The sequence below is a fragment of the Microcoleus sp. B3-A4 genome (assembly GCF_036705385.1).
Lineage (GTDB): Bacteria > Cyanobacteriota > Cyanobacteriia > Cyanobacteriales > Microcoleaceae > Microcoleus.
The window spans coordinates 1-55,868 of sequence record NZ_JAUBUI010000014.1; the positions used below are offsets into that span (position 1 = coordinate 1).

Annotated in this window: 39 protein-coding genes; 15 read left to right on the plus strand and 24 right to left on the minus strand. The window is 46.5% G+C overall.

All coding sequences use genetic code 11. The annotated features are described in order from the left end of the window. Positions 1-259 precede the first annotated feature (259 nt). Together QUB33_RS08905 and QUB33_RS08910 are read left to right on the plus strand one after the other, a co-directional pair. The gene (locus QUB33_RS08905; RefSeq protein ID WP_333349548.1) at positions 260-685 is read left to right on the plus strand and encodes a hypothetical protein; all 426 of its coding nucleotides are present in this window, start codon (positions 260-262) and stop codon (positions 683-685) included. A 160-nt stretch (positions 686-845) separates the two neighbouring features. Further along, complete coding sequence (locus tag QUB33_RS08910) at positions 846-2,180, plus strand: hypothetical protein (RefSeq protein WP_333349550.1); 1,335 nt, start codon at positions 846-848, stop codon at positions 2,178-2,180. Between the two features lie 199 nt (positions 2,181-2,379). Here QUB33_RS08910 and QUB33_RS08915 read toward each other — a convergent pair whose 3' ends face one another. Continuing rightward, complete coding sequence (locus QUB33_RS08915) at positions 2,380-4,440, minus strand: elongation factor G (RefSeq protein ID WP_333349552.1); 2,061 nt, start codon at positions 4,438-4,440, stop codon at positions 2,380-2,382. A 298-nt stretch (positions 4,441-4,738) separates the two neighbouring features. Further along, positions 4,739-6,652, minus strand: coding sequence for a heavy metal translocating P-type ATPase (locus tag QUB33_RS08920; RefSeq protein ID WP_333349555.1), 1,914 nt, complete (start codon positions 6,650-6,652; stop codon positions 4,739-4,741). Positions 6,653-6,813: 161 nt separating this feature from the next. Between QUB33_RS08920 and QUB33_RS08925 the strand changes: the two genes are divergently transcribed. Further along, the gene (locus QUB33_RS08925; protein ID WP_333349557.1) at positions 6,814-7,914 is read left to right on the plus strand and encodes a precorrin-8X methylmutase; all 1,101 of its coding nucleotides are present in this window, start codon (positions 6,814-6,816) and stop codon (positions 7,912-7,914) included. Positions 7,915-8,244: 330 nt separating this feature from the next. Here the strand turns inward: QUB33_RS08925 and QUB33_RS08930 are convergent, their stop codons facing one another. The 7 genes from QUB33_RS08930 to QUB33_RS08960 all read right to left on the minus strand — a co-directional run bounded on the left by QUB33_RS08930 (position 8,245) and on the right by QUB33_RS08960 (position 16,785). Then, the gene (locus QUB33_RS08930; RefSeq protein WP_333158519.1) at positions 8,245-8,784 is read right to left on the minus strand and encodes an MgtC/SapB family protein; all 540 of its coding nucleotides are present in this window, start codon (positions 8,782-8,784) and stop codon (positions 8,245-8,247) included. Positions 8,785-9,051: 267 nt separating this feature from the next. Next, positions 9,052-11,169 carry a DNA-binding protein gene (locus tag QUB33_RS08935; RefSeq protein WP_333349560.1) on the minus strand — a complete coding sequence of 706 codons (2,118 nt, stop codon included), beginning with the start codon at positions 11,167-11,169 and terminating at the stop codon, positions 9,052-9,054. A 328-nt stretch (positions 11,170-11,497) separates the two neighbouring features. After that, a complete protein-coding gene (locus tag QUB33_RS08940) occupies positions 11,498-13,261 on the minus strand; it encodes an NACHT C-terminal helical domain 2-containing protein (protein WP_333349562.1) in 1,764 nt (587 codons plus the stop codon). Between the two features lie 358 nt (positions 13,262-13,619). Continuing rightward, on the minus strand, positions 13,620-14,312 hold the full coding sequence (locus tag QUB33_RS08945) for a hypothetical protein (protein ID WP_333349565.1): 693 nt from the start codon (positions 14,310-14,312) through the stop codon (positions 13,620-13,622). A 151-nt stretch (positions 14,313-14,463) separates the two neighbouring features. Continuing rightward, on the minus strand, positions 14,464-15,132 hold the full coding sequence (locus tag QUB33_RS08950; RefSeq protein WP_333349567.1) for a hypothetical protein: 669 nt from the start codon (positions 15,130-15,132) through the stop codon (positions 14,464-14,466). A gap of 38 nt (positions 15,133-15,170) precedes the next feature. After that, entirely contained in the window at positions 15,171-15,944 is a 774-nt protein-coding gene (locus QUB33_RS08955; protein WP_333349569.1) for a PP2C family serine/threonine-protein phosphatase, read from the minus strand. Positions 15,945-16,122: 178 nt separating this feature from the next. Then, positions 16,123-16,785, minus strand: coding sequence for a vWA domain-containing protein (locus QUB33_RS08960; RefSeq protein ID WP_006635663.1), 663 nt, complete (start codon positions 16,783-16,785; stop codon positions 16,123-16,125). A gap of 244 nt (positions 16,786-17,029) precedes the next feature. Between QUB33_RS08960 and QUB33_RS08965 the strand changes: the two genes are divergently transcribed. Then, complete coding sequence (locus QUB33_RS08965; RefSeq protein ID WP_333349571.1) at positions 17,030-17,632, plus strand: Uma2 family endonuclease; 603 nt, start codon at positions 17,030-17,032, stop codon at positions 17,630-17,632. A 52-nt stretch (positions 17,633-17,684) separates the two neighbouring features. Then, a complete protein-coding gene (locus tag QUB33_RS08970; RefSeq protein WP_333349573.1) occupies positions 17,685-17,939 on the plus strand; it encodes a DUF6737 family protein in 255 nt (84 codons plus the stop codon). A 288-nt stretch (positions 17,940-18,227) separates the two neighbouring features. Here QUB33_RS08970 and carB read toward each other — a convergent pair whose 3' ends face one another. From carB to QUB33_RS08985, 3 genes are all read right to left on the minus strand, one after another. Next, positions 18,228-21,539: a carbamoyl-phosphate synthase large subunit gene (gene carB, locus QUB33_RS08975; protein ID WP_333349678.1), complete on the minus strand. Its 3,312-nt coding sequence runs from the start codon at positions 21,537-21,539 to the stop codon at positions 18,228-18,230. Between the two features lie 513 nt (positions 21,540-22,052). After that, a complete protein-coding gene (locus QUB33_RS08980) occupies positions 22,053-22,292 on the minus strand; it encodes a hypothetical protein (RefSeq protein ID WP_333349575.1) in 240 nt (79 codons plus the stop codon). Positions 22,293-22,384: 92 nt separating this feature from the next. Continuing rightward, positions 22,385-22,576, minus strand: a complete 192-nt coding sequence (locus QUB33_RS08985) for a hypothetical protein (RefSeq protein WP_333349577.1) — start codon at positions 22,574-22,576, stop codon at positions 22,385-22,387. Between the two features lie 311 nt (positions 22,577-22,887). Between QUB33_RS08985 and QUB33_RS08990 the strand changes: the two genes are divergently transcribed. The 4 genes from QUB33_RS08990 (at position 22,888) to QUB33_RS09005 (ending at position 26,331) form a co-directional block, all read left to right on the plus strand. After that, positions 22,888-23,142 (plus strand): hypothetical protein, encoded by a 255-nt coding sequence (locus QUB33_RS08990; RefSeq protein ID WP_333046692.1) that lies wholly within the window; start codon positions 22,888-22,890, stop codon positions 23,140-23,142. Beyond that, complete coding sequence (locus tag QUB33_RS08995; RefSeq protein WP_333349579.1) at positions 23,135-24,358, plus strand: murein transglycosylase A; 1,224 nt, start codon at positions 23,135-23,137, stop codon at positions 24,356-24,358. The genes QUB33_RS08990 and QUB33_RS08995 overlap by 8 nt, the downstream gene beginning before the upstream one ends. 156 nt (positions 24,359-24,514) lie before the next feature. Further along, positions 24,515-25,219: a tetratricopeptide repeat protein gene (locus QUB33_RS09000; RefSeq protein WP_333349581.1), complete on the plus strand. Its 705-nt coding sequence runs from the start codon at positions 24,515-24,517 to the stop codon at positions 25,217-25,219. 224 nt (positions 25,220-25,443) lie between these two features. Further along, on the plus strand, positions 25,444-26,331 hold the full coding sequence (locus QUB33_RS09005; protein WP_333349583.1) for an ROK family protein: 888 nt from the start codon (positions 25,444-25,446) through the stop codon (positions 26,329-26,331). Between the two features lie 170 nt (positions 26,332-26,501). Here the strand turns inward: QUB33_RS09005 and QUB33_RS09010 are convergent, their stop codons facing one another. From QUB33_RS09010 to QUB33_RS09020, 3 genes are all read right to left on the minus strand, one after another. After that, on the minus strand, positions 26,502-26,924 hold the full coding sequence (locus QUB33_RS09010) for a hypothetical protein (RefSeq protein ID WP_190693868.1): 423 nt from the start codon (positions 26,922-26,924) through the stop codon (positions 26,502-26,504). Positions 26,925-27,402: 478 nt separating this feature from the next. Further along, the gene (locus QUB33_RS09015; RefSeq protein ID WP_190693870.1) at positions 27,403-29,061 is read right to left on the minus strand and encodes a CTP synthase; all 1,659 of its coding nucleotides are present in this window, start codon (positions 29,059-29,061) and stop codon (positions 27,403-27,405) included. 427 nt (positions 29,062-29,488) lie between these two features. After that, positions 29,489-30,424: an Rpn family recombination-promoting nuclease/putative transposase gene (locus tag QUB33_RS09020; RefSeq protein ID WP_333349587.1), complete on the minus strand. Its 936-nt coding sequence runs from the start codon at positions 30,422-30,424 to the stop codon at positions 29,489-29,491. 344 nt (positions 30,425-30,768) lie between these two features. Here QUB33_RS09020 and QUB33_RS09025 point away from each other — a divergent pair, with 344 nt between their 5' ends. The 3 genes from QUB33_RS09025 to cutA all read left to right on the plus strand — a co-directional run bounded on the left by QUB33_RS09025 (position 30,769) and on the right by cutA (position 35,065). Further along, positions 30,769-33,318: a VIT domain-containing protein gene (locus QUB33_RS09025; RefSeq protein WP_333349589.1), complete on the plus strand. Its 2,550-nt coding sequence runs from the start codon at positions 30,769-30,771 to the stop codon at positions 33,316-33,318. Positions 33,319-33,571: 253 nt separating this feature from the next. Next, a complete protein-coding gene (locus tag QUB33_RS09030; protein WP_333349591.1) occupies positions 33,572-34,471 on the plus strand; it encodes a pentapeptide repeat-containing protein in 900 nt (299 codons plus the stop codon). A 273-nt stretch (positions 34,472-34,744) separates the two neighbouring features. Beyond that, positions 34,745-35,065: a divalent-cation tolerance protein CutA gene (gene cutA / locus QUB33_RS09035; protein WP_333349593.1), complete on the plus strand. Its 321-nt coding sequence runs from the start codon at positions 34,745-34,747 to the stop codon at positions 35,063-35,065. Between the two features lie 67 nt (positions 35,066-35,132). On the opposite strand, the gene QUB33_RS09040 is transcribed toward cutA, so the two are convergent. Both QUB33_RS09040 and QUB33_RS09045 read right to left on the minus strand, forming a co-directional pair. Beyond that, a complete protein-coding gene (locus QUB33_RS09040; RefSeq protein WP_333349595.1) occupies positions 35,133-35,672 on the minus strand; it encodes a DUF2231 domain-containing protein in 540 nt (179 codons plus the stop codon). A 50-nt stretch (positions 35,673-35,722) separates the two neighbouring features. After that, positions 35,723-36,001 carry a hypothetical protein gene (locus tag QUB33_RS09045; protein WP_006635678.1) on the minus strand — a complete coding sequence of 93 codons (279 nt, stop codon included), beginning with the start codon at positions 35,999-36,001 and terminating at the stop codon, positions 35,723-35,725. A 211-nt stretch (positions 36,002-36,212) separates the two neighbouring features. On the opposite strand from QUB33_RS09045, the gene QUB33_RS09050 reads away from it, so the two are divergent. Then, entirely contained in the window at positions 36,213-37,391 is a 1,179-nt protein-coding gene (locus QUB33_RS09050; RefSeq protein ID WP_333349597.1) for an FAD-binding oxidoreductase, read from the plus strand. Between the two features lie 20 nt (positions 37,392-37,411). Here the strand turns inward: QUB33_RS09050 and QUB33_RS09055 are convergent, their stop codons facing one another. From QUB33_RS09055 to QUB33_RS09085, 7 genes are read right to left on the minus strand one after another with little or no spacing between them, the layout of a single operon-like run. After that, positions 37,412-38,527, minus strand: a complete 1,116-nt coding sequence (locus QUB33_RS09055) for an ATP-binding protein (protein ID WP_333349599.1) — start codon at positions 38,525-38,527, stop codon at positions 37,412-37,414. A 4-nt stretch (positions 38,528-38,531) separates the two neighbouring features. After that, positions 38,532-42,239 carry a PAS domain S-box protein gene (locus QUB33_RS09060; protein ID WP_333349601.1) on the minus strand — a complete coding sequence of 1,236 codons (3,708 nt, stop codon included), beginning with the start codon at positions 42,237-42,239 and terminating at the stop codon, positions 38,532-38,534. 44 nt (positions 42,240-42,283) lie between these two features. Further along, positions 42,284-45,109, minus strand: a complete 2,826-nt coding sequence (locus QUB33_RS09065) for an adenylate/guanylate cyclase domain-containing protein (RefSeq protein ID WP_333349604.1) — start codon at positions 45,107-45,109, stop codon at positions 42,284-42,286. 57 nt (positions 45,110-45,166) lie between these two features. Continuing rightward, positions 45,167-46,723 (minus strand): PAS domain-containing sensor histidine kinase, encoded by a 1,557-nt coding sequence (locus QUB33_RS09070; protein WP_333349606.1) that lies wholly within the window; start codon positions 46,721-46,723, stop codon positions 45,167-45,169. Continuing rightward, on the minus strand, positions 46,720-47,256 hold the full coding sequence (locus QUB33_RS09075; protein WP_333349608.1) for a Rab family GTPase: 537 nt from the start codon (positions 47,254-47,256) through the stop codon (positions 46,720-46,722). Before QUB33_RS09075 ends, QUB33_RS09070 begins: the two co-directional genes overlap by 4 nt. Before the next feature lie 2 nt (positions 47,257-47,258). Then, positions 47,259-49,973, minus strand: a complete 2,715-nt coding sequence (locus tag QUB33_RS09080; protein WP_333349610.1) for an OmpA family protein — start codon at positions 49,971-49,973, stop codon at positions 47,259-47,261. Positions 49,974-49,982: 9 nt separating this feature from the next. Continuing rightward, complete coding sequence (locus QUB33_RS09085) at positions 49,983-50,591, minus strand: hypothetical protein (RefSeq protein ID WP_333349613.1); 609 nt, start codon at positions 50,589-50,591, stop codon at positions 49,983-49,985. A 1,119-nt stretch (positions 50,592-51,710) separates the two neighbouring features. Here QUB33_RS09085 and alaS point away from each other — a divergent pair. Then, positions 51,711-54,371, plus strand: coding sequence for an alanine--tRNA ligase (gene alaS / locus QUB33_RS09090; protein WP_333349615.1), 2,661 nt, complete (start codon positions 51,711-51,713; stop codon positions 54,369-54,371). A gap of 317 nt (positions 54,372-54,688) precedes the next feature. Beyond that, the coding region (locus tag QUB33_RS09095) for a tetratricopeptide repeat protein (RefSeq protein ID WP_333349617.1) at positions 54,689-55,868 on the plus strand (1,180 nt) is incomplete at its 3' end.

Below are 55,868 nucleotides of genomic sequence, written 5' to 3' on the forward strand. Positions count from 1 at the left end.
TATATTTGTTACGTCACTAGAAATATATCTTTCTTTATCTATCTTAACATAGTTTTGTTTTTTCTCGCCGACCTACTTAGGCGAGTGGTACGCCGGAGAGTTGCTGCCTTTGCTGAGAGAGGCTGAGTTTGACAACATCTTTTTCTTTGAAAGGGAAGCCTCACGACTGCAAAAAAAATTAGCTAAAATAGATGAGAAACCCTACGAGCACCCTTACCACTGGGCTGCTTTCACTATCACCGGCAACGGCTAAAATATTATGACTTCTACACAACTTACTTTATCGGGATTCGATCAGTTTGCGCCGAAAGCTTTTTTAATCGCCCTCGCGAGATTTGAAGCACCTCTTTCGCCTGAGTTGATAGCTAAAGTGAATGAGGTTGGTGCAGCTTTGGTGAGTGGCGACTTACAGAAAGCGGCTTTGCTTGTTGATATCGCTCAAAAAGATGCTGCTTTTTCTGAGTGTTTTAATGAGGCTTATGAGGAGTTGCAGGAACTGGATGAGTCGGAGGAAAAGAATAAGTTTCTTCCTGAGTTAGATGAAAATACTCCTTCGCGGCAGACTGATGATTATAATAATTTTTTGGCTCCTCCTTTGACTAATTATAATCCGCAGAGTATCGCGAGGAGGTTATTGGGAAAGGCTAGTGATTTGGTGGAACGGGTTTATCGGTTGAGGTTTTAGTCCTCTCGATCCCCCCTAACCCCCCTTAAGAAGGGGGGGACAAGAGTGTTCCAAGTCAGGATTTGTAAGAGGGGTATAAAAGTGTTCTCAAAATCCCCCTTCTTAAGGGGGATTTAGGGGGAGCGAGACTCGACAACAAGGGACATTTATCACAGATTTTATGCTCAAATTAGTTGACCCTACCCTGAATTTATTTAGCTACACTCTCAAACAAGGGTTGGGTGTCGGCGAACCGGAAACTCGGAAAGTTTACCGCAGATTTTTAGCGAGTTTGTCTGCACAATTGCACAAAAAGCTGAATGTTTCCTTTACCCCTGAACAAAAACAAAAGTTTCTGGCGCTACATGAGGAAACAGTAGCCGATTTACCTTTTACAGGAAACCTGAACAACCATCCAGTTAAAGTTAAGGGTCGCTACCGCCGCTGGAATGTTAGCGATAATTATCAACTTTTATTTGACGGCTACGTTGATGATAAGTATCAACCTGACAAAGTTATTAAACTGATTGAAAGTTTGCAAGATTTAATTCCCCAACCACCGAAGTTGGAAAATATCGGCAAAACGTGGATGCTTTCTGGTTGGCTGGAATCTGGGACTGATTTGGAAGCGGCAGAACTTGCAAAACAGGTTTACAAGTGTTTGTTTAAAAAAGATGGTGTTTCTCAAGGAAGCGGTCTGTTTTTAGGTGGGAAAGTAGCTGAGTTTTGGGGCGATAAGATTGAGGATAATTGTCAACTGCTAGTAATTTTGTATCCCGATGAAGCGGCTTGTCAGGAATGGGCTAGGGATTTTTATGTTAGTTGGCTGGATTTGCTGTGCTTCCGCCATAAAATTATCTGGGCTTACGAGAACAGTCTACTGTTAAAAGAACGGTTGGTGAGTAATTACAACCAAATTGTGGGGATGAGGAATACTTCTCGACTCAATCTCAAGAAACTGCTGGAGGCGATGGGAAAATTGTCGGAGTTTGCGATCGACCTTAATTATTTGGAGTTGCAACATAGTACAATTAATGTTAATCTGGAGAAGTATGAGGCTAAGCTGGCGGAAATTCAAGCCAAGGCTAGATCTACTGATGATTTGAAGTTTTTGCAGGATTTTTGCGATCGGGCTAAACAACACTATCCCAAGCAAATCCAAAAAGATATTGACAATTTTCGTCCTTGTTTGGAAATATTGCGGAGTCTGACTGATACCATTAGAGGTACGGTAGAGATTAGGAAAGCTGAGAGCGATCGCACTTTTCAGACAATAGTCGGTATAGTCGGAGTCGGGCTGTCTACTGCTGGTACTGTAGGTTCTGCGGCTGCCAATTTCAAAACGGAAATCGAAGCAAATCCTACTATCAATACTGCCATAAATACGTTTGTACCAATTTTCGCTCCGGGTTCGGGATTGAGGGTAATTATGGGATTTAGCATTCTATCAGGGATAGCTGCTAGCCTCCTGACATGGGTAATTATAGGTGTGTGCTCGCGCTTTTTTCGGCGTTAGTCTCGGCGATTGACAATTGACATAATTCTCGTAGGGGCGGGTTTTACCAACCATAATCACCTCAAACAAACAATCTCAAAAATCCGCCCCCACCCAACGGTAAATCGAAATGTACATTCAGATTGACCGTGGGGCGGGGGCGGGTTTATTTATCCTTTCAATTCTTCCCAAGATGGTTGGTGAAACCCGCCCCTACAGCTTAACTTTTACCGTTTCCATTGCCGGCAGTTGTTAGCAAAACCCGCTTAGCTAAAGGTTCCGGCACTTCTTGCAATCGATCGAACTCCCAATTAAAAAATCCGACTCCCATTGTCTGCGATCGCAATTCTACGATCAAATTCTGCATTTCTGCGATCGGCAAATAAGCAGAAACTGCATCCCATCCCTTCCAGCCTTTTTTACTTTCGTAGCCGAGAATTTGGCCGCGGTGTCCGCTGACCAACTGCAACACCTTTGATGTACACTCGTTCGGAGCGCAAATTTCAACTTTGGCGATCGGCTCCAGCAATGCCGGTTCGCACTTCGCCATTCCCTCCTGCATCGCCAAACGCGCCGCTTGCTTGAAAGCTTGTTCGGAACTGTCCACAGAATGGTAGGAACCGTTCGTCAGCGTCACCGCTACGTCTACCACCGGGAAACCCAGCGGGCCGCGGTCCAAATACTCGCGCACTCCCACTTCCACGCCGGGAATGTACTGTTTTGGGACGACGCCGCCGACTATTTTGTCGGTGAAATTGAAGCCTTCGCCTCGTGGCTGGGGTTGAATGTCGAGGTACACATCGCCAAACTGTCCGTGTCCGCCGCTTTGGTGTTTGTAGCGCCCGTGGATGGAAGATGCAGGTTTGCGGATGGTTTCTTTGTACGGCACTTGCGGTAAGTGAGTTACCATCGGCAAGTTATACTTGCGGCGCAACCTGTCTAAGGCTACTTTCAGGTGGATTTCGCCTTGACCCCAAAGTATAATTTCGTGAGTGTCGCCGTGCTGTTCCCAGACTAAAGATGGGTCTTCTTCTAGCAATTTAGCTAAAGCGGAGCTCAGCTTAACTTCATCGTTGCGCTTTTCTGGGACGATCGCCAGTGCGTAGACAGGCGGGATGATTTCGGCTTTTGGCAATTCTTCCGATCGGTCTAGCGCCAGCGTATCGCCTGTTTTCAGGCCTTCTAGCCTTCCCAAAGCCACAATTTCCCCCGCGCTGACGGATTGCAAACTTTGTGTTTGCTGGCCTGTCAAGCGGTACAAACCGTTAACTCGAACGCCGTTCAAATTTGCTCCGTCTGCCAGCGTCCCCCGCCACATTCTCACTAACGATAGTTTGCCTCCCTGCGGCGTGTAATAGGTTTTGAGGATTTGAGCCAGAACTTTGTTTTCACTTTGTATAATGCTGCGGTGATCGGCTGTCGTTTCGGGTGTCGGCGCTTCCCTCAGCAAAGCTTCCAGTAGAGGCCGCACGCCGAAATCTTGTTCGGCCATGCCGATGAATACTGGCACAATTAAATCTGCGCCTAATTCCATCTTTAAATCGCGGGTAATTTCTTCGGCGTCGGGATTGATTTCTTCGAGCAATTCTTCGAGTAAATGGTCGTCAAAATTCGCCAATTCTTCGAGCATTTGCTGCCGCGCTGCGCTTTCTTGTGCTTTGAGGTGTTCTGGAAGCGGGACGGGATCTGCGGCGGCGCCCGGATGGTAGTGGTAAGCTTGTTCGGTTACTAAGTCGATAAAACCGATGATTTGTTCGTTTTTGCCGATCGGATATTGGTGAGGTACGATCGGTCTGCTGGAAACGGATTTGAGTGCGTCGATCACCTCGGTGAAGTTGGTGCCGCAAGTAGTTTCGTCTGTGTAAGCGCGATCGATCTTGTTGATGAAAACTAGGTGGGGAATTTCCCAATCGTCGAGGAATTTAAACAGGGGTGCGAGGGTTAAAGTGCGATCGGCTTGGGGTTCGCAAACAATTATCGCCGCATCCACACCAATCAGCGCATTGTAAGTTTCTTGGACAAATTCTACTGAGCCCGGACAGTCGAGAAATGTGAAGCGGACGCCTTCATATTCAGCGGTGGCGGCGTTTACTTCTACGCTCATTTGGCGATCGCGTGCTTCCGGCGAACTATCACCTATTGTATTGCTATCCTTGGCATTACCTTTGCGGGTAATTGTCCCTGTCACCGACAGCAAACTTTCGAGCAGTGCGGTTTTACCGCTTAAATAAGGGCCAACAATTGCAACGTTCCGCGTGGCCCCAATGACTTTTTCGTTCATAATAGCCTCCAACAGAAAACTTTTTTTCCATTGCTCTTGGTGCAATCTGTTCTATACCATTTTCTAGACTTTTTCTAGGTTAATTTTTATTGCAGTTTCGAGCAATTTCAGATTTTGGTATGATTTAATACTTTTGACCCTAGCGTGTTTTTAGTAACAAAACACAAATTGTAGTTTTTCTTAATATTTGGATTTTTTAACCGCAGAGAACGCAGAGAACGCAGAGGAAGAGAAGAGAGAGACTAATAATTCCGATGAAGAGCGGATTTGATATCACTCTTCCTCTGTCTCGATTGGCCTAATTTCTGAGCAGTCGCAAACCGCTTAATGTTACTATTACTGTAGATCCTTCGTGACCGATGACGCCCAAAGGCATGGTGATGTTTCCGAAAAAATTAGCTGCCAATAACAGGACAATGCAACTGAGTGCAAAAACAATGTTTTGTTTGACAACTTTTTGAGCGCGGCGGCCCAAACTAATTGCTTTAGCTAGTTGTTCTAACTTATCGGCCATTAATACGATATCAGCAGTTTCTAAAGCAACATCGCTGCCGGAAATTCCCATCGCAATGCCCACGGAAGCTTGAGCGAGGGCGGGGGCGTCGTTGATGCCGTCTCCTACCATTGCTACAGTTTGATACTGGGTTTGCAGTTGTTTAATTGCCTGCACTTTGTCTTCTGGCAAAAGTTCGGCGTACACTTCATTGATGCCTAATTGACGGGCGATGTGTTGAGCTGTTTGCTCGTTGTCGCCGGTTAGCATGATTATATGTTCTACGCCTAATTTTTGCAAGCGTTTTACCGTTGCTGCTGCTTCGGGGCGGAGGGTATCTGCTACTGCAATGATTCCCAAAAGCTGAGCGCCCTTTGCCACCCAAACAACTGTTTTACCTTCGGTTTGCAACTGCTGGCTGATTTGAGTCAATTCGGAAGTTGCTTCGACAAATTCGGCTTTACCAATGGCAATGATTTGATTGTTGATTTTGCCGACAATTCCTTGACCGATTTTTGCTTGTACGTCGGTAGCGGTTGACAATTGTAACTGTTGCTGCTGGGCGGCGCTGACAATTGAAGAGGCGATCGCGTGTTCGGAATGAGCTTCTAGGGCGGCAGCCAATTGCAGAACTTCTGTTTCAGTATATCCGGCTGCTGGTACAATTTGGATAACTTCAGGTTTTCTTGTGGTGAGAGTTCCGGTTTTGTCAAAGGCGAGCGCCCTGACTTTACCAATCATCTCTAATTGCGCGCCACTTTTAAACAAAATCCCCTGTCTTGCCCCGTTAGCAATTCCCGAAAGCAGCGCGGGCATAATCGAAGCCATCAGCGCGCAGGGGGAGGCGACTACTAGGAAAATCAGCGCCCGATAGATTGTCTCTTCCCAATTCCAGCCCAAAACAAAGGGCGGCAAAGTTGCGAGAAGCAAGCCTAAACCGACAATTAATTTGGCATAACCGCGCTCGAATTTTTCCACAAACATTTGAGAAGGCGGCGCTGCTGTTTGCGCTTCTTGAACCAGCCGAATCACTCGCTGAATCAAGCTGCTTTCTGGAGTTTTATGCACTTCGAGTTTCAGCGCGCCGACACCGTTAATTGTACCTGCATAGACTGCATCGCCACTGGTTTTTTCCACGGGCATCGATTCGCCGGTAATCGAGGCTTGATCGATCGCACTGTAGCCTTCAATAATTATCGCATCTGTGGGGATGATTTCTCCGGGCTTGACTAAAATGTAATCACCAATTTCCAATTTGTCGATCGCAACGAACCGTTCCCCGCCGTACATTACCACCCTAGCAGTATCCGCCGTCAAACTCATCAAACTGCGGATGCTGCGTTCAGTCCGCTGCATAGCATAACCTTCAAGGGCGCCGCTAATTGCAAAGATTAAAATCAATACCGCACCGTCAACAATTAAATGATATTCTTGCCGCCACAGCCCCAAACCGGCCGCGCCCAAAGCAGCGACAATCATTAACAAATCTACATCTAATTCGCGTTCTTGAAAAAGCGTAGTTAAGCCTTCGCGGGTACTGGAATAGCCGCCGATAACATAAGCTGCGGGTAAGATTAACACGGCTACACCCAGCCAGCCGAATTGCAGGGCTAGCGAACCCAAGATTACTAGAATTCCGCACAGGGCGGCAGTCACAGCATCTGGATGTTCTTCGGCTAACTGGGAGATGCGAGAAAGTGACAAAGAATTAGAAGTCATTTGTAAAGCTTGATTTAGTAGAATGACTCCTGTAGCCTAAACATTGACATTAATGTCAATGTCAAGAGTAAAACCAAACAAAATTACAAAACTCAATAACCATCCATACCCATCTGCGTCCATCCGCGTTTATCCGCCCATATCTGCGGTTAAAAAATCCAATGCAAGAATACCTGACAATCAAACAACTTACAGAAGCGGTAAAAGGCACAATTACCCCTCGGATGGTGCGACATTATCACGCTTTGGGGCTGCTATCTCCGGCGGTGCGATCGACCTCTAACTACAGACTGTACACCCGCAGCGATGTGCAAAGACTGCAAAGAATAGTCGCACTCAAGCAGCAAGGCTTTCAACTGTCTCACATCCGCAAACTGTTAGAAACTGACGCGGATGCTTCCCCTGACGCGCTGATGGCGACTCTGCAACGGCCATATCTGTCGGTTATTCAGCAAATTGTTCGCCTCAGAGAAACGGCTTCTGCGCTGGAAGGATTGCTGGGGCGGGATATTTCCTGTCAAGCGGTGCAAGCGGACGCATTGGCGCAATTAAGGCTGTTGCAGGTGGAAACTGAGGGGGGGTTGGATGAGTTGGAACAACTTTGGGAGGGTTGGGATGCGGGGGCGCACACTCACCCCGAGGATTTTGGGGAGTCGTTGCAGCTTTTGTTGCCGGATTTGGGCGATCGCTCGGAAATTGAGGTAGACTTGCTTTCAAAACTGGTGTTAGCCTGCGGAGATTGTTCGCTGCTGCCGTTTGTGCAATTGAGCGAAACGGCGATTAAATCGGCGCGGGAAGCTTTGAAAAATCAGTGTCAAATTGTGGCTGATGTGCCGCCTGTTTTTGCGGCTTTGGATCGAACTAGATTGGCGCATTTGGGAACAAGTATTGAAACTTTAATTGATGACCCGCACATCAATGCTGCGGCGGAAGCGGAACAGGAATTCTGGCGGCAGGGTGAGTGGTTTGAAAAGTTGTTGAAACTGGAAAAGGGATGTATATTAGTGATAGGATATGCGCCGTCTGTGCTGATGGCGGTTTGCGAGGCGATCGAGAGTGGGCAACTGCAACCGGCTTTGGTAGTGGGAATGCCGATCGGTTTTAGTCATTCTCCGGTGGCGAAACGGCGGTTAGTGCGATCGGGCGTTGCTTATATTACGACTGTCGGGACTTTTGGCGGCGGATTGTTGGCGGCGGTTGCTTTGAATGCTTTGGTTGAGTCTTTGATTGAAAAGCCGAATTGTCATTGTCATCTCAAGTAAAAATTGGCTTGAGAAAAGCGTACAAATCAAATTATCCTTAATCGGGATTTGTTGGATAGCGCAATTCTGGCTGGAAACCTAGTTTAAAGAGTATGGCAAAAAGAAGTGTTTATATTATAAGTATTACTCCGATTTTTCGGGGTTTAAGACAGCAAGCTCCGACTTACTTACTCAGGCTCCTATCACCCATAAACAAAATTTGGCTTCTCTTTTAACCTAAAACTTTCGGAGCTTCAAGGCAGAGCAATTAACAGCAAAAGGTACTCAGATACTCAGGATTGTGTTTGGCCGTGCTGAATAGATATTGTACTTTTTGAAAGGGAAGCTCAGTTATTCTGGCTGCCGATCTGGCACTGAGGCTGCATCTTTGACTCGTGTTTTTGGTTGGCTGTTAGCATAAGGACGAATCAAGACAGACTTCTTAAGCCGTTTGACGCCACTCAAAACCAAGAGTGCAAACAGCGTTCCTATCAAACTCATCACCCACAAACCGCAGCCTGCCGCTGCACCTAATCCGGCAGCCAACCAAATAGTGGCGGCGGAAGTTAATCCTTTGACTTCAGCTTTACCCCGTGGGTATTGAGTTTGTTGCAGAATGATTCCGCCTCCGAGAAAGCCTACCCCTGTGGCAACTCCTTGGATAGTTCTGCTCAAAGCATTGGAAGAGGAAAAGGTGCTGTCGCCATCCATCTGCAAAGGAATCATTACAAATATAGCTGCGCCTAGACTCACAATCATAAAGGTTCTTAAACCTGCTGGTCTACCTGGCTGCTGGCGGTTCATGCCGATCGCGAAGCCTACCAGTAGTGCAGCCGTCAGCCTAAAGGTGACTGTTTGCCAATCGTTGGGGCTGAAAAAGATAGAACTCATTGCCTGTACTCCTACTAGAATGGGCTCTTCACGCGCACGCATTCCCAGGCGTGGCAGGCTGACTTAATCTAACTCCGGTTAGTCGCTGGATTTACTAGGGAATCAGATTAAGTTTAAGTTAAGACTAAGTTAAATTCAAGTAGAGGTTCGGCTCGATGTGCGACCCCGAAACGTCAAACCCTGGAACTCGCAAGCTTTGTTGAGGCGCTGGGTAATAGCTTGCAGAGAAATATCTGCGGTTGCAAATTTACATCGTTGCTTCTTTCTTCACCATTTCCCCAAAGCCCCCCAAACAGTACCCGAAACCACGCCCCAAATCGCCCCCAAACCAGCCCCCACGATCGCCCCCGCCACAGGCCCCAACTCCACCGGCACCCCAGCGCTGACAGCCGGAAACATCGCAGACACCAACCCACCCAACACAGCACCCGCAAAAGTCCCCAAAAAACTGCCCCAAATCGCCCCCAAAGCCCCACCCTTCAAGCCCGAAGGCTGAAACGAAATCGGCAGCTTCGGCGAAAACCCGCAAAAACCCAACAAACCCCCAGAAACCACACCTCCAACAGAACCGACACCAGCCGCCACGATCGCCACACCCAGCAGCAAACCCGCAAACTCATTCACCGGTCGCATCTGGACACCGTATTGCTGCCAAACCACCAGCCCAACCCCCAAAAAAACACCAGCCAGAGTCCCCACAAACGAGCCCCAGACAGCCCCCAAAGACCCTCCCCGCCGGCCCCACACCCTCCCCGCCGGCAGCGCCAGAGGAGGCCGAAAACTCGCCCAAACACAGCCCCAGACAGCACCAACCCCCGCCCCAGCCAAAATCCTCTCCCCGATTCCCGGAGTGCTATTAATCGCGCCAAACACCGCACCGCCGATCGCCGCCAACAAAAAAGCCCCCCAAGCCGCCCCCACCAAAACTCCGCCCCACTTCCGCCAAATCTGATTCGGCGGCAAAGTAAAAATGCCCCACATCATCCCAAAAAAACAGCCCCAAATCGTACCAACAAAAATCGCCCCCAAAATAGCGCCGCCGCCCTCAGCTATTACCGAATAAATCCCCCCGATCGCCGCCAAACACAAACTACCCCAAACACCTCCCCAAGCAGCATCCTGAACAATGCGCTCAAACTTGCCCACGGGAACCCGAGGCGCAGGAGTTCGACTCCGAGAAGACATCGGCATCGGCAGCAACGGCACTGCGTACTGACCGAGGGGGCGTGGCAGCCCCGTGGCGGGCTGTTGCCGGCGCACTGCTGGCTCCCTCACGACAGGCGGTGGTTGGGGCTTTTTACGCTTGATTTTCGCAGGCTGCAAGTGCAATCCGTTGCTGACTGCTTGTCGCGAAGGAAACGGATCGCGCCCTTTGAGGAGTTTTGCCCGATCGCACCAAGGGCACCGACTGAGATGATTTCCGTATTTATGCTGACTGTTTTTGCTGCAAGTTACCAAAGCATCTTCCGCTTCCCGAATCGCATTCACCCAAGTTTTCGCATCCGGGCGCGCCGAAGGATTGCCGTGCCCTTCCTCAAAACAGCGGATAAACATCTGCCGCAGTCGCGGATGCAGCATCTCGAAAGGAGGCGCAGCCGGCATCGGGCGGTAGGGAATCCGTTTCGTACCTGTGGGGAAATGGCCCGATCGAATTCTCGCTTCCAAAGGGGGCGGTTCATCGCTACCGAGATAAACTCCCGAAAACGGGTGCGTACCTTCCATCAGCAATTGAAAAATTAATACAGCTAAACCGAACAAATCGTGCTCGGGAGATCGATCGATATCGCGGAAAGTCTGGCCCTGCAACTCGGGCGGCGTAAACTCTGGTTTCCCGACGGGACACCGATAAACGTAACCCGTATAAGGATCGCGCACTTGAAACGAATCCGTGTCTACCAGCGTTACCAACGCCGTATCCGTCACGAGAATGTTCGACTCGTTTACGTCGCCGATGACGTAACCCCTGACGTGGAGGGCATTTACAGCCGAGGCGAGATTTCTGGCGGTACGGTGGAGGTAAAGATAGCTAAATAGCGGTTTTTGTTCGCGCCTGGTTTTGGGTGTGTAGAAAGTGTGTACCGGCATCACTTTGTTGACGCGCGGCATCACAAAACCAACGATTTTTTCTCGCCCGCCGACAGTATGCAGCAAATCGATCGGCCAAGCAATGGAAGCGTGCCCGGGTTCCGCGATCGGCGCATCCGGCGGCATACTGAACATGACTGTGAGTTTGTCGCCGTCTTCGTCTGTCGGTTTGTGGTAGATTTTTGCTACAAGGGACGAGTCTTGGGCGATCGGGTAGATGCGACCTTCACCGCCACTGGCGATCGCGGTTTTGGTGTCGATCGCAATCAGTTGTCCGCTAAATTGGCGCTGCAACTGCATAGAATTCGGTTATGGGATACAGGATTCGGAAGCCATGACTCAATAAACTTGACTTGCCCATTAAATCTTACCTTTGTTATGACTTAGGCACCGGTGAGGAGAGCCCGGGTTTTTCACCAAAAGATGCGTTGCAGCCCGCAGATTCGGTAAAAAACCCGATTTTTAGGGTGGGAGTGGGTAAGCCCTGTTGTTGTTAGTGGGATGCGCGTCCCGCCCGTCCATCCATTAGTGGGATGGGCATCCTGCCCGTCCATCCATTAGTGGGATGGGCATCCTGCCCGTCCATCCATTAGTGGGATGGGCGTCCCGCCCGTCCGCGCTATCAAAATTAAATATAAACCAGCTTCAAATCCACCGACAATAACAACATTTTATCCTCAATTTTTTGTCTGACGGCCGGTGTCACCTGACAATTATCGCTGTTGAGGCATTCCACCAGCAAGTTGTGGGCATAGTAATACTGTTTCAGCAAAGTTTTCTGTTGGGGGCGAAAGTCTCGATTGTAGCCGATCGCAGTTTTGAATTTTGCCAGCCAACAGTTACCGAACTCTTTGCGCCAGTTTTTCCAGTTTTGCAAATCCGGCATCTCAGTCTGAAATTGTGCCAGCAGTTGTTTAAGTTCTGGTTCAATATCCAGCGCCCAAATGCCAACCAAAATACCCGCCACATCATTATCAAAAGCCAATTTCAGAGACTCGTTAACATCTGCAAATTCTACATTTTTTCCCGCCTTTGCCAAACAATTCCGCAACTTGCGAACTTTCGATCTATCAAACTTCAGACTCGGATCGAGGACGCGAGTCAAAGCCAAATCGAGGACGCAAACTAAGGCAACATAAAAAGCGCGAATTTCGACTGGTTTGAAATTCCTTTGCACTAACTGAGACTTGTGATTTGCCCAGATTAGCAACTGCTGCAAAGTTTCATCTTTAGCCGCCATACTATCTAATTTTTGTTGCATCAGCAGCAAAAGTTCGTCAGCAGGTTGCAAAATGCTGACAACTCTCACAAATTCATTTTTCCACTTTTTGTCGGTAATCCGGCTGACCAATTCTGGCAGTGATTCCGGGTTCGCACTGTCAATCACATATTCTGGTTGAGTGTCGCTTTCTTCCAGCAGTTCGTCAACTGCGCTTTTGATAAAGTTATCCACCAACCAGTCGCGGGTACGCGAGAAATTGCTCTCCAATTCTAGGTAATGACTGCCTAATTTTGCCTTAAAGTCTTTGGGAAAAATCTTTTTAGCCACTAACATATTTTTCCAGCGAGTTAGCTGGCTGGCGCTGCGTTCGGGAAAGCGGTTGTACAAATAGTCGATCGCGATCGCCTCTAGAATATCCGCACCCAGAATTTCCCGCCGTTTCAGCTCGTTTTCGGGCCCTATTTGTCGCCGCTGAGTTAAATCCCCCTGCTGGCTAACAATTGGTTCAATCAAGTGCTGAATCAGCCAATTTCCCCCACGGAAAAAATTCCGCTCAAACTCCAAGTAAATCGCGCCAAACAAAGCCTCAAAAGTCTCCGAAAGCAATCTATTGTACTCACTTTCGTCTGTTTGTTTCCGATTCCATACGCGCCAACCGAGTTGGTTTAATTTCAAATTTTGTGCAAATTCCGCCAGTTTTTTCGGGTCTGCTAAACGAGCTTTTAAAGTTGAGATCGCATCTGGAGCGAGTTCTGGATATTCGCGGTACAGGTAATCGGTAACAACAGCACCGAAAATCGCTCCGCCTAAGAGTGACAGCCGTTTGTACTTAACGTCTTGCCAAGCGAGAGACTCCTCGGGGCGATCGGAGTAATCGCTGGTATAGTAACGGCAATTCAAGGCGATTTCCAGCAGTTTTGTCTGCTGAAAGCTGGGAATGTCGATCGCTGCTTTGACTGCTTCAATATCTACATTATGTTTAATTCGCTCTAATTCTTCTTCACATTTACCCCACTTTTCCAACCAATCACCGCCCGCATCTTCCACATACAAATCCACAAAATCTACCCCGTAATTCATCCATTCATCCTGCATTATTCTGGCGGCTTCCAATTCTTCCCAGACTTTCTGCAAGTTATTTTCAACTGCGTTCGTACCTTGTACAGTCATAGTATTTGATTTTGATGTAATTAGATTTTATTTCCCAGAATTTCACCGCACTTAAATCAAATCTCATCTCAATTCAATTTAGGCCGAGTTGCTAGTTATTTCACCCGATTGATTGCTGCGGTAAATGTTCCCATTGCTTAGCCTTCGTCTCAAGCACCTGTTGCCAGCGTCTGGCAGACTCCTCCCGGAAACAGAAAAGGGGAGGAAAAATCTTGGTCTGTTTTACCTTTTCCAGAAGCAGGCTGGGGGTTAGGTTTTTGGCATTGCCGAAAATTGTGCAATATGTGAGTTAGTCAAAAAATTTTTTTTCACCGAGTTGGGAGCAGTCGAACTATTCTCAGCAGCATATCTGCTTGATTTACGGGAACTTGAGGTAACGACCTGCGGGCAAATTATCACTATTATATAATGCTATATTAACTAACTGGTTCAGGAAATTTGCATCATTTTTATCATAACTTAAAAATAATCCTCTGTCAATCCCCCAATCTTGAAGAGTTTGTTGCCAATTCTGATATTTTTGTTCAGAGAATTCATCCGAAAGAGTAGTGACTTGAATGCAGAGGGGCTGTTGTTGGCGGCTGCTAACGATGGAATCGGTTGCCATAGAAAGATCGGCCACATATCGATACAAAACAGTGCCTTGGCGATCGACAATTCGGGCTGCGATCGCACGAATGACGAGATCGTCACCCGGATCGAATTTACCGGCTTTTAGTTTTTGTTTCCAGATGTAAAATTTGCGATCGTTTTCGCTCAGCCATTTAGGAAATAGATAGCTGTACCAATACCTTTCCCCCGGAGTCATTAACTCAAAAGCGGCTTTTTTGTCTATTTCCGAAGGTAGAGATTGAACTGCCAGCCAAACCTGAGAATCTCGGATAAGCTGCAGCAAAAAAGCCATCACAAATTTTTTAGCCGTTAGCGAACCGGGTTTAACATCTTTCACCCAGCGATTGATTTCATCCAATCTTCTCGCCAAACTGGGATCTATTGGATCTGCTGCGCTAATTAGGGAGTTGAGCTTATCCTTAATCTCTTGTGCTTGCAAACGACGACCTACTATACAAACTAAAGCAGAATTGTTGACACCTCGATTTTATTATAGAACCGCGCCAAATTTTCACCGCTCATTAGACATTTCCAACAATTGTTGTGGGGTAGGTATCCTGCCTGCCCTTGACTTAATTTTTAGGAGGTGCCTATTTAATACTTCCTGCCGATTCCCGCAGGCGCAGGTACAATAAAACCAAATAAACATTCATCAACGGTGCGGCTAAAAATCCGAGTAGATTACTTGTAAGCTGATATCCTACGGATTTGGCCGTCGGATCTATTAATAAAGAAATCAATATTATTGGCACAAAAACGACAAAAACTATCAGAAGAGTCGCTCGAAATACCAACCACCAGCGCCCTTTAGTTAATTCCCAACTGGTGCTAAGACTGTCCACCGCCGAAGAGTTATCAATGACGGTACCGTACAATGAAAATATTAAGCGATTTGATACATAAAGCCCGGGAATTATTAGTGCAATGAAGCCTGCAAACACCACCCCCACAAACAGAATATAAACCAAAATAAGGTGCAGCCATCTTCTGCTTGCTTGATTGAAAGCCTGACCCACAGTTACTGGATTTCGAGTCAAACTTCCGTAAGTGTAGAAAATCATGGCTCCCGAAAATAAAGGAACGGCCACGAACGAGTAGATAAAGAAAACAACACCTGGTGAACTGAGATTGCCAAAACTATTGAGCGCGGACAATATCAAATTGGGAAAGTTGATTGTCAACAGGGGAGGGTATATAGGCCCCGTAGTAGCAAATGTTTCTCGCAACAAAGTTCTGGCACTAACTGGTGGATTTGTCATAATTTTTTATCCGCTTTTTGTAAGTGGAGTTGAACAGACTAAACATTGCTCGAAAAAGTTGCTAACAATAAAGTTAAGTCATCATCGGTGCGTTCGGAAACGCGGGGCGATCGCAAAAATGACTCTAATTGCTGTTTCGCATCTTCTTCTTCTTTCCACTCGCCAGAAAACCGAAACAAAGGCGCAAAAAACGGCCCGTGCGGCGTGCCTTCCGGGATTTTGAGAGCTAGCATTTGCAAGCCGTCGGAAAACACGGCCAAGTGCCGGAGTTTTTCCCGCAGTACCTGAAATTGCGCTGTTTCAATTGCATTCGGCGAAATCAAAAAGATAGTTTCGTTGATGTATTCGCCGCAGGGAGGTACAGTCAGGGCGAGCGCATTTCCTGCACTGTCACCTGCTACCGCAGCACCGTCGCCGATTTGAGCAACTGCGATTAATTCCGGCGTAGCAACAACAGCAATTAAAGTGCAGGCTAAATCTCTCGGCGCCACTGCCCGCACTGCCGCTTCTGCTTCCACCTGCGCCCGCGCGACTTGCAGCGATGCTGTCAAGAATACTTGCCATTCGTCGTCATTTTGAGGCAGCTTTTCCTGTTGCTGGCAAATCGTTTCAACAACCGCTTCCACAGCAATTTTTGCCCCAATTTCTGCGAGTGCTGCAGAGCCCGCGCCATCGGCAACCGCTGCTGCTAAAACACCGTTCGGCAAGAGACGCCAGCAGTGGGCATCTTGACAAGGCTGCGATCTTTTTTCGTGGCTCGTACCTATCACCGATGCCGCTACAACTTGCCAATTAAAGGATGAATTCTGCATTAATAACTCTTTAACTCAAAACTTCGTAAATTCACAACTATGCAAAGTCTGGACGGGTTTATTTATCCCTAATTAGGTAGGGCGATGCACACCACACCTTACTTATTATGTAGGGTTCCATGCACACCGCACCTTAACGCTTGTCACTTACTAATGACCAATGACTTCCCACTAATAACTAAACAGTTCCCCATCCGGGTGGTGGCAGTGCTACTTGTTCATCAATTTTTGAGTGAGAAACTCTCTGCATACTAGCCGACAGCCAGATGAACATCTCTCTAAAGTCTAATCCTTTCAATTTTACAGGCGTGCGCTCGACAATTTGCGCGAGACGGGGGATATTAGCACCTTCCACTCCGACTGCAAAAAATGCCACGCGCTTGTTAGTTTCTTCCTCTTTAATCCGCTGTGCTGCTATTTCCACCACATCGTCGGATTCGCCTTGAGGTTCGCCGTCGGTAATCATAAATACCCACGGGCGGTAGTAGGTAATGCCGTTGTTGCGGTATTCGGATTTGCGGGCCGCAATGGTGTCTAGCGCTTGCTGAATGCCGGCGCCCATGTGGGTTTGTCCTTGAGCTGTCAGCAGTGGCGTCTCGAACTGGTCGGCGGTCACGAAGTCTTGCACGACTTTGATATGATTATCAAATGAAATAATCGCGACTTCGACTCGCTTTTTAGCTAGTTCGTCTTTAATTAGGTCATTCCTAAAAATTTCCAGCCCCTCATTCAAGGCATCTATGGGTGCGCCTTGCATGGAGCCGGAGGTGTCCAGCAGGAGGACGCAGGGACAGCGCGGCTCTGGGTTTTCGGCAAATTCTACGGCTTCGTCTAGTCTCATGGTTCGGGGTTGACCTGGGAGTGGCTCGATTTCTAGGTTTGTTACTTTACTCTATCAAGTCAGTAACAAATTTAAGTGCAAATTGCTAGGGCGATCGCATTTTACCATTTACGTGAATCGATTTTAAATTTTTGATTGTATATTTTAGATTTGAGAATTGGATGTCTGCCGTCAATAAAACAAATTTCTTCCGGTCTGTGGTAATATAGACTAATAGTATTACTGCAAAATAAGGATAAATCTTATGATTGCAACAGTCACACACAAATTAACCTTTGACCAATTCCTTGTAAAATGTCCAGAAGATGGACTCTATGAACTGGTAAATGGAGAAATTGTAGAGATGAATTCCACAAGAAATCATGATGATGTTGCTAATTTCCTGTTATTTGGCTTCAATGATGAAATCCGGCGACAGAATTTGAATTATGTAGTCAACACTACAGCCGTTATCAGAACTGTAAGTAAAGCCGGCATCGAACAAGGGCGGAGACCGGATGTCAGCGTAATCGATCGCGACTTGTGGCGATCGAACCGTTCTGCTTATTCTGCCTTACGAGAACCAATTCAACTGGCTGTGGAAGTAACATCAACAAATTGGGAGGACGATTATATAGACAAATTGGACGAATATCGGCGCCTCGGAATTCCTGAGTATTGGATTGTTGATTATTTAGCAATTGGTAGCAGGGAATTTCTGGGAAATCCCAAAACTCCAACTGTATTTGTCCACCTTTTAGATGCAGAGGGCAACTATCAAAGAAGCGCGTTCAAGGGCAGTGAACGAATTGTGTCGCGGACTTTTCCCGAATTAACCCTGACAGCAGGAGAGGTGATGAATGTTTAACTTCGGTTAATCCAGCTAGCCAGACTATTATCCATAAAAAAATACTGAAAATATGAAATCTATTTCTGATAAAAAACTTTCGGATCGAAAAGCTATTAGCCCTTGGAGTTACAAACCTTGGTGGTGTCAGCCTTGGTCGATTCTTTTAACTGGTACTAGCCTGATTAGCGGTAGTTGGTTTTTATTAAAAAATGTTTGGATAACTGTTTTAGTCGCGATTCCTTTATTAGCTTGGATGGGTTTTTTCTTGTTAGTTTGGCCGAGGCTGATGCTGTCTAGTGGAGTTTTAGATTCCGATGCAGATTAGGTTTTGGTGACGCGCACCTTATGTTTAGGATAAGGTGCGCGGTCATTGGTGTGAACTTAACGTTAAACCCTCTGTCCGGCAGGGGTTTCAACAAGAACCTCCAAGCGAAAGTCCTCGCTATGAGGACTAATGAGTTCTTCAGTCCTCTTTGAGAGGATTTTAGCTATAAGACAGGGAATTCATTCCCTGGCAAAGAGTGCCGGGTGAGCGGGAGGAATGGCGGACTAAAAGCTTAAGTTGACACTAATAGTGGGCCCTGCACACCCTAAACATAGGGTGTTTTGCACTCTAGCTTTGCGGGTAATAGTCTTGAATTGCTTTTACTTCCATCGGGTTTGATTTGAGCGCTCGAATTCCCGCTGCTGTCGCTTTGGCACCGGCTATTGTGGTAATAATCGGGATTTTGTAAGTCAAAGCTGTGCGGCGGATAAAGATGCCGTCGGCTCGGGATTCTTCGCCCGAAGGTGTGGTGATAATTAGTTGAATTTTCTCATTCTTGATCGAATCCAACAAATTCGGCCGCCCTTCGTGCAGTTTCAATTCCAAATCAACCTCTAAACCTTGCTCTTGCAAAACTTTGCGTGTCCCGTGAGTTGCGACTACTCTGAAACCCAATTCTAAGAATTCCTTGACAACGGGTACAACTGCTAGTTTGTCCCGATCGCGCATCGAAACCAGCACGGTTCCCAACAGCGGCATCAGTTGTCCGGCGCCGAGTTGAGCTTTGGCAAATGCTTTGCCAAAATCAGTGTCAATTCCCATGACTTCGCCGGTCGATCGCATTTCTGGCCCTAACAAGGTATCAGCGCCCGGGAACTTAGCAAAGGGCAATACAGCTTCTTTTACGGAAACATGAGTGGGTATAATCTCTTCAGTAAAACCCAAAGCTTTTAGAGTTTTGCCAGACATGACTCGCGAAGCAATTTTTGCTAAGGGAACTCCGATCGCCTTGGACACAAAAGGCACTGTTCGAGAAGCTCGCGGATTAGCTTCTAAGATGAAAACTTGTTCTCCTTGAACAGCAAATTGAATATTCATCAACCCGATTACTTTCAGGGATTTTGCTAATTCTACAGTCCAGCGGCGGATTGTTGCCAAAGCTGCATCAGAAAGCGTTTGGTAAGGGATAGAACAAGCAGAGTCGCCGGAGTGGATTCCCGCTTCCTCGATGTGTTCCATAATACCGCCGATCGTCACATTGCCCGTAACATCGGCGATCGCATCTACATCAACCTCGATCGCGTTCTCCAAGAACTTATCAATTAAAATCGGATGATCGGGTTCTACTAGCACGGCATAGGTCATGTAACGTTCCAATTCCGTATCGGAATAAACAATTTCCATGGCTCGCCCGCCTAATACGTAACTCGGTCGCACCACTACCGGATAACCGATCCGTTGAGCTACTATTAAAGCATCCTCAAAACTGCGGGCTAAACCGTTAGCAGCTTGCTGAATATCCAATTCCCGCAGAATCTTTTCAAATCGCTCTCTGTCTTCAGCAGTATCAATGGAATCCGGCGAAGTCCCCCAAATTTTTGTTTGTACATCGGGGTGATTTTCCAGAGATGCTTGTAAAGGAACCGCTAATTTTAGCGGCGTTTGACCGCCAAACTGAATAATTACTCCCTCTGGATTTTCGGCTTCGATGATGTTGAGAACATCTTCTTTTGTTAGCGGTTCAAAATACAGGCGATCGCTCGTATCATAATCCGTCGAAACCGTCTCCGGGTTGGAGTTGACCATAATTGTCTCAAACCCGTCTTCTCCTAGGGAATAGGAAGCGTGACAGCAGCAGTAATCAAACTCAATTCCCTGTCCGATCCGGTTCGGCCCGCCACCTAAAATCATCACTTTTCGTTTAGTAGAAGGCAAAACTTCCGACTCTGGCGCGAGACTGTGGCCTACAGGCGAAACTTTCTTTTCTTCATCGCCCAATTCCCAAATTGCCGCTCCCGCTTCGTAGGTGGAATAATAATACGGTGTAAACGCTTCAAATTCAGCGGCACAGGTATCGACTGTTTTGTAAACCGGAATTATGCCTAACTGTTTGCGGTAAGCGCGGACTTGATCTTCCGGTGTTTTGGTGGCGTAAGCAATTTGGCGATCGCTAAAACCTAACTGCTTTACTTCAAACATTGTCTCTTTTGTCAACTGGTCCAACCGCGTTCGTTTCAAGAACTTCTCAGTTTCCAGCAATTCCTGCATTTTATCCAAAAACCAAGGATCGATTCCTGTAAACTCGAAGATATCTTCCACCGACATTCCCATCATCATCGCGTGGCGAACTGTAAAAATGCGATCGGGATTTGGCGTCCGCAATCCGGCGCGAATTTGTTCCAAACTCGGCAACTTTTCCGGTTTGTCGCATCCGAAACCTGCACGGCCTGTTTCCAATCCCCGCAGGGCTTTTTGGAAAGATTCGTTGAAGCTGCGCCCGATCGCCATTACCTCTCCTACTGACTTCATTTGTGTTGTCAGAGTCGGTTCGGAACCGGGGAACTTTTCAAAGGCAAATCGGGGAATCTTTGTCACCACGTAGTCAATTGTCGGCTCAAAAGACGCCGGAGTTTTCTTGGTGATATCGTTGGAAATTTCGTCTAGGCTGTAACCTACTGCTAATTTTGCCGCCATTTTGGCAATAGGGAAACCAGTTGCTTTCGAGGCCAAGGCGGAGGAACGGGAAACCCGAGGATTCATTTCAATAACGATGAAATCTCCGTTGACAGGATTGACGGCAAATTGAATATTGGAACCGCCGGTTTCAACTCCGATTTCGCGAATAATTTTCACCGAAGCATCCCGCAGGCGCTGATATTCTTTGTCTGTAAGAGTTTGCGCCGGGGCGACGGTGATAGAATCGCCGGTGTGGACGCCCATCGGGTCGAGATTCTCGATCGAACAAATAATCACCACATTATCTGCCAAATCTCGCATTACTTCCAGTTCGTACTCTTTCCAACCAATCAAAGATTGTTCGATCAAAATTTGCGATACTGGACTGGCATCAATCCCGCCTTGTGCCATTTCTTCAAACTCTTCTTGATTGTAAGAAATGCCACCTCCCGTGCCTCCCATTGTAAAAGCCGGACGAATAATTAACGGATAACTGCCGATTTGGTGACCGATTGCTTTGGCTTCGTCGAGAGTGTTGGCAATTCCCGAAGGGCAAACTGCGACGCCAATTCGCGCCATCGCTTCCTTAAATAATAGGCGATCTTCAGCCATTTCAATTGCTGGCAACTTAGCACCAATCAACTCGACGTTGTATTTTTCTAAAACGCCATTTTTAGCCACAGCAACTGCTAAATTTAGCGCCGTTTGACCGCCCATAGTCGGTAGAATTGCTTGAGGTCTTTCTTTAGCGATGATTTGTTCGAGGATGACCGGCGTTAGAGGTTCGATGTAAATGCGATCGGCAGTTTCCGGATCGGTCATAATCGTTGCCGGGTTGGAATTCACCAACACTACTTCATAACCTTCTTCTCGCAAAGCTTTGCAAGCTTGTGTCCCTGAATAGTCAAATTCGCACGCTTGACCGATAACAATTGGGCCGGAACCAATGAGAAGAATTTTTTTTAAGTCTTGACGACGGGGCATAGGTTCGTAATTAGTAATTGGACAAGGTGGAGGATTAATTTGATATTTTGCATCAGTCTTAGAAACAGGCTTTCTAAGCTGTTCCCCCCAAAGCTTACTCAAAATAGTGCAAGTTTTGTTGTTAATTTGAAATTGTGCACCATTATCAGCCTTTTGGAAGCAGGACCTCGCAACTCCGGCTGACAGACACCCCCAGCTAACCAGAAATATTGATGAGAAAAGGGTGCAGTCGATCGGTAAATCAAGACTATTTTAAGTGTTGCGGTCAAATCGTGTTCTAAAATACACAATCCCTGTATTCCGCCTGATTAATTATTGTAGAGACTTCGGCCAAGGCTTGTGTTGACTGTGGGGAACGGGTAGAATTAACCAGCTTGGATGATGAAATTTCCCGTAGCTTGCCGGGCCCGACGCCATCGCCCTCGGAGGATGTGACAATCACAGATCCAGCCATGTAGCCGGGGCGATGGAGGACAAGGCATTGCCTTGTCCCTACCGTATTTCAGCCTATTTTTAGGCTTTGCGCGATCGGCGAATGAGTACGCTAATCACTTGTCCCGGCTGTGCGCCTCGCTGTGGCGGGCTCCAATCCCCGACGGCGGCAAATCCCAGTCGGTACAAGGTGTGGATGGTTTCTAACACGGCTGCGCGGGAACCGACAACCGTTATCCGCACGACTTCCTGTTCGGATACTGCTGAGGCGTCATTTGGACGCGCGGATAAGTTATCGTCAGGTACGAATTCCTGTGACATAATATGGTTTCCTGGTTTTTGGTTTTTCTAGGAAAACCCAAAAACCCAGCCGCCCCGCACGTTAACACAGAGCAGGGCGGCTACAGAGAGTGTTAAAATTCTCCATTAGCCTCCAGACTGCTGCTATCAGTTTGGCGGTTAGCTGTCCATTGCTGTTGGTAGCAGCTTTGGGCGGAGCGAAGCGGAGGGAGTGCAACTAGATTTTTGAGCGACGTGGGCTGCTTTCTCTTCGAGCAAAGCAGCCCTAATTTCACAGCGTAGCCGCAGATGGGGGCCGCCGTCAATCGATTTGAGATTTTAGATTTGAGATTTTAGATTGAGATTTTCCTGCAACCACTCTCAGGTGTTTCCCACCCTCCGCTTCTCCCAGTCTGCCCCTCTCCCTCAAGCCAACCTACTAGATGAGGGAATGCACCGAGGAAGATGTAAAATATGGAATCGTTCCAAAAGCTTAAAATCAAAAAACTAAAATACAGATATGCCTAGAACACAAGTGCGAATATTCCTTGCACCTGCTGCTTGAGGGCAACCACATCAATTTTAGATTTTAGATTTTAGATTTTAGATTGTCCTCCAACAACTCTCTCCATCTCCTATGCCTAGAACACCCAGCGAATATTCCGTACACCTGCTGCTTGAGGGCGGCCACCGCGAAGAAATCCGTTTTTCAACGCTGCAAGATTTTCAACAGTGGTATAAAACTCTGGTTCCCAAACAAGATTCGTCAGAATTTGTTAATGTCCCGATCAAAAATATTCAAGGCGAATACATGGTAGTTCGGCCTACCAGCGTTCTCGCAATTCGCGTAGAACCGGTATTTACTTCTAGCGTCGAACGATTCGATGAATAATGAAAATAATCAATTTAGTAGGAAAGATTGGAAATTGAGCAAGATTTTTCGCTATCAGTTATTAGCCATCGTCTGTTGCGTTTTGGCGATCGCTTTTTCGGTGCCCGCCGTTGCAGCCCCGCCACTGCAACCAATTAGTCTAAATCAATTGCAAGCTGGCGAGTCGGATGATCTCGCCTTTGACGCTCAAATCTGGGGCGAAAATGGCAAACCGGGCGATCGGGAATTGCTGTTAAAGTCGATCGACAACAGCCTCCGCTATCTCGATACATCCGCCGCCGCCACTGCTTACAGTCGCTATCCAGTCGCAGGAGTTACGCGCGATCGAGTTCGGCGTTCTCTCGAGCGATTCCGCCAATTAGTTGTCAGTTCCACAACCCCTGCACAACTCCAGGAATCGGTCAAGCGCGAATTTGTATTTTACAAATCCACGGGCAAAGATGGCAAGGGAACAGTCGCATTTACGGGTTATTTCGAGCCGACTTACGCAGCATCTCGCACGCCTAATTCCGAATACCGTTATCCCCTATACCGGATGCCGCCCAACATGGCATCTTGGCCGAAACCTCACCCGACAAGATTGCAATTAGAAGGCGAAGATGCTTTGCAGGCAAGTAAAGGATTGCTGCGGGGATTAGAATTAGTTTGGTTGCGCGATCGCTTCCAGGCATTTCTCGTGCACGTCCAAGGTTCTGCGAGATTGCAGCTAACAGATGGTAGCGTCATGACAGTCGGTTTTGCAGGCAAAACCAGTCACAGTTATACAGGAGTCGGGCGAGAATTAGTTAAAGACGGAAAGTTTACTTTAGAAGAGTTAAATTTGCCGAAACTAAGGGAATATTTCACCAACTTTCCCGCAGATATGAACAAATATTTGCCAAAAAATGAAAGCTTTGTATTCTTCCGGGATACTAATGGAGTTCCAGCCACAGGAAGCATTGGAGTGCCAGTAACAGCCGAAAGGTCGATCGCCACCGATAAAGCTTTAATGCCCCCTGGCGCACTAGCATTAATTAGTACAAAACTCCCTTATCCGAATGCGGCGGGACAACTCGAACAAAATGCGGTAAATCGCTACGTTTTGGATCAGGATACCGGCGGTGCAATCAAAGGCGCGGGGAGAGTTGACGTATTTATGGGAACGGGGGATTTAGCGGGCGATCGCGCCGGTTTTATCAACTCGACAGGAGAACTGTATTATCCGCTTTTAAAGTAGATTAATTCTACTTGATGTGATTGTTTGCTGTGCGTTGCAATCCCGGGCACGGCACTGCCGTGTCCCTACAGATATTATCGCCGACAATCTATATGTAATCCTACTTTTGAGAATTGCTATAAAATAGAAAATACCCCTCCCCTCCAAACTCCACAAATGCTAAACAAGATTCTGCAATTCTTCAAACGACTATTTCAGCGAATATTCGGAACCCCAACCCCACCCACCCCGCCGGGAAATACCGCCATCCGCCCCACCCTAACTGACGCGGAATACGAGTCGAAATTCATGGAAATCCTGGAAGGGGTGAATGCCGGTTGGAGTCGCGGGGATGTAGCGGGATTCTTAATCGCAAAACGCCTTAAAGATGGTGAATTGGCGGCTTGGTTGCGACGGTTTGGGCAAAGATTGTTAGAGGGCGAACATGATGACACCGCTGCTACGGAGGCGGTGGCATCGCTTCAGGAATTGGCGCAGCGGCTGGTATTGTTAGGTAGAATTGGCAGCGGGGAATTGTCAGAGGTTGCGAGGCAAATTGGCCGGGAGATATTGACACGATTTCCGCTGCCGGAGGTTGAGGAGGAGGATACAAAGGGGAGGGTGATTGAGGCGGTGTTTGTTGGGAATGGTTTGGGTTTTTCTGGGGAAGTGAACCGCAGAGGCGCTGAGGGTGCGGAAGTAGAATCGGAAGTTAATGTAGATGCTGAGGCGTGGTGCGAACGAGGGAACGAGCAGTATAATTTAGGAAGATTTGAAGAAGCGATCGCATCTTATAATCAGGCAATTGCTCTCAAACCAGACTATCACGATGCTTTGCACAACCGAGAGGTAGCGCAACGTAAGTTAGGCCAAATTAAATAGGCAGACTCGCTTGTATCCATAATTTTTGCTAGGTGTTGCGAGCGACCTGATACTATTAATAATTAATGCCAGTTTTCCTGGCTAATTATCATACATTTAAAAGAGAAGTTGGAGGACTTCAGTCCTCACTACCAACTTAATTTATAAGCTGTGCTAGGCGCACATACAATAGGTTTATACTATTAAAATTAGTCCCAAATTATTGCATCCAAAACCCACATCGAATGACACAAGTAATCGGCATTGACTTAGGCGGAACCGCAATTAAACTCGGCAGATTCGGCGAAGACGGCATTTGTCATCAATCATTAACTGTCCCAACTCCTCAACAGGCAACGCCAGAAGCCGTTTTAGCTACAATGACCGATGCTATTTTACAACTGAATCCGGTCGAAAATGCTGTAAGTGCGATCGGCATCGGCACTCCAGGCCCCGCAGACGCCGCCGGCCGCATAGCCAGAGTAGCAATTAACCTCAAAAACTGGCATAACGTCCCCCTCGCTGACTGGGTGGAAGCTAAAACCGGACTGCCGACCATCTTAGCAAATGATGCCAACTGTGCCGGATTGGGAGAAGCTTGGTTGGGCGCAGGCAGGCACTTTAAAGACCTAATTTTAATAACTTTAGGTACAGGAGTCGGCGGTGCAGTTATCCTAGACGACAAACTATTTGTAGGTCATCAAGGCGCGGCCGGAGAACTAGGATTGATTACTATAAATCCCGACGGCCCGGAATGCAACAGCGGCAATCGCGGTTCTCTAGAACAGTATGTTTCGGTGCAAGCAATTCGCCGGGAAACGGGTTTGGAACCTCTAGAATTAGCAAATTTAGCTAAGTCTGGAGATGCCAAAGCTTTAGAATTTTGGCAAAATTACGGGCGCTATCTGGGTATCGGTTTGGCAAGTCTCATTTATATTTTGACGCCGGAAGCTATTATTATCGGCGGTGGAATTAGTGCAGGTGCGGAATTTTTCTTGTCGCAGGTTCGAGAAGAAATTGAGCGGCGGGTTCTGCCGAGTTCTCGCGAAGATTTGCAGTTATTGGTTGCTGAATTGGGCAATCAAGCAGGCATGGTAGGGGCAGCCAAATTAGCTTGGCAGCTTGTTCGATAGTTAAAATTTAAAAAAGCAGCGCATTTTACTGCGCTTTTTTCATATCTAGAATTACGGTGCAACCTAAGCACTTTAGCTCAAAAAAAATAAAATGAATGTGAGGAGTTACTAAACATAGTCTCCCTTGATTGTTCATGCTTCTAACTAATGACTAATGACTAATGACTGCTTCATGGCAGAGATTGTCCAGTCGTATTTTTAATGTATTCCTGAATTTCTTGATAAGTTTCCGGGTTGCTTTGGCGGAGGATAACAATATTAGTTGCGCTGTCAGGCAGGCAAAAGCTTAGCCGACCGTTTTGTTCGCAAGCAAAAGAGCTAATTCGACTCATATCGATCGCAAATTCTTTGCGGTCATAATGAATTTTAATCCACGAACCTCTAGAATTGCGATCGATGGTTTTTTTGAGGTAATCGAGAACTTGCTTGTAAGCCTCATAATTGCCTTGGGGATTGAGGATAATCGGCTGACTGCTATTAGGCAGCCAAAAGGTGAGACGCTTGTTATCCAGTTCGCTAGAAAAAGCACTAATAGTGTCAAGGTCAATTATGTATGTACTTTTCTCATAAGTAATTTTGCTCCAATAAGCCACAAAGCCTCCTCAAACCTGTGTTTCCTGGTATTTTAGGATAGTTTGACAACTCATACCATTTTAGATTTTAGATTTTAGATTTTAGATTGGGCATGACTGATGACTATCAGGGTTTGGAACCTGCCTAAAGTGGCATTTTTTTTAACTGGTATCACCTTTGAAATCAAAGCTAAAAAGTTAAGTAAAAATATCAGCATTTTTACCATCTGCCTTCTGCCTTCTACCTTCTGCCTTTTGCCTTCTCCCTTCGGGTACTATCCCCCAACCCTTATGCTAGGGCTGAGGGGTGAGATTTTTCACTGGTTGAGAATGCTGCCCGATATCATGTCCGGTAAGTGCGACCCGAATCAAATCCGATTGTTGGGTTGGGCGGGTGAGAGTACGATCCATTGTCTGCCTGATTTGAATATGGTGTACTCTCACCCGCCCCTACAGACATCTAATATATCAGAACTAATCGATCGAACATGATATGAGATCAGTTTCCTGCAAGTTTCCCGGCCACCAAGTCGCGCCCCTGAGCATCTAAAAAATCCTGATTTCCCTGCACGCTCGCCGCCTCGATAAACCCCTGAAACAAGGGGTGGGGGGCGCTAGGTCGAGATTGGAATTCGGGGTGAAATTGACAGGCTATGAAAAAGGGATGGTTGGGCAATTCGATCATTTCTACCAATCGGCCGTCGGGAGATGTCCCGGAGACTGCATAACCTGATTCTAAGAAAAGATTGCGGTAGGCGTTGTTAAATTCGTACCGGTGGCGGTGCCGCTCGTAAATCACTTCTTTCTGATAAAGTTTGAAAGCGAGGGTGTCTGGGTTGACACGGCACGGATATAAACCCAGTCGCATTGTACCGCCCAAATCAACTACATCTAGCTGTTCTGGCAATAAATTAATTACCGGATTTGCGGTATCTGGGTTAAATTCAGCGCTGTTGGCATCCTCTAGTTGGGCGATGTTGCGCGCCCATTCAATCACAGCACACTGCATCCCCAAACACAATCCCAAAAAGGGTATTTTATGGTGTTTGGCATATTCGATCGCCGCTATTTTGCCGTCTACTCCCCGTACCCCAAAACCTCCGGGCACAAGAATGCCCTTGATATCTTTGAGATAACTTTCGATGTTTCCCGATTCTAAATCTTCTGAGTTAATCCAGTGCAAATTCAGGTCGCAGCCGATCGAGATTGCTGCGTGCCGCAAAGCTTCGACTACCGAAAGATAAGCATCGTTCAACCGCACGTATTTGCCCACCAAAGCAATATCAATCTTGTGGTTAGGATTGTAAAGCCGCTTGACTAAGGTTTGCCACTGAGTCAAATCGGGGTGGCGCGGTTCGAGTTGCAGCAAATTGATGCTTTGTTCCGCTAAACCTTCCTGTTCCATCATCAGCGGCACTTCGTAGATACTTTTGGCATCTTGAGCGGTGATGACACATTCTTCGGGCACGTTGCAGAATTCCGACAATTTCTGTTTCATGCCCAAAGACAGGGGGCGATCGCACCGACAGACTAAAATATCTGGTTGAATGCCGATCGACCGCAATTCCTTCACCGAATGCTGAGTCGGTTTAGTTTTCATCTCCCCAGCCGAAGGAATCCAAGGTATCAGCGTGACGTGCATATACACAACATTTTGCCGACCGACATCCTTGCGAAACTGGCGAATTGCCTCCAAAAACGGCAAAGATTCAATATCTCCCACCGTTCCGCCGATTTCCGTAATCACGACATCGGGATTAGTATTTTTTGCAACTCGGTGAATTCGCTCTTTAATTTCGTTAGTGATGTGCGGAATCACCTGCACCGTACTCCCCTGATACTCCCCGCGGCGTTCTTTGTTGATCACCGCTTGATAAATGGAACCCGTGGTGACGCTGTTGAGGCGTGACATGGAAGTATCGGTAAAACGCTCGTAGTGCCCCAAATCCAGGTCTGTTTCCGCACCGTCTTCTGTCACGAAGACTTCTCCGTGCTGAAACGGGCTGAGAGTGCCGGGGTCAACGTTAATATAGGGGTCTAGTTTCAAAATCGAGACAGAATAGTCCCGCGACTTCAATAGGCGGCCCAAGGAAGCAGCGACAATTCCCTTGCCGATGCTGGAAACCACGCCGCCGGTCACAAACACAAATTTGCTCATAGGATTTTCGACTTTAGATCTTTCTCATTTAAGAAGGTAACACTCAACTCTAAGAGCTAAAATCAAAAATTGTCCAGCAGTGTTTGACCATTTCTCAAATACGGGTGGAGATACGACGAGTAGTCCACGAGCTCGATCGGGCGGTTTACAGGGGTTTTGAGCTGGTGAGCCAATTTCAAAACGGTTGATTGTTCATCAGTGCGCTTTGGGCGGATACCAGTCAATCGATTTGAGATTTGAGATTTGAGATTTTAGATTAAAGAATTGAAGCATTGACCCCACGGATAAATTCGGGGGGTCAGTTTCATCGGATACAGGTTTTTTATTTCTGGACGGATGAATCCGGGGGCTTGTCTCCTGAATGCTTTCGGTCAAGGGCGATCGATCTTCTGAGAAAACCACCTTCACCAAGGTTTTTTTCCTTTCCTCAAACATATCTCTGCAACCGATCTGTCACATCTGACACGCTGGCCAACTCTAAGACGGCCTCTCCTAAATTCTCTAATTGTTCAGCGGATAACTGACTGATGCGAGTTTGAATCTCCGACGACAACGGCCCTACACGGCGCTCCAACAGCCGCATAACTAACTCCAACTTTCCTTGTTTGATGCCTTGTTCGATACCTTGTTCGATGCCTTGTTCTCTCCCGATTCTGGTAGCTTTGGTAATTGCACCGCGCTGGTCTTGAATAAAAATTTCTCGCCTTTCTAAATCTTCCAATTCATCAGGATCGAGATTTGCTTCATTCGCAATTGCAAAAGCCTGTCGCAGTTCCGGCACATTTCCCAACTCTTCGGGAACCGACCGTAAAATTTGAGCAGTTTTCATGAAATATATCCACTTATCTGTCAGCGTTTCTAACTCCTGTAATGTCTTATCAAATTTTGGCAATTCAACAAATACAAGTTCAAATTCATCAGCTAGATAGTCGGTTAAAAAAGTTTTTTCTTTGAAAACAAAGCGCGAAATCACTGTTTCCAGATTCTCAAACATTTGAAAATCGGTAATCGTCAGAGCAATCACAGGGTTTAACAAGCTGTAACGGCTTCCTGTGGTTAGCTGCATCGAATAAGCTTTAGTGGCATTGTATAAAATCCGCTTCTCAAATGACTCTACATTCAATACTTGCATTTCAATAATTACCGTTTTGTTGCCATCAATCTTAGCTTTTACATCCAAGTAAGTATCTTTAACTCCTTTGATTTTGGGAGCTAAATAAGGGTCAATAATTTCTAAATCTTCGATGAATGGCTGTGCTTCGTAGAGCATGGCATTCAAGAAACTAATCAAAATGTCCTTACTCTCAGCAGACCCAAAGATTTTTTTAAAGGCAAAGTCGGTTTTGGGGTTAATAAAATTCATGGCAATTTCACTTTATTAGAGCTTGAGAGGTTGAGGTTAGAGTTATTTAATTATTTAACTATCATACAATCTTCTAGGTTGGGTTCGCGGACGATCGCCCCAACCGACCTCACCCAAATACGGATCGAGCGGCCCACAGCAGTCGCCCTCAGCAATCATGGCTTCGACAAAAGTTCCAGCGCCCAGTCCGCCCCTAGGCGAGTCAATCTAAAATCTAAAATCTAAAATCTAAAATCAGCCCTACGCGCTCAGTCATTTTTCCCATAAAGCTAACTCAGGAACGTTTCGCGAAGCGTAAAGTCATGGTAAACAAAGCACCTCAAGTCTGCTAAAAAAAAACAGCTATGAAGTTTGTCTGCGTTCTATCCCCTCAACGGTTGCTTTCTGCTGGTATCGCATTGCTCGCAGCCATCGAGTGTGGCGCGTGGCTCGCTCCAAATACGGCGCGGGCAAAAGCTCCTGGGGAAATTTATTCGTCTGTGTCGGCGAAAATCGTCGCTAGTAACGATGTTAATTGCAATGGGTCGCGATCGCCCGAAACTCGCTGTCCAGTCGGCGGTTTGTTCGTCAAAACTCCCAATACGACCTCAGAACAAGTCTTTCCTCTCAAGCAGACTGAAGTTAAAGCCAAAATAGCTGGCAATATCTCCCGCGTCGAAGTTGTTCAGAAGTTTGAAAATCCTTTTCCTGAATCTATAGAAGCTGTTTATATATTTCCTTTGCCCGACGAAGCGGCGGTGGACGATATGGAAATTAAAATAGGCTCACGCACTATTAAAGCTGATATCAAACTGCGCGAGGAAGCTTTGGAAATTTACGAACAAGCCAGAAAGCAAGGCAGGACTGCTGGTTTGTTGGAACAAGAACGATCCAATATTTTTACTCAGTCTCTCGCTAATATCAAACCGGGAGAAAAAATTGAAGTTACGATTCGCTACACCGAAAGTCTCAAGTTTGCCGGCGGCGATTATGAATTTGTGTTTCCAATGGTGGTAGGGCCGCGCTATATTTCGGGAAATACGATCCCCCCCAACCCCCCCTTAGCAAGGGGGGGCGATTCTCAATTCCCCCCCTTAGCAAGGGGGGGGCAGGGGGGGGTTAATACCGATGCCGATCGCATTAACCCGCCTGTTTTGCCTCCGGGAACGCGATCGGGTCACAATATCGCTGTTTCGGTAGAAATAGATGCCGGAGTTGCGATCGGCGATGTCCGCTCTACATCGCATCAAATTACAACTGACCGCAGCGGCAATATTGTACAAGTCCAATTAGCCAATTCTGACACAATTCCCAATAAAGATTTAATTCTGCGCTATCGAGTCGCGGGCGAAAATACTCGGGCAACTATTTTGACTCAATCGGACAAGCGGGGCGGTCATTTTGCTACTTATCTGATTCCGGCATTAAACTACAAAACTAATGAAATTGTACCCAAAGATGTCGTGTTTCTGATGGATACTTCCGGTTCTCAACAGGGCGAACCGCTGGCCAAATCTAAGGAGTTGATGCGCCGCTTCATTCAAGGGCTGAATCCCAACGATACTTTTACTATTATTGATTTTGCCAATACTGCGACAGCGCTTTCAACAACTCCTTTAGCAAATACTCCCGAAAATCGACAAAAAGCAATTAATTATATCGAAAAGTTGCAGGCTAACGGTGGCAGTGAATTGCTTAACGGCATTCAAACAGTGATGAATTTTCCGGCGGCGGCAAGGGGAAGGCTGCGGAGTATTGTATTAATTACTGACGGTTACATTGGTAATGAAAATGAAGTGCTGGCTCTGGTTCAGCGGAGTCTGAAACCGGGAAATCGACTTTATAGTTTTGGTGTCGGCGGTTCTGTGAATCGGTTTTTGATTAACCGTTTGGCGGAAGTGGGAAGAGGCACTTCTCAGGTAATTCGTCAAGATGAACCGTCGGCAGAAGCGGCAGAAAAGTTTTTTCGTGAAATTAATAGTCCGGTATTGACTAATATTCAAATTAGTTGGGAAGGAATGGGGGAAAAACCGCAGATTTATCCGATCGCACCCCCAGACTTGTTTGCGAGTGGGCCGCTGGTTTTGTTTGGCAAAAAGACCGATCGAGCCTCCGGCCAACTTCGCATCCGCGGCACTCTTGCGGGCGGCAAAGCTTACGAGCAAGTTTTACCTGTTAATTTTGCTCAATCCGGCGGGCGGCAGCGGGAGTCAACTTCAGTCGCAGCAGGCGCTACGGATTTTGGCAATCCGGCGGTAGCTCAACTTTGGGGGCGATCGCGCATTAAAGATTTAATGAATCAAATGTTTGGTGGTGAGACTAAATCTCTGGTGGAAGCTGTGACTAATACTGCTCTGACTTATCGCTTGCTGTCGGAATACACGGCTTTTGTGGCTGTGAGCGAAGAAGTGCGAGTCGAACCCGATGGAACTCGTCGTCGAGTGCAAGTGCCTGTGGAATTGCCGCAGGGTGTCAGCTATGAAGGTATTTTCCAATCGGAGGGAGCAGAGCCAACTAGAGGCGGCTCTCGCAGCCTTACCTCGAATCGCAACTCGGCACCGGTGAGTCCAGCTCCTGTGCCGCGGCAGCCCGGTTACGGTGAGTTGCAACCCCAGAAGCCTTTGGCTTCTCGCCTTCAAGTAGTTAGGGCCGAAGGGTTGGATGCCGGGGCACTCGCCGCTTTGACTCAATACCTGCAATCGGTTAATCTCCCGGCGGGGGTTAGCGGTGAAACGGTGTGGGAGTTATCGGTACAAGACGGCCGCGTTGCCCGAGTGGCGATCGACACTAAAACCTCAACGCTGCAAGCAACAGAGGCCGTAGAGGCTCTCAAGAGAGCCATGAGTTCCTGGCAACCTCCTGCTGGGTTCAAGGGCACGCTGCGCCTGAAGTTGCGAATTACGGTCGCTCCTTAAGCCAGGACTATCTATGTCACAAAACATTAACTTTTAATTCAAAAATACCGAAAGCGCGATCGCTACCGCGTGGAAGATATAAAATCTTTATTAAGAGATTGCCTTTGAACAGGAAGTCATGTTAATGAAATTTATACCGTTTGAGGCAAACGCTAAAACAGTTTCCTTTCTGAAACAGTTTCCTTTCTGAAAGAACATTAACAGTAAAGATTTCTGGATCGAAACCCCCCAATCATAGAAGGTATGATGCCCTATGGAAGTTAGTGAACTGCTAAACAATTACGAAAAAGGAGAAAGAGACTTTACTGGAGCCGACCTCAGCGGGAAAAACCTCAGCGGAGCAATCTTAATCGGAGTCAACCTTTCCCGAGCTAATCTTTCCGGGGCTAACCTCAGCAGGGCGTTTCTCACCAAAGCAACCCTCAAAGGTGCACTGCTGCACAGAACAAATCTGAGTTTTGCCAAAATGGGTGAAACCCAACTCTCAGGTGCAGATTTGACAAAAGCTAATTTGAGTGGAGCTTTTTTGGTAAAAGCAAAATTGCCGAGAGCAAAGTTAAGTGGCGCAACTTTAACTGGCGCCAACCTGCGCGGTGCTGTGTTGTGGAATGCCAATTTGTGCAGCGCCGACTTGCAATTAGTTAACTTGCTGGGCGCAAATCTGACGGCAGCTAATTTTAAGTGGGCCAACCTTTACGGTGCAAAGCTCAATAGTGCAAAACTTTTTGGAGCTCAATTAACCGGAGTCAGTTTGCGGCGAGCGCAGTTGACAGGGGTGAATCTCTGCGGTGTAGATTTGAGCGGCGTCAACGTGAGTGAAGCTAAACTAATGGGAGCTAATTTGGAAGGCTCGAATTTGGCGGGGGCGAATTTCAGTGCGGCTCAGTTGCGTGGGGTGAAGTTGGCGGGTGCAAACTTAACCGGGGCTAAGTTGAGGGGAAGTTGTTTGAGAGGGGCAAATCTGAATTGGGCAAAGTTGTGTCAAGCAGATTTGATGGCAGCCGATTTGAGTGAGGCGACGTTAATAGGAGCTAATTTAGATAATGCTTTGTTGGCGGGCGCTATTTTGCCGGAATCTACTAGGCGCTATTTTTCCTTAGCTGGGGCTGGCAGAGTCAATTCTTGGGATGTTACGGAAATTAAAAATGGGTAATGGGAAAGGGGGAATTTGGAAGTGGAGAATTGGTAATTGCGTATCTGAATTGGATTTTTGGGCGGGCATCCCGCCCAACCCCTACTCCCCACCATAATTTCCTCCAACTTGACTGTAAAATTTAGATGCGACACGATCGATTAAATCCGGTAACTAAAATTATTAAAAGTGGTACATATCCGCGCCTGACAAGGCATTGCCCTGTAGCTACAAAGAATTACGCTCAAGGTTTTCTGTTGAAATCAATTCTTTAATCTCAAATCTAAAATCGTTATGACTGTTAATTTTGGGGTGGTGCTGGTAACTGCGGCATCGGAGGCGGAGGCGGAGAATCTCGCTAAATCTCTAGTTGAACACAAGCTGGCTGCTTGTGTGAGTTTGTCGCCAATTCGCTCTATTTATACTTGGCAAGGCGAGATTCATGCCGAGTCAGAGTGGCAGTTGGTGATTAAAACTGATATGGCTAAATTTGAGGCTTTAAAAACAAAAGTTCAGGAACTCCATTCCTATGAAGTTCCCGAAATTATTGCTATTCCTATTATCGCTGGCAGTGATGCTTATCTCAATTGGCTGGGAAAATCTTTAAGTTTGTAGTCAAGACTTTAGTCCTAAAGTGTCAAATGAAGAGGGACGAAAGTCCCTACTACAAATGGCCAGAAACCTAGGAATTATGACTGGTAGGGCCAATGACGCCGATTTTGTGGCGAAAACTTAGTTCGCCGCCGAACCAGCCTGTAATGCCCAGCAAGGTTGCAACGACGATCGATATTGCTAAACCTGTATATACGATCGGCTCAGCCGGATTTCCTTGGCGCAACACCAGGTTAATCAGGGTAAGTACCATAACCGCCACATTGCCGCCCATGTGTAACCAACCGGCACTGCGCTCGCGCACTCTTTTAACTTTGAAAAAATCTAAAAAGCCCGTGATTGCTGCCAAAATCCCCGCAGCAAAACCGACACCCATCAGCCAAACCGAAGCTCTCGCCCAAAACGGATCGCTTGTGAGCCAATAACCGACGTCCGTACCCGCGGCTCCTACTAAAAAGGCTACCGGAAAGATGACGATGATGGGGTGGATGGGATGGCCTGCAACTGAAAGCGTACTCGTAATGCCGGCGTCGCGATACTCTGTATCGAGACTTTCGAGAATCGGCGGAAGATTGGGATAGGGCGTACTATTTCTGGGATTTGTTTCCATGATTTCTACGATAACTTTTGTACAACAAAGCCGTTTTTATTGGATTGAACTTAATCCCAAATCCGCTCGCCATTTTCGTCAACGCGGGCCTGGCGAATTACGTCGGAAATTTCATCGGCGTCTTTGACGTGGTGCAGGGCTTTCTTTTCCCCATCGGCTTCTTCTACCATCACATAAGTTGGAACTGTAACAACATCGCCCGTGATGTCTGGCACGTGGTCTACCGCTAGTTGCTGGGCTTTTTCTTCGAGGGTTTGCGGTTCGTCGGAAATGCGATCGCCCGGATTGACCGTGCGCTCCATATCTTTGCCTGGTTTGTCGATACTCATAAAAACCTCTCTCGTATTTCTAATTTTTTGCTGACTCTAATTCCTACTATTGAACGAAAAATCTCCCTGCACAAACATCTCCCGAGGGGTGGAAGTTTTAGCTATGCCGATCGCAGGCAGCCTCTTCCTGTAGGTAGAGGTTTTTCGATTGGTTCCAAAAAAACCTAAGCTAAAATCTAAGCATGATATTTTCCTTCCCTTTGAGTTGCCCATGAAAAGTTACGATTGGATTGTTGTCGGCGGTGGCATTACAGGTGCATCACTGAGTTACGAACTGGCCAAAAAAGGTTTTGCTGTGCTGCTTTTGGAACGAGATGGTACCCTGCAAAATGCTACTCGTTTTAGTTATGGCGGCTTGGCTTATTGGTCGGGAACGACTGATTTAACTCGCCAATTGTGTCGGGAAGGTATCGAACGCCACCGCCATTTATCGGCGGAATTAGAGGCTGATACTGAGTTTCGCGAGTTGGATTTGTTGCTGACAATTGATGCGGGCAGTGATGCCGGAAAAGTGGCGTCTAATTACGCGCATTTTGCGATTGTTCCGCAGCTTTTGAGTGGTGCAGAAGCTGGCGAGTTGGAACCTTTGCTGAATAAAAGTGCGATCGCCGGAGCTCTGACTGTGCGTCACGGTCACATTTCGCCGACAGCCACAAATAAAGCTTATTGTCAAGGGTTTCTACGGTTGGGAGGAACGATAGAATTTGCTGAAGTAATTGGGTTTATAGAAGAGGGAAATCGGATTTCGGGAGTCAAAACGGCGCAGGGAATTTATCGTTGTGAAAATGCTGTGGTTTGTGCTGGAGGTTGGAGTCGGAGTTTGCTGAAAGCCGCTGGTGTTTCTGTGGGAGTTTATTTTACTCGCACTGAGATTTTGGAAACTGCACCTGTGGATTTGAAACTCAGGACTTTGGTGATGCCTGCGGTATTAAAACGTTTTGAATTGGAAGCTGAATCGAGTAGAATTGAGGTAGATTTTCTTTGGGATGAACCGGGTAAAGAGTTAAAGCCGCCGATTTTAGATTCGGGTGCAATTGGGTTTAAGGATGGGAGTTTGCGGATCGGGCAATTGTCGCGCACTTTGAGCGATTTGAATGCTAAAGTCGATCGCGAAACCAGCGAAACCGCAATTCGTGCAGGAATCGGCAAGGTTTTGCCTGATTTGGCAGGTTTACCTGCAACTTGGCACGAGTGTAGTGTGGCATTCAGCGCTGATAATTTGCCCGTAGTGGGGCCGATTGCCGATCGCCCTGGATTGCACGTTTTTTCGGGTCTCAGCAATCCTTTGGTGATTGTACCTGCTTTGGCTGAGCGATTTGCGAATGCGGCGGGCGGAGAAGAAGATAGGGCGATCGCGCTTTTATCTCCCAGTCGATTTGCTTCAAAATAACTAATGTTAACAGTTAACAGCTAACAGTTAACACAAAAAGGCAGCGCGACAATAAATGTAGTACCTTTGTCGATCGCACTTTCCACACTTATTGTACCGCCGTGCAGGTCAACTATGTGTTTGACAATGCAGAGTCCCAAACCCGATCCTTTAATGTTGCCTACATTAGCACCCCGTTCAAACTGCTGAAATAGTTTTTCTTGATATTCCGGTGTCATCCCAATTCCCTCATCTCGAACGCACAAAATTATTTGTTGGTTTTCGCAGCTTAAGTCTAAACTGACCTTGCCGCCGTTTGGAGAATATTTAATTGCGTTTGAAAGTAAATTAGTCAGAAGGTGGTGCAGTAGTTTTGCATCAAGATTGGCGTGCAGCGGATTTGTGTGACTGCGGAAATGTACTAGGTGTTTGTCGGTGACGATAGGTTGCAGTTCTTCTAAAATAGAATTGCATAAATCCGTCGCATTAATCGGATTTAAATTTAAGGAAATTTTGCCTAATTCTGCTTTGCTAAGCATTAAAATATCTTCCAGCAAACCACTCATATTACTGACGGCTTTTTTAATGCGATCGACATTTTTATTGCTAGTTCCGGGGGTTCTATGCGAGTCGCTATCTTCTAACATTTCCGCCGATAACTGTATGGTTGTTAAAGGAGTGTTTAAATCGTGGTAAGCCATAGAAATAAAGCGCGATCTATTTTCGCTTTTTTCTGCTGCTAATGCCATTAATTTTTTCAGACCAACTGCTTCTTGATGTTTGCTCAGTGCTATCTTGATAGTGGCGTGCAATTCTCTTTCTTTAAAAGGTTTGAGCAGGTAGCCGTAAGAACCAGTATTTTCGGCTCGCTGCAAAGTTGCGTCGTCGGCATACGCAGTTGTATAGATAATTGGTATATCTAATTCTTGATTAATTATTGCTGCTGTTTCTATGCCGTCAATGTCGCCTTTGATAACTATATCCATTAAAATTAAATTGGGCCTTAGTTCGTGGGCGCGCTGGATGGCATCCGCTCCTGAAGAAACGATATCGGCGATTTGATATCCCAATTTTTCTAATTTTGGGGATAAATTTTTAGCAATTAACAGTTCGTCTTCGACAATCAAAATATTAATTGATTTTTCGGCCAGACTCATATTCTTACAATCTTTGAAAGTAGTTTAACTCGTTAAATTTTAAGTGAAAAGATGTACCCAATTCTCTGGAAATTTCGATCGTTCCTTCTAACTGCTCGGTTAAAGTGCAGACCACTTGAAACCCCATCGAGTGAGTTTTCCGAAAATCTAAGTTTTGAGGAAAGCCAATGCCGTTGTCCTTAACGAAGAGGTTAATTTCTTTATCGCCCGTTTGATAGCATTCTACACTAATTGTACCAGTTGTGCCATCAGGAAAAGCGTGTTTCAGGGTATTTGAAACCAATTCATTGGCAATTAAACCGCAGGGAGTAGCGGTTTCAAGATTTAGGGAAATGGGCTCAGCTAATACCTGCAACTGAATTCGGTTGTTGCTAATATTGTAAGAGTGAAACAAGTTACTTACCAAATCTTCGAGATATTCCCCAAAATTTATTTGCGCTAGGTTAGTCGAGCGGTACAGTTTTTCGTGAATCAGAGCCATAGAATAAAGGCGATTCTGACTTTCTTCAAACATTTTGCTCACTTGTGGATCGGCAACTGTGTTCGATTGCAATTCTAACAGACTGGCAACTACGCAGAGGTTGTTTTTGACGCGGTGGTGAATTTCTTTGAGCAAAATTTCTTTTTCTTTGAGGGAGTTTTTCAAATTTGCTTCCGCTTGTTTGCGATCGCTCAGTTCAGCTTGCAGTTGCTGGTAAAGTAGAGATTGCTGAATGGCGATCGCCAATTGATTCACCAACTGCTGAAATAAATTGATTTCCGATTCTTGCCAATCACGAGGGCGATCGCATTGGTGGGCAATCAGCAATCCCCAAAGCTGGCTGTGCTGAATAATCGGCACTACTAACTTTGCCCTAACTTGAATTTGTTTCATAAACTCAATCACACAAGGTGTAATACAGGGGTCATCTAGTTCGGAGATCGCAGAAATTCGCCCTTGCAAATAAAGCTGATAACTTTGAGCCGGAAAAACCTCTTCGCCAAAATATCTATTTACGAGTTGGCTGCATCCTTCTGCCACGGCTTCAGCAATGACTCGCCCGCCCCTTTTGGGTAAAAGTTGATAAACCAAAACTCGATCGGCTAATAATACTTGCTGGAGTTCCGCAACCGTGGTGTTGAGAATTTCCTCTAATTGCAAAGACTGGCGGACACGACGGGCGATCGCCTCCACAAGCCGTTCTTGCTCGAACTGCTGCCCCCTAGCGAGTTCGGCGTATTTAGAATTGCTGATATCAGCGGCATAACCAATAATTTCGATCGGAATGCCCATGCTGTCAACCAATAGTTTGAGTTCCGTCCTTAGCCAACGGTAAATTCCGTCTTGGTGTAGAAAACGGTACTCGCAAATGCAATTTTTTTCTGCGGACAAATCCGAAAAATTTACTAGAAATTGTGGCCGATCTTCCGGGTGAATCCTGCTAGACCAAAATTTACAATTTGCTAACAATTCTTGGGGGTCGTAGCCAACGATTGCCTGAACGTTGTCGCTGATGTAAGTAGTACAAAAATCCCCCATCGGTGCGGCTGTAAAAATTACCGCCGGATTAGAACCCAGTAAAAATTGCAGGCGTTCTTTTAACTGCTGAAATTCCATTTCTGCTCGCTTACGATAACTGATATCTTCGATCGCCCCCATGCTGTAGAGAGGAATGCCCTCGCGATCGCGGATCAGCGTCACCGTCAAGTTTGCCCACATCAGGTCGCCATTCTTCTTAATCAAGCGTTTTTCCCTTTGGAAGCGAGAAATCTTGCCCTCGACCAACAGCTTGACTTGCTCCACATCTGCTTGTAAATCTTCTGGATGCGTGAGTTCCGTAAAAGTCATGGTAGCCAACTCCGAATCGCTGTAGCCCAACATCTGGCGGTGAGCTTCATTCACTTTGATCGTGCGGTAGTCGCGCACGCTTGCCAAACCAAGCGCGATCGGAGCATCGTCAAATAAGTTGCGAAACTTTTCCTCGCTCTTTTGCAGTGCAGCTTCTGCGCGTTTGCGAGCGGTAATGTCTCGGGCGACCCACATCACCCGATCGAGCTCCAGCGGCGAAATACTGGCATCAAACCAAAATAATTTGCAGCCAATTTCCATGCTGTATTCAATTCTGTGGGTTTGCCCAGATGCTAAGGTTTGGCGAATGTGGGTCAGGGCAAAATTAGCTTCCGCTTCTGGGAAGATTTCGGCGACGGTTTTGCCCAGCACTTCAGGAGCCGGTTTGTACAGCAGTTCGGGAGCCGTGGGGGCGATTTTGAGGTAGCGCCCGCTTGCGTCGAAAACCAGCACGATATCCGTCATGGCGTTAAACAGCGCTAGCAGTTCGGCTTCGGAGTTTTGGAGTTTTTCTTCGGTCAATTTGCGATCGGTAATGTCGGTGTCAGTGCCAGTCAGGCGGAAGGCCTTGCCAGAAGCCGATCGGATCGCGCTGCCGCGGGCAAGTATCCAGCAAATGCTGCCGTCTTTACGCAGCATCCGGTGTTCTATTTCATAAATTTCTGTCAAACCCTTTAGATAAGCATTTACTGCTTCGGCGACTGCAACTCGATCGTCGGGATGAACATGAGACGCCCAATTTTCCATGCGGTTGGGAATCTCTGCGTCCTGATAGCCCAACAAAGCTTTCAAAGACGGAGCAATGTAGATTTCGCCGGTTTCCAAATTCCAGTCCCAAACCCCCACTTTGCCGGCCGATACTGCCATTTCGTACCATTGTGTCCGCTGCTGCACTCGCAGTTCTAACTCTGCATTGAGCTGCTGCAAAGCGATTTCTGCTTGTTTGCGATCCGTGACATCCCGGCCTGCTGCTTGATACTCGACGATTTGTCCCCTCTCGTCAAATATCGCCCGATTAATCCACTGCTGCCAGCGAATTTCCCCGCTCGGCAAAATTACTCGGTGTTCGCAGGTAAAAATAGGGTTGTCGAGAGACACAGAAGTATATTGCTGTTGAAAAATTTCTCGGTCTGCTTCTGGCAGCAGCGACATGAAGCATTTGCCGAGTAAGTCGAACGGCTGCAAGCCGAAATAACGGCAGTAAGCTTGATTGACAAAAGTTATTTTACCGTCTGGGAGGTAGCGGCAAATCAGTTCGGTTTGGTCTTCCACAATCGCCAGGTAGCGCGCCTCGCTCTGTCGCATGGCATTTTCGGCATTTTGGCGATCGCTGACTTTTTCTAGTTCACAATTGCCCTCTAACAGTTCGCATCGTTCCTGGAGTTTTGCTACTTCTTGATTCAGTGCCTCGATCCAGCTATACATTGCTGGGCGAATCCTTGTTTCGCTGACTATACCTACTGGCTGACCCCGTTCATCTACAATTGGCAAGCAATCGAGCGAGTATTGACAAAATAGCTTGAATGCTGTAGTAATATCTCTAAATTCTGATTCTTGTAAGACAATTAAATTCCGCGTCATTGCGTCGGCAACTTTCATGCCTTGCCATCCGTATTCGGCCGCGGCTAAGTTCAGCACATCTTCCGGGCTTAGCAGTCCGACTAGCTGATTTTCATCGACAACTAAGACGCAACTAAGAGATGCTTTTACAGTTTCGTTTGAGTCGGGAAATGCAGGTGAATTAGGCAGTGGGCAAGGGTTGCTCGTCTGACGCATCAGGGCGATCGCCTCTGCGAGCGAAGTCGAGGGCCCAACCGTGGCAGGGTGGCGATCGACAGCTTCGTCGGGCGATCGTAGATTTGCCGACAAATTAGCAAGTTCCATTAGTCTCGATCAAAAAGTATTGCTAATTAACTTTAGCAATACTTTTAGTCATCAGCCAAATGACTGATGACTGATGAGCTGCCTGATTTTCGGCCAAGGAGAATATAAGTTTTCATTCCCCCTTTGCCTTTAACTTCAATCATTCCTCGCTCTTGAAACAAATATTTATTTTCCAAGAATTTATAAGTAGTTTCGCTCACTTGAATCCGCCAAGGCAAACCCTGAGATTCCATGCGGGAAGCAATATTTACCGTGTCGCCCCATAGATCGTAAATAAACTTCTTTATACCGATTACTCCGGCAACAACCGGGCCGCTGTGAATGCCGATGCGGATGCTAAAATATTTATTATTGTTAGCATTAAATCGGGCTATTTCTGCTTGCATATCTAAGGCAAATTGGGCGATCGCTTCTGCGTGGTCTGCCCTAGGTTCAGGCAGTCCTCCAACCGCCATGTATGCGTCGCCGATGGTCTTGATTTTCTCTAAACCGTGCCGTTCGCACAAAAGGTCGAATCCTGAGAAAATCTTATTTAGGAGATCCACAAGTTCGATCGGATTCATGACAGCAGACAAAGCAGTAAACCCTACAATGTCGGCGAACAAAACAGTCACTTCCGGGAAGTATTCGGCAATAGTAGTTTCGTTTTGCTTGAGGCGTTCTGCTATTGCCTTGGGCAAGATATTTAACAGCAGCTTTTCTGATTTTTCTTGTTCTTCCTGCAGGGCATCTTCTGCTTGCTTGCGTTCCGTAATGTCGTGGTAACTCCAGACTCTGCCGATAATTGTATCTCCCAGCCGCTGCGGTTGCGAATAGCGTTCAAAAAATCTGCCATCTTTAAATTCCAACAAGTCGTAACTTTCGGCTTCTGGCTGCTCGTAAAGCGATTGTATTCTCTCTTGAAATGCTTGGGGGTCTTTGAGTTGGTTCAGGACAAAGGCGATCGTTGTGGCGTCGTCTCGCAGTGCCATCACTTCATTAGGTATGCCCCACATTTCCACAAATTGTCTATTGAAAGTGACGATTTTTCCGCTCCTGTCCATCGCTAAAATACCGTCCGCAGTAGAATCAAAAGTTGCGAGCAGCAGGGACACAGATTTTGCTAGGGCGTCTTCGGCCATTTTCCGAGCAGTAATGTCTCGCAAAATAGCGCGAATCGCTACTAGCGAACCTGCCGCAAATTTACAGCTTATACTGCCTTCAAGCAAAATTTTTTCCTGATATTTAGTAACAAATGTTAGTTCAATAGAGTCGGGATATAATGTATTTTCATTTAGATTCTTTTTGGTAATAGCTTGATACAATATATCCAGAGACTCTGGGGAACTGCTCGGATGAATAATATCAAAAACAGTCATTTGAGCAATTTCTGCTTCGGTGTAGCCCAGAGTTTCCCGCCAAGCCCGATTGACATACAAAAAATGACCGTCAGCTCCAATACTTTGAATTAAGTCAGTAGCATTTTCAAATAAGTCTCGGAGTTGTTCTTCGCTTTCCCGCAAAGCTATTTCCGCTTGTTTGCGCTTGATAAATTGACCGAGTTGGCTGCCGATGGTGGCCATTATCTGGAGCAATTCTTCATCAAAACACTGCACTTCGCGGCTGAAAAAAATCATCACACCCAACACAGACTTTGCAGAATTTTCAGGGTCGTAGTCGCCCAAAATTGGAAAACCAAAAGCTCCGTGCAGTCCTTCTTCAGCAGCGATTTCGCGGCGCATACAACTGTCGCTTTTTGTGACATCGGCAATCCACTGAGAGGAACCGCTGGCCCAAACAAAACCGGGTAATCCTTCGCCAAACGCACAAGTCATTTGTTCGGTAAATTCGGCAAATTTGGGGATAGAAACTGAGCGTTTTGTCCAACTGGCGACGCAGCGAAGCAAATTGGGGTCGGAAACCGCAGTTATTTTCTTAGTTTCTGACAGCAGTTTTTCCCCAGCTTCTGGCATCCAAAGTTCGGCAGTATCCCATCCCAAGCTATCGCAAATTACGGGGAGAATTGCTGCTATAGCTTTTTTGATTGTTTCGGATGCCGACAGGATGCGAGTGGTGACGTACTGAGTTATTTGTCGCTTGCGGGCGCGCTGTCTGTCTGTGACATCGCGGCCGATGTACACGAAATCTTGAACGGCGGGCCCAGAGCCAGAAATAGCTTTAACATCAGTCGAAATCGCCGTACAGGAAAACGAAACTGTGAGCTTTTCTCCGGTTTTTGCCGTGCAAATTACTTCGGCGTTAGTTTGAGATTGTTGAGGCCCCTCTTGGCTGACTGCTTGCACAGAGGAGCCAAAAGCAGCAAGAGCGTCTATTTGCTGGCCTACTAATTCTGATTCGCTGTAACCGAACAAATCTTGAGCCGCTTGATTGACTTTTTTAATCTTTCCCGAGGCTGTTGTTACCAACAAAACTTCGGCCATTGAAGTAATAATTTTTTCAACATAATTATTAGTAGTGGCTAACGTACTCAATAAAATATCCATTTCATTAGTAGCTTGCACTAGAGTTTGTTCTAAAGCCATCCTGTCGGTTACGTCTTGAAAAAATATAATTAATATCGGATAATTATCGTCCTTGGTAAACTCGACGATATACATATCAAAATAAAGCCGCGATCCATTTTCTAATAGCCTCGTGATTGCTTTTAATTCAAAGTGTGGCAAACGTCTTTCAAAAATATCGATTAAAATTTCTTCAGTTCCTACTAATTCGGGAAAGGGAATGCGGACATCGTTGCCGGCGACTACTTCCTCAGGACAGTCGCCAAACCGCTGCACTTTGATAGAGGTTTCTTGGATTAAAAAGTCTTTATCCAGTGCTAGGTACTCCAAGTGGGGGGGGACTAACAGCTTTTTTAACAGGGTTTCCATGTTGAATTTTTAGTAGTGAATGCGCCCTCTGTAGCGCACTATCTAAAATTAATCTATTTATCTGTGTTGGTAAAATGGAATTCTGACTATAAAAGTAGTGCCTAACCCTGTCTCGCTGGAAAATTCGATTTGACCTCCGTGCAAGTCTACACACTGCTTGACTATGGATAAACCCAGTCCTGTACCGGGTATTTTTCCGACATTTTTGGCTCGATAATAAGATTCAAACAGTTGTTCTTGGTCTTCTAGAGGAATGCCAATGCCTGCGTCTTTAATTTTAAATGTAGCTTCTTCATTATTCTGACACTTTAATTCAAAATAAATATTGCTGTCGATCGGCGAATATTTAACAGCATTTGACAGCAAATTTGTCAAGATGTGCCGCAGCAATTTTGGATCTAGTGCGGGCAACTGTTGCGTTTCCTGCGAGTCGGTATCATTTTGTTTCGCGGGCGTAACTAATTCTTGATAAATAAAGTTAATTGTATGATTTTTTCCATAACTAATTTTAATTGATTCTACTAACTCACTGCAAAAGTTTTTTAAGTCAACTGGTGCGGGATAGAATTCGAGTTTTCCGGCTTCGGCGCTGCTGAGCAACCGCACCTCATCTAATAGCTGAGCCATTTGTTGAGATGCTGATTTAACGTGTTGCAGGTATTTTTGTTTTTCCGCGTGGGTGATTTCGTCGCCGTAGTCTTGGAGGATTTTAGTAGCAAATAATACTGTACTTAAAGGATTGCCGAATTCGTGAGCAATCATCGAGAAAAAACGAGATTTTACGTGTCTGAGTTCTTGCTCTTTTTCCAAAGAGCAGCGAATTTCTATTTCTTGTTGTTTGCGTTCTGTGATGTCCCTGCCTATATAAATGAAATCGTAAAGTCCCTCTAATTCTGTCTGAATTGGCGAACAGGAAAATTCTACCCAAATTTCTTCTCCTGCTTTAGTAGTGCAGACTATTTGTAGTTCTCTACGCAGCTCTTTCTGAGACAAAATATAGCTGTGGCGACCTTGGCAAATTAAGGGGTCTTCGAGTAATATTAAAGACAGGGGGCGGCCGATCAATTCTGCTTCGCTATACCCAAATAACCATTGGGCAGATTGATTGATTGTTTTGATAGTTCCTAAGGTTGTTGTCACCAACAAAGCATCGCCCATCGAACGAATAACTTTATCTATATAATCTTTAGAAGCCGCTAAGGCGCTCACCAAAAGATTAGCTTCATTCGCGCTCTGAACCAACGATTGCTTCATCACCATCTTTTCGGTGGTATCTTCAATCAAAATTAGCAATGTACTTGGCACATCTTCTTGTTCCTCTTCATGTTTGATAGCCAACATATCAAAGTATAAAGGGCGGTTTTGGTCCGCAAACCGAGCTATACCTTTGACTTCAAAACCCGGTAGCCGTCCCATAATGATAGACATGAGGATATTTTCAATGCCAATCAGTTCGGGAAAACTCATGCGAGCATCTGCACCGGGTATCGCGTCGCCCGGAGTATCGGCATAATGCTGCACTTTGGCGGAGGTTTCCTGAATGATGAAATGGTGATTTACTACAAAATACTCTATTTGTCGCGGGTTCAATAACTTTCTGAAAAGGGGGTTCATACTGGTTCTATCATTGTGTAAGCTAGTTTAGAGAAAATTTCGTCCACGTCTTTGCCTGTTTTAGCAGATGTCGTGTAAACTGCTATTACTTTGTCTTGACATATCGAATGGGATATTTCCACTAGCAGCGCTAATTTTTCCTCGTCAATCAAGTCTACTTTGTTCAAAGCGACGATAATTGAACCTTTAGGATTGACTGAAGAAAAAAGCTGAATGTGTTCGGAGATTCGCTCAACAGTTTCGTATCGGCTGACATCGGCAACGATTAAAACACCGCTAGCTCCCTGCAAGTAAGTCGGTGCTATTCCTTTGAATTTTGTATGCCCTTCTAAGTCCCAAATCAGCAACTTTGCAGTCACGTTTTCCCGCTGTTTTACCCCTTCTAATTCTACGATTTTGCTGGAAATTTTTACTCCCACGGTGGAGAGGTATTGGTCGCTGAATTGCCGATCGACAAAACGGCGGATCAGGCTGGTTTTGCCCACGCCAAAATCGCCGATCATACACATTTTTTTAGATATAGTAACTGACATAATTATTTACTGTTTATGGTCTTAGTTATTGGTTCAAATAGCACGCACCTGCTTAAAATTCGCGGTTGATTGGGTTCCACGTCGGCAGGAGGATTGGGGATGCCAACCGTTTGGAGGCGCTTCGGATCAGCACCTTGCCGCACTAAAGCATCTCGCACTGCTGCGGCACGCCTGAGCGACAACTGTTGATTTGTAGCAAGTTCTCCACTTCGATCGCTGTGCCCAATTATCTTAATCTGTTTTTGAGGATATTGATCCATGAATTTTTTGACACTGGCAATGATTTCTTCATCTGTTGAGTCTAATTTTGTTGTTCCTTGCTCGAAGTAGATGCGGGTTGTAATCTTCAGCGGCTCTAATTTAATCGTACTGATGACCGACTGAACACCGGGAATTTGCTTCAGGGACTGAGCTATTTTCTGTGCCTCTGCACCGTCTCTAACTCGGCCTTCTACTGTAAGTTTGCGATCGCCATACCGCGTAGAAATAGAAACGCCCTCTTTCTGATTCAAAACGGCGGTAATCCGCTGCACCTCAGCCGCCGTTAAAACTGGATCTGGGGGGACATCTACAGCTATAATTCTATTATCTAATTGCAATTTCGGTGCAGTTGATGCGGCTATTTTTTCGGCTTGTGCCCGCAATTCTTGATTTGGCAACTTTCCGGTTAGCTTTAAAGTTTTGCCATCCACTGCCACATCTAAGCGGTAAACTGCTAATTCGGGAGTGGAGGCTAAAGCTGCGATGGCATTTGTTTCGAGGCGGCGCTCAACACTGCTGCGGTACTGATAAATTCCCCAAGGTACTAAGATTAAGCTCAAGGCGACTAAACTGATAGCCGCTAGAGCGATCGGGGGTTTTGTTGATTTTTGCGTTGGCAGGGGTTCAAATAAAGTTTTTATCGACGGGTGCAGCGACTCCGGTATAGTATCCGGATCGCCGTTAAACTCGTGAATTACTTGAGCATAATTAAGAATGAGATTACTAACGGTTTCTCGTATTTTCTGGATGAAAGAGTCGGGCGGTTCTCCTTTAATCACGACTGCCATGTAGCAATATCCCGCTACTTCTAGCAGAATTTTTGAGTCGCCGTATTCAATTTGATTTAGTTCGGAAGATTCTCCCGGCTGCACGATGCACTCGTTAACAAAGCTGCGAATAGCTGTGAGCATTCCTGCTACCATTTCTGATTCTAACTGGTAGCTTTCTGAGTTTTGAACTTCGGAAATTATTAAGCCTGATGCTTTGTGAATTAAGAATGCTGCTTGGACGGTGAAGGGTACTGATTCTTGGAGGATTAATTCCGCTTCGGAGACTCCTTGTACTTTGGAGCGAATTTTTCTCTGGAATCCTTCGACGCTGATGGCATTGGACACTTTTTCATTGATTGTCTTGATAGCTTCTGCCATGTATCGGGAAATTGTACTGCCAATTACGGGATAGAGCGCATCCACCATAGAGTCGCGTTCGAGTTTTATTTGGGCTGTAATTGCTTTGCCCATTTCCGGTGCGATCGCCTGGGCGATCGACTCTTGGTCGAGGCGAATTTGCTCTTTAATTGCCAGACCGATTTCTGGGGCGATCGCGTTAGCAATATCCGCTGGCGAATTCACTATTTGTTGAGCAAGTGCGTCGGGAAGCAGCTCAGCTATTGCCGCACTCATTGCCGACTTGTTTTCGTGAGTTTTTGCCCTAATCACTTCGTCAATAATTGGGACGATCGCCTTGACAACTTCTTCTCTGGAATCGGCAATTTTGCGGCTGAGAATTTCTGCGATCCAAGGCAGCATCAACTCAATCAACTCTTGGGGCTCGTAGATTTGGTGCTCCAATTTTTCTAATTTATCGTCGATTGTGGCCATCAGGTGGCGCACCCCCGGCAAATCGTTTTCTGCCAGCAGACTTTTCACTTGCTCGATATCGGAGATTTGCGAGCCAAACATCAGATTTTGCAGCCTTTCCATCGCGCTGTCGGCTTCATTTAAGTCCTGTTTAATTTGGCCTAATATTTCTCCTGGCTGCGATATCGGTGTCGGCTGTTCTACCAAGTTTGGCATCGATTGAAGCGAAGCAACCACCGGATCTAAATATGCAGTTTCGGGTGGCTCTGAGACTGGGGAAACTATGGGATTATCGGGAATTTCCGAGGATTTTGACTCGGTTTCGGGAGGGGAAACATCCTGTAAATGCCGATCGAACCCGTGGGATTTTTGAGCCTGTACTTCCTGTAGAGAATCTTTCATTGTCAAGTTAGACAACTCTTCGACAGGCTTTGATTCATCCAAATCCGGCTGGACGCTCGCGGAAACATCTATAGTTTTAGCTGAGGAATAGCCTTTTTCCAGTTCTGAAGTGTTGAGTTTGTGAGTAGCGAATAGCAAACTTTTGAACTCGTCTGCAACAGGTGGGGAATCGCCAGACTCCGGTTGGCCAGGGCCAGTTTCGGACACACTCGCTGCAACTTCCTCTGGCGCTTGCTCAGAAATACCTAACAAATCCATCAACCCGCCGAGGGCCCCAGCTTGATTATTTTCGTCGCTGCTGTCATCTTCGGGATCTGCATTTTGCTGGTTGGAACCAGCAATAATTTTGAGATCCACTAAAAGATTCAGCAAGGGTTCTAGCTGGGTTGCTGCATCGGCAGCAGACTCGTCAGGTTGAGAAACAAAACCCTCTAACTCATTTTCGTCAGCCGGATTTTCTTTCGGTAAAGCCATGCGTTATTATTATCCGTTATGGTGGCGCTCCGGCAACAGAAATTCGGTATTTAACTTATTATCCGCAACGCCTTTAAGTTCGGGTACAAATTCTGTTCCTTTGAGCCTCATGCCGAGTTCAAACAGAATTTCTGCCATGTCGTCTCTAGAAACTTTAACATCTCTGAGCATAGAAAAGCGGCGGTCGAGCTCTTCAAAAACCTGTGTTTTCAAAGTGCGGGTTTCTTCAGATAGTCGATCTCTGGTTTTGGAGAGTTCGTCGCGAAGCGAATTGGTTTGATTGTCTATAGCCTCGTCGAGGGCTTCCATGCTGCTGGAGAATTTGCGGTTAACGCGATCGACTTGCTGACGGATGTCTGCGCTTTCTTCTTGGGTGTTTGAGGTGAGCGATTTAACTTTCTTTTCTAACGAATCAACTGCAGCCTTAATTTCTCCTGAAAGAACTGTTTTTACTTGTTCGATGCGAGTTTGCATATCTTGCTGCATCATCGACAAGTCGGAATCTATTTTATCGAAGCGATTGTCGTATTCTCTAAGCTGCGCTCCAAAAATTATATCGCGAATCTGGTCAATATTTCCCAGCCGTTCGCGCATTTCTTCTTTAGTTATTTCGGGCATACTTGTACCTGGAATCTCCGGAGATTGTAAGTTTAAGAACTGTGCTAGTGATTTACTACCGTTGTTGGTGGCACTAGCTTTTTTGAGTGGGCGGGGTTTTATTTTTTTGAACTCTCACTCCTGCGTCGGGGATGGGATTTTTTAGAGTCTTGACTCTAAATATCCTGAGATTCAAATTTTTGAGCCTGGTCTTGTCACCAAAAATGGCGGTTGGCTATCCTTGGCTTGCAGCAAGCTCAGAGAAGCGTAGATTTGCTGCTATACAGGACAGCGGGGTAGGTTTTAATGTCTTGTACGGACATCTTCAATGATATCGCATCTTGACAGTGCCTCATACCACAGCGCTTGATCCCCGGCAAAAAGCAGGGAGTGCTCCAGGTGCCATTATATATAATATATAACTCAAAAGCTGCACCGCTCGCCGATCAACTCCCAGGGATGTAGCCTTTGAGCAGAAAGCACTTATACAGCCCAACTCTGCCCCTCTGTGCCCCTCGAAGCCTCTTCTCCTGCGATCGCCCTATAAAAATTCGTAGGGCCCGATCGACAGCGATCAGACCCAATAATATGAGAGCTTTGTTTTTTCTAACAAACTAGATGTGTTTCCGGTTGAGAACTGTTACTTACTAGGGTTTACAACTTGTGCAGCTTTACTTTTAATCCGCAACCACAACTAAGTCTTACTTGACTGCGGTTTGGCTTGACTGCTCGATCGGCAGTTCGCCACTATTCCAAGTTGTGTTCGGTTAATTTCTGCTGCGCCTGGGAATCTAGACCGGAGACACCATGTCTATATCCTCGAACTTTCTTTCTAAATATAGCGACCTCCTTTCTCTTCCTGTCCCGGTGTCTATTATTAAGTTAGCATGGCCTTTCGGAGGAGTAAAGCACTATTTGCAAAACTTGATAGGTCTTTACATTACTAAGTATAATGATATGAATCTCCAAATAGATGTAAGTTAGCACTCACGCGCTCCGAACAAAGAAACCGGGTTTTTCTACCGAGATTGAGGATTTTAAGCAAGTATTTTGGTAGAAAAACCGGGTTTCTGGACACCCGTGCGTAAGTCCTATAAATTCTATTGTTGCTACATCTTTACATACTTAAGTGTTTTTGTCATGTCTATTTCTCCTAAGTTTCTCAGTGGTAGCCAAATCCGCCAAACCTTCCTCGACTTTTATGCTCAGCGGGGACATAAGATCTTGCCGAGTGCTTCTTTGGTGCCCGAAGATCCGACGGTGTTGCTGACGATCGCCGGAATGCTACAATTCAAGCCGATATTTCTCGGACAGCGCACGGCCGAATCACCGCGCGCTACGACTTCTCAAAAGTGCATCCGCACCAACGACATCGAAAACGTCGGCCGCACCGCCCGCCACCACACGTTTTTTGAGATGTTGGGCAATTTCAGTTTCGGGGATTATTTCAAGAAACAGGCGATCGCCTGGGCGTGGGAACTTTCGACGGAAGTTTTCGGTTTACCAGCGTCGAATTTGGTTGTTAGCGTTTTCCGAGAAGATGACGAAGCTTTTGCGATTTGGCGCGATGAAATTGGCATTCCGGGCGATCGGATTCAGCGCATGGGAGAAGAGGACAATTTCTGGGAATCCGGCCCGACTGGCCCCTGCGGCCCGTGTTCGGAGATTTACTATGATTTCTACCCAGAGAGAGGCGACAAGATTGACCTCGAAGATGATACCAGGTTTATTGAATTCTACAACCTGGTTTTCATGCAGTACAATAAAGATGCAGAGGGCAATTTAACACCGCTGCAAAATCAAAATATTGATACTGGCATGGGACTGGAACGGATGGCGCAAATCCTCCAGAAAGTCCCCAATAATTACGAAACAGATTTGATTTTTCCGATCGTTCAATCGGCGGCGGAACTTGCCGGAATTGATTACCACAATAGCGATGAAAAAGTCAAGGTTTCGCTGAAAGTAATTGGCGATCACGTTCGGGCTGTGGTGCACATGATTGCGGACGAAATTCGCGGGTCGAATGTTGGTCGGGGTTACATTTTGCGGCGGTTGATTCGCCGGGTGGTGCGCCACGGGCGGCTGATTGGAATTCAGGGCGAATTTACGGTGCGGGTGGCTGAAAGTGCGATCGCCCTTTCGGAAGCTGCTTATCCGAACGTGCGGCGGCGGGAAGATCAAATTAAGGCGGAATTGGCAAGGGAAGAGGCGCAGTTTCTCAAGACTTTGGAACGCGGAGAGAAGCTGCTGGAGGAAATTGTCGATCGTACAAAACAGCAAGCAAACCAACAAATCAGCGGTCAAGATGCTTTCACTCTGTACGATACCTACGGTTTCCCCTTAGAACTGACTCAAGAAATTGCTGAGGAACAGGGAATTACTGTGGATTTGGACGGCTTTGAAGCGGCGATGAAGGAACAGCAAACTCGCGCTAAAGATGCTCGCCAAACAATCGATTTGACGGTGCAGGGTTCTTTGGATAAGTTGGCTGAAACTATCCAAGGAACTGAGTTTGTCGGTTATGCTGAATTGTCGAGTTTAGCTGAGGTGGAAGTTATCTTGGTTGACGGCAAATCTGTGGAAGAAGCAGCCGCTGGTACTGAGGTACAAGTTGTTTTGAACCAAACGCCATTTTATGCTGAATCCGGCGGACAAATTGGGGATAAAGGTTATTTGAATGGCAGCATCCATGGAGAGAATGGAGAGGGTTTGTTGGTAAGAGTTGATGATGTGAAGAAGGAATCGGATTTCTTCGTGCATTTCGGCTTGGTGGAACGGGGAACGCTGAGAGTGGGCGATAGTATTACTGCGAAAATTGACAATAGCGGTCGCCGCAGAATTCAGGCTAACCACACAGCAACTCACTTATTACAATCAGCTTTGCGAAAAATTGTAGACGATTCGATTTCGCAAGCTGGTTCGCTGGTATCGTCTGAGAGATTGCGGTTTGATTTCAATTCTCCGCGCGCTGTCACAGCAGAAGAGTTGCAGAAAATTGAGGATTTAGTTAATAGTTGGATTGCTGAGGCGCACGCTGCGGTCGTTGCAGAAATGCCGATCGCCCTTGCGAGAGAAAAAGGCGCGACTGCGATGTTTGGCGAGAAGTACGGCGACGTGGTGCGGGTTATCGATTTTCCCGGGGTTTCGATGGAATTGTGCGGCGGGACTCACGTCAGCAATACGGCAGAAATCGGGCTGTTTAAGATTGTTTCCGAAGCGGGGGTAGCGGCGGGAACTCGCAGGATTGAAGCGGTTTCCGGTCAAGCTGTTTTGGACTATTTGAACGTGCGCGATAAGGTGGTGCGTGATTTGGGCGATCGATTTAAGGCGAAGCCTGAAGAATTGCCGAACCGGATTACTAATTTGCAGAATGAGTTGAAGGATACTCAGAAACATTTGGCTGCTGTCAAGTCGGAATTGGCGATCGCGAAATCCGACCAGTTGTTGAGTGCGGCTGAGGATCTCGGCGAATTCAAAATCATTGTAGCTCAATTGGGTGATGTGGATACGGAAGCGCTGAAAACTGCGGCAGAAAGATTGCAGCAAAAGTTAGGAAATGCTGCGGTTGTTTTGGCATCAATTCCTGAACCGGACAAGGTAAGTTTGGTGGCTGCTTTTAGTCCAGAAGTCAATAAAAAAGGATTGCAAGCTGGCAAGTTTATCGGGGGAATTGCTCAAATTTGCGGTGGAAAAGGCGGCGGGCGGCCGAATTTGGCGCAAGCTGGGGGACGCGATGCAAGTAAGTTGCAGGAAGCGTTGGAAAGTGCCCGGAATCTGTTGGTTGAAGGGTTGGGGTAATCTGGGTTTTTTGTAGGAGACTAAAACTCTTTTTATCTCTCGTTTATAGCGGAGGCTAGATCCCCCTAAATCCCCCTTAAGAAGGGGGACTTTGATCGGAATCTTGTCCCCCCCTTCTTTAAGGGGGGCTAGGGGGGATCGAGGCCTAATCGTCATTTCGATCGCTTCCGTCTGCCTGAATCTCCGCAGGCTGCTACCGCATATTTTGGCCCTTACATCTGCGTTTATCCGCGTCCATCCGCCAACATCTGCGGTTCAAAACTCCCTTGAATTCCCCCCGCAAAAAATGTAAAATCATACAAACATGGGTAGCAAAAATGAACGAAGAACGCCACCAAGCCTATCTCACCCTGATTGAATCTCTCCTCACCTGTCCCAGCGACGAACAAACCGCCATCCTGCAAGCCCATCTCGAATTATTAGACGATGATTTTGCCCGATATCTGCGAGAGGGGGCAACTCAAACTCTGGAAAAGTTGGAGGTACACCCACCATACTATCTTGCTAATATTTTTTTATGTTTAGAAATAAGCTTTTCAAGTCTTCAGCAAGGCAGTCGGGCAAGCAACATAGAGATTGCGATTGCTTGTTTGGATATAGGATTAACTATTTTTACTCGCGAAGCTTACTCAGAAGATTGGGCAAGGTTTCAAAAGAGTCTGGGATGGAATTACTTATACAGAATCAAGGGAGAACGGAGTGAGAATATCGAAAGGGCGATCGCATTTTATGAAGCAGCTTTACAAGTTTACACCCCCGATGCTTTTCCCCAACAATGGGCGATGACTCAAAATAATTTGGCATATGCTTACGATAGCAGAATCAAGGGAGAACGGAGTGAAAATATCGAAAGGGCGATCGCATTTTATGAAGCAGCTTTACAAGTTTACACCCCCGATGCTTTTCCCCAAGATTGGGCGATGACTCAAAATAATTTGGCAAATGCTTACGATAGCAGAATCAAGGAAGAACGAAGTGAGAATATCGAAAGGGCGATCGCATTTTATGAAGCAGCTTTACAATTTCGCACCCGCGATGCTTTTCCCCAACAATGGGCGATGACTCAACATAATTTGGCAGATGTTTACCGTGGCAGAATCAAGGGAGAACGGAGTGAGAATATCGAAAGGGCGATCGCATTTTATGAAGCTAATTTAGAACTTGGCACCCGCGATGCTTTTCCCCAACAATGGGCGATGACTCAACATAATTTGGCACTTGCTTACTATAGCAGAATCAAGGGAGAACGGAGTGAGAATATCGAAAGGGCGATCGCATTTTATGAAGCAGCTTTACAAGTTCGCACCCGCGATGCTTTTCCCCAACAATGGGCTCACACTCAAAATAATTTGGCAAATGCTTACCGTGGCAGAATCAAAGGAGAACGGGGTGAGAATATCGAAAGGGCGATCGCATTTTGTGAAGCAGCTTTACAAGTTCGCACCCGCGATGCTTTTCCCCAACAATGGGCTCACACTCAAAATAATTTGGCAAATG

What these genes read in the sequence shown, in the direction of transcription:
- QUB33_RS08905 (WP_333349548.1), top strand. Translation starts at nt 260, where the DNA reads ATGACTTCTACACAACTTACTTTATCGGGATTCGATCAGTTTGCGCCG.
- QUB33_RS08910 (WP_333349550.1), top strand. Translation starts at nt 846, where the DNA reads ATGCTCAAATTAGTTGACCCTACCCTGAATTTATTTAGCTACACTCTC.
- QUB33_RS08915 (WP_333349552.1), bottom strand. Translation starts at nt 4,440, where the DNA reads ATGAACGAAAAAGTCATTGGGGCCACGCGGAACGTTGCAATTGTTGGC.
- QUB33_RS08920 (WP_333349555.1), bottom strand. Translation starts at nt 6,652, where the DNA reads ATGACTTCTAATTCTTTGTCACTTTCTCGCATCTCCCAGTTAGCCGAA.
- QUB33_RS08925 (WP_333349557.1), top strand. Translation starts at nt 6,814, where the DNA reads ATGCAAGAATACCTGACAATCAAACAACTTACAGAAGCGGTAAAAGGC.
- QUB33_RS08930 (WP_333158519.1), bottom strand. Translation starts at nt 8,784, where the DNA reads ATGAGTTCTATCTTTTTCAGCCCCAACGATTGGCAAACAGTCACCTTT.
- QUB33_RS08935 (WP_333349560.1), bottom strand. Translation starts at nt 11,169, where the DNA reads ATGCAGTTGCAGCGCCAATTTAGCGGACAACTGATTGCGATCGACACC.
- QUB33_RS08940 (WP_333349562.1), bottom strand. Translation starts at nt 13,261, where the DNA reads ATGACTGTACAAGGTACGAACGCAGTTGAAAATAACTTGCAGAAAGTC.
- QUB33_RS08950 (WP_333349567.1), bottom strand. Translation starts at nt 15,132, where the DNA reads ATGACAAATCCACCAGTTAGTGCCAGAACTTTGTTGCGAGAAACATTT.
- QUB33_RS08955 (WP_333349569.1), bottom strand. Translation starts at nt 15,944, where the DNA reads ATGCAGAATTCATCCTTTAATTGGCAAGTTGTAGCGGCATCGGTGATA.
- QUB33_RS08960 (WP_006635663.1), bottom strand. Translation starts at nt 16,785, where the DNA reads ATGAGACTAGACGAAGCCGTAGAATTTGCCGAAAACCCAGAGCCGCGC.
- QUB33_RS08965 (WP_333349571.1), top strand. Translation starts at nt 17,030, where the DNA reads ATGATTGCAACAGTCACACACAAATTAACCTTTGACCAATTCCTTGTA.
- QUB33_RS08970 (WP_333349573.1), top strand. Translation starts at nt 17,685, where the DNA reads ATGAAATCTATTTCTGATAAAAAACTTTCGGATCGAAAAGCTATTAGC.
- carB (WP_333349678.1), bottom strand. Translation starts at nt 21,539, where the DNA reads ATGCCCCGTCGTCAAGACTTAAAAAAAATTCTTCTCATTGGTTCCGGC.
- QUB33_RS08980 (WP_333349575.1), bottom strand. Translation starts at nt 22,292, where the DNA reads ATGTCACAGGAATTCGTACCTGACGATAACTTATCCGCGCGTCCAAAT.
- QUB33_RS08990 (WP_333046692.1), top strand. Translation starts at nt 22,888, where the DNA reads ATGCCTAGAACACCCAGCGAATATTCCGTACACCTGCTGCTTGAGGGC.
- QUB33_RS08995 (WP_333349579.1), top strand. Translation starts at nt 23,135, where the DNA reads ATGAATAATGAAAATAATCAATTTAGTAGGAAAGATTGGAAATTGAGC.
- QUB33_RS09000 (WP_333349581.1), top strand. Translation starts at nt 24,515, where the DNA reads ATGCTAAACAAGATTCTGCAATTCTTCAAACGACTATTTCAGCGAATA.
- QUB33_RS09005 (WP_333349583.1), top strand. Translation starts at nt 25,444, where the DNA reads ATGACACAAGTAATCGGCATTGACTTAGGCGGAACCGCAATTAAACTC.
- QUB33_RS09015 (WP_190693870.1), bottom strand. Translation starts at nt 29,061, where the DNA reads ATGAGCAAATTTGTGTTTGTGACCGGCGGCGTGGTTTCCAGCATCGGC.
- QUB33_RS09020 (WP_333349587.1), bottom strand. Translation starts at nt 30,424, where the DNA reads ATGAATTTTATTAACCCCAAAACCGACTTTGCCTTTAAAAAAATCTTT.
- QUB33_RS09025 (WP_333349589.1), top strand. Translation starts at nt 30,769, where the DNA reads ATGAAGTTTGTCTGCGTTCTATCCCCTCAACGGTTGCTTTCTGCTGGT.
- QUB33_RS09030 (WP_333349591.1), top strand. Translation starts at nt 33,572, where the DNA reads ATGGAAGTTAGTGAACTGCTAAACAATTACGAAAAAGGAGAAAGAGAC.
- cutA (WP_333349593.1), top strand. Translation starts at nt 34,745, where the DNA reads ATGACTGTTAATTTTGGGGTGGTGCTGGTAACTGCGGCATCGGAGGCG.
- QUB33_RS09040 (WP_333349595.1), bottom strand. Translation starts at nt 35,672, where the DNA reads ATGGAAACAAATCCCAGAAATAGTACGCCCTATCCCAATCTTCCGCCG.
- QUB33_RS09045 (WP_006635678.1), bottom strand. Translation starts at nt 36,001, where the DNA reads ATGAGTATCGACAAACCAGGCAAAGATATGGAGCGCACGGTCAATCCG.
- QUB33_RS09050 (WP_333349597.1), top strand. Translation starts at nt 36,213, where the DNA reads ATGAAAAGTTACGATTGGATTGTTGTCGGCGGTGGCATTACAGGTGCA.
- QUB33_RS09055 (WP_333349599.1), bottom strand. Translation starts at nt 38,527, where the DNA reads ATGAGTCTGGCCGAAAAATCAATTAATATTTTGATTGTCGAAGACGAA.
- QUB33_RS09060 (WP_333349601.1), bottom strand. Translation starts at nt 42,239, where the DNA reads ATGGAACTTGCTAATTTGTCGGCAAATCTACGATCGCCCGACGAAGCT.
- QUB33_RS09065 (WP_333349604.1), bottom strand. Translation starts at nt 45,109, where the DNA reads ATGGAAACCCTGTTAAAAAAGCTGTTAGTCCCCCCCCACTTGGAGTAC.
- QUB33_RS09070 (WP_333349606.1), bottom strand. Translation starts at nt 46,723, where the DNA reads ATGAACCCCCTTTTCAGAAAGTTATTGAACCCGCGACAAATAGAGTAT.
- QUB33_RS09075 (WP_333349608.1), bottom strand. Translation starts at nt 47,256, where the DNA reads ATGTCAGTTACTATATCTAAAAAAATGTGTATGATCGGCGATTTTGGC.
- QUB33_RS09080 (WP_333349610.1), bottom strand. Translation starts at nt 49,973, where the DNA reads ATGGCTTTACCGAAAGAAAATCCGGCTGACGAAAATGAGTTAGAGGGT.
- QUB33_RS09085 (WP_333349613.1), bottom strand. Translation starts at nt 50,591, where the DNA reads ATGCCCGAAATAACTAAAGAAGAAATGCGCGAACGGCTGGGAAATATT.
- alaS (WP_333349615.1), top strand. Translation starts at nt 51,711, where the DNA reads ATGTCTATTTCTCCTAAGTTTCTCAGTGGTAGCCAAATCCGCCAAACC.